This window comes from Campylobacter concisus (assembly GCF_003049065.1).
In the GTDB taxonomy this organism is placed as follows: Bacteria; Campylobacterota; Campylobacteria; order Campylobacterales; family Campylobacteraceae; genus Campylobacter_A; species Campylobacter_A concisus_BE.
Genome location: NZ_PISC01000007.1, coordinates 57039 through 112579, shown reverse-complemented (window position 1 = coordinate 112579; position 55541 = coordinate 57039). Strand labels below are relative to the sequence as shown.

The following is a 55541-nucleotide window of genomic DNA, read 5'->3' as shown; positions in this document are numbered from 1 at the left end:
TAAGACAGCTGATCATGTAGAAATAAAAGTACCAGTAACTGATGGTCAAACATCAAGCGTAACAGCTAAGATCGTTGATCAAGCTGGTAATGTAGGCAAGGAAGCAAAAGAAAGTTTAGATGTAGATACAAAAGCTCCAAGTGTTGAAAATGTTAAAGTAACTCCAGTTGATACAAACAACCCAGCAGATGGCAACCCAGAAAAAGGAATTGTAAAAGGTCATTCAGATGAGCCAAATGCTCCAGTAGTTGTTAAAGATAAGGACGGCAAAATAATTGGTACAGGTACAACTGATGATAAAGGAAACTTTGAAATCACTACTGATCCAATCAAACCAGGTGATAAAGTAAATGTTGAAGTAACTGATAAAGCAGGCAACAAAGGTAACGGCGAAGGAACAGCTGGCAATATAGAACATCCAAACGATCATACAGCTCCATCAGAGCCAACTATTACATTTGTTGAAGATACTAATCCAAAAGATGGCAAACTAAATAAAGATGAGAATAGTAAAGATGGTGATAACGCTAACACAAAAGCTCAAATTTCTATCCCAACAGATGCAGTAGCAGGTGATGTTATCAAATACACTGTAAATGGTGGCGCAGAAGAGTCTCATACTATAACAAATGCTGATAAGACAGCTGGTCATGTAGAGATCAAAGTACCAGTAACTGATGGTCAAACTTCAAGCGTAACAGCTAAGATCGTTGATCAAGCTGGTAATGCTAGCAAAGAAGTATCTGGTAGCATAGATGTTGATCTAACTATCGGCAATCCAAAAGTTAGATTTTTAGAAGATACAGATAATAACGGCGTTCTAAGCGTTGCTGAAGTGGCTGCTATAAAAGACGGCAAAGCTCACTGGGTAATAGATATCCCAACAGACGGTAGCATAAAAGCTGGTGATGTGATCCAGTCAATCGACAGCAAAGGCAATTGGGTTAAATTTGTTACTATCACTGATGAGATGATCAAAGATGGTAGATTTGAAGCTACATTTAACGTCGATATAGAAAAACTAAGAAATGGTAAATATGAGACTCCAGAGTATAGATTTGCTGATGAAGCTGGCAATGTTAGTGAGTCGTCAAAAGCTAGCCTTACACTTGACAGCGAATTTAGCCGCCAACCAAGCAACCCATCTATCACATTCCCAGAAGATAATGATCCAAAAGATGGCAAAATCTCTGATAAAGAAAACAAAGCTGGTGACAATGACGCTGGTAAAACAACAGCTGAAATTTCTATTCCAAAAGATGGCAGCGTAAAACCAGGCGATAAGCTTATCGTTAAAGACAACAGCGACAAGCCAAAAGAGCACGTGATCACAGAAAAAGATATTGAAAATGGTAAGGTTGAAGTTACAGTTGATATTAAAACAGGAGATAAGACAACTATAACAGCCGAGATCGTTAATCCAAACAATCCAAGCAAGCCAAGCGAAGAAATTTCAAAAGATATCACTGAGGCTTCTTCTACTGTTCAAGTAACAATCGACGAAATTTATGATGACGTAGATGGTGGTGTAGTAAATGGTGATGTTAAAAATGGTCTAACAAACGATAACCTACCAACATTCAAAGGTAGTGCAGCTCCTGGTGCAACAGTAGAAATTTATGAGAGCTTCTTAACAACTACAGAAAAAACTCTAGTTGGTAAAGTAACAGCTGACGCTAATGGCAAATGGAGCTTTACTCCAACTGAAGCTATGGGTGATGGCCTACACTACTTCGAAGCACATGCTACTGATAGCGCAGGTAATAAATCAATCACGCCTAAGGTTGAGCTAGATGTAGATGCAACAGCTCCAAGTGTTGAAAACCTAAAAGTAAGCCCACTAGATATTAGCAACCCAGCTGACAATACTCCAGAAAAAGGTAGAGTAGAGGGTAGCTCTGATACACAAGATGCTAAGATCGTTGTTAAAGATGAAGCTGGTAATGTAATTGGCGAAGGTAAAGTAGGTGGAGATGGCAAATTTGTTATAGATACTACTAAAGCACTAAACCCAGGCGATAAAGTAAAAGTAGAGATCACTGATGAAGCTGGCAACACTGGTAAAGGTAGTGCAGTAACAGGTAGTGATATCATCCATACTCATGCTACAACTCAAGTAACAATCGACGAAATTTATGATGACGTAACTGGTGGCGTAGTAAATGGTGATGTCAAAAATGGTCTAACAAACGATAACCTACCAACATTCAAAGGTAGTGCAGCACCAGGTGCAACAGTAGAAATTTACGAGAGCTTCTACACAACTACAGAAAAAACTCTAGTTGGCAAAACAGTAGCTGACGCTAATGGCAAATGGAGCTTTACTCCAACTGAAGCTATGAGTGATGGAGAGCACTACTTTGAAGCAGTTGCCACAGATAAAGTAGGCAATAAATCAACATCTGATAGAGTTTCACTTGATGTTGATACATTTGCAGATGCTCCTGTAATAGACGCTGTAAATGACAATGTAGATAGCCAAACTGGCAACGTTTTAGACGCTAAAACAAAAGTTGCTCTAACAAATGACAGCACACCAACTCTTGAAGGATATGCTGAGCCTGATTCAGTTATCACTATCTATGAGATTAGTGAGCTAAATGGCGAGAAAACAGCTATAGGAACAGTCACAGCTGATAATCATGGTGGTTGGAAATTTGAACTACCTGAACTAGGAGATGGTGAGTATAAATATACTACAAGAGCACAAGATAAAGCAGGAAATATCTCAGACTTCTCAGAGGTTGTAGTAGTTAATGCTGATCTAATAGCTCCATCAGAACCAACAATCACATTTGTTGAAGATGTAAATCCAAAAGATGGCAAGCTAAATAAAGCTGAAAATGGCAAAGATGGCGATAGCACTAGCACAAAAGCTCAAATTTCTGTCCCAGGTGATGCTGAAGAAAATGATGTGATCCACTACACTGTAAATGGTGAGGAAAAAACACATACTATTACTTACAATGACAGAGTAACTGGATATGTAGAGATCAAAGTACCAGTTGTTGATGGTAAAGCTTCAAGCGTAACAGCTAAGATCGTTGATCAAGCTGGTAATGCAAGTAAAGAAGTATCTAGCAGCATAGACTCAGACTTTACAGCTCCAAATGTCAAGATCACAGGTATCATTGATAACGTAGAGGGTGGTGTATATAAAGGCAATGTTGCAGGCACTAACACAAACGACAACAAGCCAACCATAAAAGGTACAGCTGATGCAAATCAAGAAGTAGTTCTTTATGATAATAATAAAGAGTTTGGTAGAGCTACAGCTGACAAAGATGGCAACTGGGAATTTAAACCAAGCGACTATAAAGAGCCACTAGCAGATCTTGTTGGTCGTGTTCACGTTATAAAAGCAGTAGTGACAGATGCAGCTGGCAACACTAGCGAAGCAACTTCTGCACTAGAAGTTGATACAACTATCGGTGCTCCAAAAGTATCTATAAAAGAAGATGCAGATAACAATGGAGTTCTAAGCGTAGATGAAGCTAAGAATTTAAAAGATAGTAAGATCCACTGGGAAGTAGAGATACCAAAAGATGGCACTGTAAGTGCGGGTGATGTTCTTCAAGTACTTGGAAAAGATGGTAAATGGAAGATCGAAAAAGTATTATCAAATGACGATCTAGGCAAAAGCTTTGAATACGAAGCAACTTTATCTGGAAAACACTTTGAAAGCCCAAGCTATAGAATAGTCGATCTAGTTGGTAACCAAAGCACAGCTATACATGCTAACGTACAACTTGACAGCGAATTTAGCAGAAAACCAAGCAACCCAGAAATTAAATTCCCAGAAGATACAAACAAAGATGGCAAAATTTCTGATGATGAAAACAAAGCTGGTGACAATGATGCTGGTAAAACAACAGTAGAAGTTACTATACCAAAAGATGGTTCAGTAAAACCAGGTGATAAAGTAGTAGTTACTGATGACAATGGTAAAAAGACTGAAAAACCAATCAACCAAGATGATATCGATAAAGGTAAGATTGATATCCCAGTTGATCTAAACCCAGGTAAAGATAACAATGTAACAGCAGAGATCATCAATCCAAATAACCCTAACAACCCAGGCAAGGATAGCAAGGTTATAGGTGAAGATAGTGAGAATACTAAAGCTCCAGAAGCTCCAGTAATCACAGAAGTAATTGATGATCAAAGGGGCGGTAAATTTAACGAAGATGTTAAAGGTGGCTTAACAAATGATAGCACGCCTACATTTAAAGGCACAGCAAAACCAGGTACGACTATCACTCTTAAAAATGGTAACGATGTTATCGCTGATAATATCCCTGTAAAAACTGATGGTAGCTGGGAATTTACTATAAAAACTCCACTTGCTCAGGGTGATTACAGTATAACAGCAACTGCAACAAATGCAGCTGGTAAAGTAAGCGCTCCTTCAGATGCTGCAACTATCAAGATCGATCTTCACTCTGATGAACCAGTCATCACTAAGATCATTGATAATGTAGCTGGTGGCGTAGAAAATGGTGATGTTAAGGGTGGCTTAACTAACGACAACACTCCAACTCTAAAAGGCACAGCTGAGCCATTTGCGACTGTTGAGATCAAGATCGATGGTAGAGGTAGTTATAGATTTGAGAATGGCGAAGTTATCAGCAACTGGACTGCAGTAGCTGATAAAGATGGTAACTGGGAATTTGCAACACCTAAGCTAAGTGATGGACACCATAACTTCGAAGCTCAAGCGACTGACGTAGCTGGTAACAACAGCCAACCTTCTGCTCTAGTAAGCATAGATGTTGATACTCATATCGATGCTCCAGTCATAACTGCAGTAACAGATAACTGGTGGGGCGGTGTTGAAAATGGCGGAAATATACTTGGTGTAAATGACGGCTTTACAAATGACACTACACCGACATTTAAAGGTACAGCTGAGGCTGGCTCAACTATCGTTCTTAAAAATGGCAATGACATTATTAACAAAGACATCATTGTAAAAGCTGATGCAAATGGTAACTGGGAATTTACTCCAAAATCTCCACTTGCTGAGGGTGAGTATAATGTAGTAGCTATCGCAACTGATAAAGCTGGTAATGTTAGTAATCCATCAAATGTTGCAACTGTAAATGTTGATACAAGCACTACACAGCCAGTTATAACTGAGATCATCGATGATGTTGCTGGTGGTGTTGTAGGTAATGTTAAAAATGCTCTAACAAATGACAACTTGCCAACTCTAAAAGGTACAGCTGAGGCATTCTCAACTGTTAAGATAATGGTAGATGATAAACTAGTATTTAAAGATGGCAAAGAAGTAACAGTTACAGCTGATAAAGACGGCAACTGGGAATATACATTTGAGGCAAATTTGAACTGGGGTGGTGAAGTACATGCTGCACTAGAAGATGGAGTACATACTCTTAAAGTTCAAACAACCGATAGAGCAGGCAATAGAAGTGCTGTATCAGAGTGGTCAAGTGTAGATGTTGATACAACTATTGGCGCTCCAACAGTTAAGATAACAACTGATATAAATAGCGACAAGAAGATAGACATAGCTGATGCTTCAGCTCTAAAAGATGGCAAGCTTAAATGGGTTATCGACATCCCAGAAAATACTGTAAAAGCAGGCGATAGGGTTCAAATTCTTGGAAACGACGCTAAAACTTGGACAGATATCTTTAAAGTAACTGCGCAAGATATAGCTAAAGGCTTTATAGAAAGAGATGAATTTAGCATCGATATGCCAAAATCAAGAGGCTTCCAAACTCCATCTTATAGACTAGTCGATGATGCAGGTAATGTAAGTGAAGGCAATATGGATGCAGTAAAAATAGTAGGTTTTGCTCCAAAAGCTCCAACTATCATAGCAGTTTTAGATAATGAGTATGGCATAGATCCAAAGAACCCAACCGACATAAACGCTGGAGATACAACTGGCAATGTCTTGGAGGGTGCTATAGCTATAACAAATGACAAAACCCCTACGTTGATAGGTAAAGCTGAGGCTGGTACAACCATCACTCTTAAAAATGGCGATACAGTAATCGCTGAAAAAATCCCAGTGGATGCTAATGGTAATTGGCACTACGAACCAGAGGAGAATTCTCCATGGGCTGATGGCGACTATAAGATCACAGCAATTGCTAAAAATGTATTTGGCAAAGAGAGTGAGTCTTCAAGTCCAATCACTGTAACAGTTGATACTACAGGACCTGAGGTAACTTTGACAAGTATCGAAGATAGTGTAAAAACCAATGATGTTGTTGATTTTACAGGAAATGTTAAAGGCAAGGTTACAAATGACAATACTCCACTTCTAAAAGGTACAGCAGAGGCTGGATCTGTAATCATCATAAAATATGGTGAACATCATGAGAATGTGGTTACCACTAAAGCTGATAAAAATGGTCATTGGGACTACAAGATCACTAATCCTCTTAGCGATGGTGAGCATATAATCTCATACCAAGCAGTAGATAAAGCTGGTAACACTAGCCTTGAATATGTAGCTAATGTAACAGTTGATACTAAGATAGCAGATGCGAAAGTTGAGTTTATTGAAGATACAAACAATGACGGTAAATTTAGCTGGAAAGAAAATATAGAAAATCCTAATATCGGACGTATGGCTTGGAAAGCTCTTATACCAGATGATGGAAGCATAAAAGCTGGTGATACATTCAACTATAGATGGGGCGCAAGCGATAGTTGGCACAATCGTACTATAACTCAAGCAGATATCGATAGAGGCTATATCGGAGAGAAAGTACAAAATCAATACGAGCAAGGCCAACCAAATGCAGGCAAACCTTTAGCGTTTGGCGCAAATGCTAATGGACGTGTATATGAAGCTGAAGCATACTTTAGCGATGCAGCTGGCAATAAAGGTGCAAAGGGTAGCGATAAAGTAGTATTTGACTTTAGCGATTCAGAAAGCGGTGCTAAAACTGTTAATGTTAAGATTACTTCAATAGATGACAATGTGTCTGGTTGGAATGGTAAAACTGGAAATATTATCACAAATGAAGCTGCGCATATTGCAGGCTTGACAAATGATAACACTCCAACCATAAGTGGAACAACAGAGGCTGGTGCTATTGTAAAAGTGTCTATAGTTAATAGTAAAACACATAAAGTTTGGGAGAGCGATGTTAAAGCTAATGAAAACGGCGAGTGGAGCATTACAACTGGAAATATCACAGATGGTAAGTACTCTGTTGTAGCAGTGGCTACTGATAAGTCAGGTGTTGCATCAAGCCCATATACTGTTTCAGGTCTTGAGATAGATACAACAGTAGCAAAACCAAATATTTGGGTGGCTGAAGATAGAAATCATGACGGATTTTACGATAATGCTGAATATTATAATCCTGCAAATGGAAAAGGTGATATAACATTTGTTGTTGAAGTTCCAAAAGATGGTTCTGTAAAAGTTGGTGATACATTCCATTATACGCTCAATACCGACTATAAAGGATGGAGTAGTATAAATGGGCATGGAGAAAATATAACAATAAGTCAAGCCGATATAGACAACGGAAGCTTTAGTCGTGTAGTCACTCTTTGCAAGGATAATCAACACTTTGATTTGCGTCATGATGGAGCTACTGTATCAATGAAAGGTCAGTTCAAAGATCTAGCTGGTAATGCACTTGCTGATGAAACATCAGTAAAATTTGACTTAACTAAAGTCCACAGCGGTAAAGTAAGAAGCACTAGAAGCTTGCCAGATGATATCTTAGACAATGATAGTGTTGATCTAAGCAATGCTGCTCGTATAAATGAGCCAAAAGCTGAGCTAAATGTTCTAAATAACAATAAAATAGGCGTTAGCGCAAATGATCTTTTAGAAACACCAAAAGATCATATCATGAATGAAGGTAAGTCAGAGACTAAACCTTCTTATGCTACTGCAAGCTCACATGCTGGCGAAGAAAATATAGCTACAACTCATCCTATCCAAATCGAAGAGAAAGTAGAAAGCCACTTCTAATTTCTTATAAGCAGGGCGGACAAAGTCTGCCTTGCTTTGAATTTGTTTGCGGTGAAGGGAGTTTGTATGCAAAGCGAGAAGACAAAAAATTTACTCGATGAAGTAAATGAAACAATAGATTTTATATTTAGAACCTGTAACAGAAATGGCGGCACGAAGAAGGCTTTAGAAGATAAAAAGCTAAGTAGAGAAATTTTAAAAGATAAATTTAAATCGATCTTTTTAAAATTTGGCCAGATAGATGAGGCTAGTTTTAAGAGTGCGATCCTCGCAAATGAGGAAGCAAAAGAGTTAAACGAGATAGCGATGGCTCTTGAGATAGACAAAGATGTAAGCTTGCTAGAGCTAGAGCGAGCGATAAATTTTGACCTAACTAGCGTCAAAGAAGAAATTTATAAATTTCAACATAATAACTAATACACTCGGTGTGAGAGGGGGTCTCACACCAAAATTTAATAACTAAACACTTCTGGATCGATAACCATTGCTCTATAAGCGACATCATCTCTTGAAGCAGAATCCACATCCATTTCAAATTTTATATCATTTGTCTTTGGATCGATCTCGACTAAGACCATTTTGATAGTCTTGTCAGGGCGGAGTAAATTTACATTTGAGCTTGAGATAAAGTAGGTGCTTTTATCCTTTTGCCACTCGACGTTGCTAGTGACTGCGCTATAAAAGTCAAATCCACGCTCCTTGCCAAACTGCCAAGTCTGCTCAACCGTGCCCTTTTTCTCATCTATCTTGTATTCAACCGCACGGGAGTATTTGTCCTCTTTAAAGGCTGGCTGCTCCATGCCTCTAGCATCGCCATTATCAAAGACGCTTATATGCTTTATGTCGCCCTTGTTTTCGTATCTTGGCGTTAGCCATGCGGTGTGCTGAGTCCATGACCAGTCAAATTCGCCCTCGCATTTTGAGTTTTCACATTTTATCTTGTTGCCCTTGCTATCGACTGGAGTTAGCACTTTTGCTTTAAAGTCCTCGCTCCAGCCTTCAGGCGAGGCTAATATCCATTTTACTTTCTTGTCGCGTCCTATCTTTACGATGCCTTGGTGACGAAGCGAAAGGATGATGCTATCATCGCTCTCATCGTATGAGATCGAATTTACATGCGCCCAGTTTCTGCCTGTGCCAGTGGAGGTGACATCGCCAAATGGCTGATCGTCGCTTATCTTGATCTCTTTTGCGTCCATGTCGATGTTTAGGCAAACAGCCCTAGCATCAAGCGCTTTTATGAGGTTGCTGCGATAAACGTTGTTGCCAAAAATTTCATTTAGATCCCACTCTTCGACCACTTTGCCGGTGTTATCGACCTCGATGATGTGGTCTCTTATGGTGTGAGAAATTTTGCCGTTTTTGTGGTGGTAGTTGTATTTTGCTACTCTAAGAAGTGCGTGATCATCTTTTAATGGCATCACCTCGTGGCTTAGATCGATGTAGCCTCTAGGTAGTGGGCGGTTGTAAATTTCTTTTCCCATGAGGTCATATCTAAGATATCTTTGAGCCATGCCAAAGCTGATATCGCCGTTTTTTAGCTGATGAAAGCCCATCATCATGCCCCCATCCATCACTCTTCTCTCGCTGCGGTCGTAAAATTTCTGATAGTCAAGATACCATCTGACCTCGCCTTTGGTATCTACGATGTAGTTTTCGGTAAAGTCGTTCCAGCTAGCAGCTCCGCCATTTTTCCAATCAAGCGGTTTATAGACGCTTGTTATTGTGTTGTTTATGAGATAGAGCCTGTTTTTAAAGGCAGGATCTACCTTTTTGACGTGAGTTTTTTGCATGTGTGAGAACCTAAAATCACGGCTATATGTGACGATAGGCTGGGCGTAAATTTTATATGTCTCAACCTTTTTAGCTCCGTTAAATGTGTAGCTTACGACTACTTCGTTTAGATAGTCAGGGTAAAGTCCCCAAATAGGCACGCCATCATGCGTGAGCAAGGCATGCTCTGAGACGTTGTAGTCGATATCTATGCCGCCATCTGGCTTGCCCTTTACTTTGACGTGGATATCTTTGATGTCCTTGCCAGCTCTATCGATGATAGCAGTTAGCGGCGATACATCGTAGGGGTTTATAAAGACTGAGCCAAGCTCTCCTTGAACCTTTACTTGATGAGCCAAGACTCCAGCGTTTAGTGGAGCACTAAAGCCAAAACCACTCACCAAAACAGCCGCAAGGGCAACTGAACCTAAGAAATTCTTGCTCATTTTCGCTCCTTTAATAAAATTTAATGATATCTTACTACCCAAATTTCACGCAAAACTAACGCTTATATAAAAAGATGCTTAAGTAAATTTATAAGAAAGTCGTTTTAAGAGGTAAAAATAAAAGAAGAATTTAGGAGCAAATGCCCCTAAATTTTAGTTATTTGCGTCAAATTTCTTGAGAGAAAAGAGAACAAATTTGTAGCTAATAAATAGTGTTACTGGCCAAAGTATCAAAAAAATTCCTGCTTCTAACATCTTTTATCCTTAGTATGCGTGATGATCGTTTTTGATCTCATCTTGCGTGATCTTCTTGCTATCTATCGCTCTCCAGACGATGAATATATAGGCAAGTACTACTGGCACTAGTAAGCTAACATAAGCCATAACGCCAAGTGTGTAGTGGCTAGAGCTTGCATTTTTGATAGTTAGCGAGCTAGAAAGGTCGCTAAATGACGGATAAAATGCAGTGCCATTTAGTCCTGTTATCAAAAATAGCGCGGTTACAGCAAGAGTTACGCCAACGCCGTAAGCAAAAATTCCACGGATGCTTTTTGTAAATGCTCCTTGGAAAATTCCAACAAGTACCAAAAGCACGCCAACAAGTAGTAGCACGCCAGCGACAGGCATCTCGATCAAATTTATAGCGTATTTGTAAGCAACAAGGCTAACTACGCCATTTGCGTCGTATGCAAAGCCATCTTTTGTAAGTATCCAAGCAAGAAATCCTAAGAAAAATGGCAAGAATAGCACGGTGTTGATAATTAGCTGTTTTCTAGCGTTTTGTATAAATTCGCCATCAGCGATGTTGTTTATAAGATATAAGCAGCCACCTACGCGAGATAAGAAAAACATCGCTATGCCAAGCAAGTACAAGTAAGGATTTGCCAAAGCTTCAAGACCGCGAAATGGAGTTTTCCACTCGACAAAGTTGTGTTCATTTAACACAAAGTCGCTACCACTAAAAAATGTACTAACCGCCATGCCAATAAGGATAACGCCAAGTGAGCCATTTATGAAAAGGAAAATTTCATAAGTTCTAGCTCCTAAGAAGTTATCAGGCTTTTTGCGGTACTCGTAGCTTACAGCTTGGATGATAAAGCAAAATAAAATAGCCAGCCAAACCCAGTAAGCGCCACCAAAACTAGTAGCGTAAAATAGCGGGAACGCCGCAAAGCACGCGCCACCAAACATAACAAGCGTCGTAAATGTAAGCTCCCATTTTCTACCGATAGAATTTATGAGCATATCTCTTTTAAGCTCGTCCTTGCCAAGGCTAAAGATGAGCGACTGGCCGCCTTGAACAAACATCATAAATACCAAAAGTCCGCCAAGAAGGCTAACTATAAACCACCAATAAATTTGTAAATTTTCTAAGCTTAAACTATGCATGATCGTTAAATCCTATCTTTATTTGCTTAAGCATGATCTTGATCTCAGCTATCAGTAAGACCGTAAATAAAACAGCAAATAATATAAATGAAATTTTGACATTTGAGTCAGATAAATTTGTAGCTCCGACGCCAACGGTCATGAGATCTTGTATCGCCCATGGCTGACGACCGACCTCTGCTACTATCCAGCCAGCCTCAGCTGCGATGTAGCCAAGTGGTATGGTAAAGAGGCAGACCCACAAAAATACTCTTATGTTTTCAAATTTATATTTTCTTGAGAGATTTAGATAAAGAGTGATAGCAAAAAGAGCTATGAAATATGTGCCAAGTGCGACCATGATGTGGAAGCTATAAAATGTAAGTGCAACTGGTGGCACAGCATCTTTTGCGTCCTTAAGATAGCCATATCCTAAGAAATTTAGGTTGCTCTCTAAATTTGAAAGCGAGCTCTTCATCAAGCTCTCGTCGTTTGCTTTTTTAGCCTCTTTGTAGTTTTTAAGAGCTTCGATAGCTACTTTGCCCTTTGCCATCTTCTCTTCTACGCTTATTAGATTGTGCTCGCTGTTGCCGTAAAGTAGGTCGTTTATACCCGGTGTAAATGAGTCAAGCTCCCTGTTTGCCATGATGCCAAGTGCGTAAGGTACCTTTATCTCAAGCAAAAAGGCATCGCTCTCATCGCCAAGCTTTTTAGCTGGGTTTAAAATACCAGCTGCAACTAGGCCAGCGTTTTTCTCGCCCTTGTAAAGTCCCTCCATGGCTGCTAGCTTCATAGGCTGCTTTTGAGCCGCAAGATATGCGCTCTCATCGCCACTAAGTAGCAAAAATGCCGAAGTGATAAGACCAAATGCGCTAGCAACGACGATGCTTTTTTTAGCAAGCAAGATGTGGCGTTTTTGGATCAAAAACCAAGCTGAAATTCCTATCACAAAAAGAGCTGAGATAGTGTAGCCACTAGTTACTGTGTGTAAAAATTTAGTGATACCAAGTGGATTTAGCGCGACTTCGAAGAAATTTTGCATCTCCATTCTAGCGGTATCTGGGTTAAATTTCATGCCTATTGGATACTGCATCCAGCCATTTGCGATCAAGATCCAAAGTGCGCTTAAATTTGAACCGATCGCAACAAGCCAAGTTGAAAGCAGGTGAAATTTCTTACTAACCTTCTCCCAGCCAAAAAACATAATGGCAAAAAATGTACTCTCCATGAAAAATGCTAGCAAGCCTTCAATCGCAAGTGGAGCGCCAAATATATCGCCGACAAACCAGCTATAGTTTGCCCAGTTTGTACCAAACTCAAACTCCATGATGATGCCAGTTGCCACACCGATAGCGAAATTTATACCAAAGAGCTTTAGCCAAAATTTCGTTATCTCAAGCCAGGCCTTATCGCCAGTTTTGACATATATCGTCTCCATAATGGCGATGATAAAACTTAGCCCCAACGTAAGCGGGACAAACAAAAAGTGGTAAATGGCAGTCAGCGCAAACTGAGCCCTAGACCAATCAACAAAATCCATCTCAGACATTTTATTCCTTTATTAAATTACGAATTACAAATTCGCTTTTTTCTTCGTCGGTTTGAAATTTGGTATTAAGAGTTTCATCAAAGATGAAGACCTTTAATATCCCAAACATAATGATAAGCTTTATTGCTATGAGAAGCCATAGTTTCTTGCCTATTTTCATATTTTTAAAGCCGTCTATATATAAAGAGGCGATGTTTTTTAAGCAGTTTTTAATCATGATTTCGAAGTCTATAACAAAAAAACTTAAAGAATAATTTTTAAAAATTGCAAGATTAATGCCTTACTAAATATTTAAGGGGTATAATCGGCAGATTAAAAAATAACTAAAGTTAAGGAAATTTTGATGGCAAAAGAGACGAAGTATATTTTTATCACAGGTGGCGTTTTAAGCTCACTTGGAAAAGGCATCGCAGCTGCGTCTATCGCGACATTACTTAAAAATTCTGGCTTAAAGGTGAGCGTTTTAAAAGCTGACCCATATATCAACGTAGATCCAGGCACGATGAGCCCACTAGAGCACGGCGAAGTCTTCGTCACAGACGATGGCGCTGAAACAGACCTAGATCTTGGTCACTACGAGAGATTTTTAGATGAGAGCCTAAGTCAGGACAATAACTTTACAACGGGCAGAGTTTATAGCTCAGTTATCGAAAAAGAGCGACGTGGCGACTACCTTGGAAAGACTATACAAGTGATCCCTCATATCGTTGGCGAGATCGTTGATCGTATCAAAAAAGCAGGCGAGGGCAAAGATGTACTCATCGTTGAGATCGGCGGAACCGTTGGCGATATCGAGGGCTTGCCATTTTTAGAGGCGATAAGGGCGCTAAGAGTAGAAGTTGGCAAAAAAAGAGCGCTAAATATCCACCTAACACTCGTGCCATTTATCAAAGTAGCTGGCGAGCTAAAAACAAAGCCAACCCAGCACAGCGTAGGCGAGCTAAGACGCATCGGCATAACCCCAGATATCATCATCTGCAGATCTGAAATGCCACTAAACCGCGAGCTAAAAGATAAGATCGCAGCAAGCTGTGGTGTAGAGAAAAACTGCGTCATAGAGAGCTTAGATAGCGCAAGTATCTATCAAATTCCACTTTCATTTTTAAAGCAAGATATATTAACTCCGATCGCTGAAAATTTAGGCTTTGGTGAGCTAAAACCAGACATGGCAAACTGGGATAGCCTAGTAAAAAGGATCATCGCTCCAACAAACGAAACAACAATCGCCTTTGTAGGCAAATATATAGATCTAAAAGAGAGTTACAAGAGCCTAACTGAGGGCATCATTCATGCTGGAGCAAATTTGGACGCTAGGGTAATTTTACGCTGGATAGATAGCGAAAAGATAGAAGAGAGTAATGTAAATGAGCTTTTAAAGGACGTGGATGGCATATTAGTAGCTGGCGGCTTTGGAGAAAGAGGCGTTTTAGGCAAGATGCAGGCCATAAAATTTGCTCGTGAAAATAAGATCCCATATCTTGGAATTTGCCTTGGTATGCAGCTAGCGATGATCGAGTTTGCAAGGGATGTTTTGGGCTTAGAAGATGCAAATTCTATGGAATTTAACAAAGAGTGCAAAAATCCTATCATCTATCTAATAGATAGCTTCATCGATGCTCACGGCAAAAAGCAGATAAGAACGCACACAAGCCCACTTGGCGGCACTATGAGGCTAGGTGCTTACAACTGCGACATCAAGCCAAAGACGCTTTTGGCTGAAATTTATGGCAACGCAAAGAGCGTAAAAGAGCGTCACCGCCACCGCTATGAGGCAAATCCAAAATATAAAGAGGCCTTTGAAAAGGCTGGTCTAATAGTAAGTGGCGAAAGCGACGGACTAGTAGAGGCGATCGAGCTAAAAGGCCATCCGTGGTTTGTAGGCGTGCAGTGTCACCCTGAATTTACTAGCCGCTTAACTAGACCAAACCCTGTGATACTAGGCTTTATAAAAGCAAGCTTGGCTAATCACGTAAAATGATAAATTTGGCAAGCTTTCTTGCCAAATTTTTACTTAAAATTTCTCTCATTTTTTACTTCAAATTTACAATGGCTAATTTATAAAGAGTATCAATTTAACAAAAGTTTTTTGCCCTAAAAATCTTACTTTCATTGAAAATTATAAGAAATTAAATTTCAAAAAGATATAATCAAAGCATTCAAAATAAAGACGAAAGATTACGATGAAAAAAAAGCATTTTTGTTGCCAAATTTTTGGCAGTTTGGGTGTAAATTTAAGTGAGCAAATAGCATTAGTAAAAGTTGGCAGGGCGTCAAAAAGTCCTTGCCAAAGCTATGTTAACTAAAGAGGATATTAGGAATTTACTAGCACGTAGATTTTGTAACGACATACACAAAAAACTTAGTGAAATTCCAACGCCAAGCGCTCTAAAGGATATCTACAAAGGCGCTAATCGCATCAAAGAAGCGATCGAGAGAAACGAACATATTGCTATTGTTGGCGATTATGACGTTGATGGCGTGGTTTCAAGTGTGATTTTAGCCGAGTTTTTTGATGATCTTGGCGTAAAAAACTACCTAGTAAAGATCCCAAACCGCTTTAAGGACGGATACGGCTTAAATCCTGAGATCATCGACGAGCTTGCAAGCGATGTGAGTCTAATAATCACCGTCGATAACGGCATCTCAGCTAATGAGGCAGCTAGCATCTGCAAAGAAAAAGGCATCGATCTCATCATCACAGATCACCACATGCCACCAGCCGTTTTACCAGAAGCCTACGCCATCATCAATCCAAAACAAGAGGACTGCAACTTTCCAAATATCGAAATTTGCGGTGCTGAAGTGGCTTGGTATTTGGTTGGAGCGCTAAAGGATGTTTGCAAGCTAAACTACGATATGAGCAAGTTTTTAGAGCTTTTAGCCATCGCGATAATCGCTGATATGATGGAGCTAAGAGATATGAACAGGATGCTTGTTCGCATGGGTATTTGCAAGCTAAATGCCTCGAAGCGCTCGGCATTTTGCGTCATAAAAGAGTTTTACGGCAAGGATAAATTTGAGTGCGATGATATCAGCTTTCTTATAGCGCCTCTTATAAATTCAGCCGGACGCATGGATGATGCGATGAATTCATTTAACTTCTTGCGTGCAAAGAGCATTGAAGAGGCTTACAACTATCTTGATACGATTATCGAGTTTAACAACTCAAGAAAAGAGGAGGAGCGCCAACTCTTTGAATGCTCGCTAAAGGACGTAAAAGAGGACGATGAGGTCATCATCACTTGGGGGGAGCAGTGGCATGAGGGCGTGATAGGCATCGTAGCTAGCCGCCTTGCGAAGCACTTTGCAAAGCCGGCTATCGTCTTTAGCATCGATAAAGGCCGCGCAAAAGGTAGCGCTAGAAGCGTTGGCAAGCTTGATATCTTATCACTCATCGCAAGCCACGAAGATCTGCTAACAAGCTACGGCGGTCACAAAGGTGCAGCAGGGCTAACCCTTGCACCTGAAAATTTGGAAAAATTTAAAGAGGCGATAAATAAAAGCTGCTCATGCCTAAATATGCAAGAGTGTAAAAGCTCAGATGAGCTACTTGGCGACATAATGCCAAGCGAGATAGACTTTGAGCTACTTGAAATTTTGGAATTTTATGAGCCGTATGGACAGAAAAATCCACGCCCAGTCTTTAAGATAGAAAACGCTGTCGTGAAAAACGAGAGGCTCATAGGTAGGGATCAAAACCACTTAAAACTTATCTTGCAAAAAGACAACAAAACGCTTGAGGCACTGTTTTTTAACTTCACAAGGCACGTTAGAGTAGGTGAAATGATAGATATCATCTTTTGCGTATCTAAAAATTCGTTCCGCGGGCTTGTTACGCCGCAGCTTCTCATAAGAGAAATTTTGTAAATTTGATATGAAAATGGCTTTAAATTTTGCTCTTTTATTAAAGTAAAAAGATGGACAAACTAAGAAGAAAAAGAACAAGTAAAGTTAAAAATAAAAAAGAGGCAGATCCTTCTAATGCCAATAATGCCAAACTAAGCACTACTCATAAATTTATAATATCGATTGCGCTTGGCATCTTCTTGGCCCTTTGCGAGGTAGCTTATAAAGAGGCTAAAAAACATGAATGCGAGGATCGCTGGGATAGATCATTAGGACCAGAAGCGCTTGGCGGCGGCGGTATAGTGCGTGGCCTTTTAAAGGCTGGCTGTGGTGCTGAAAATAGCTACGAGCATCACTATATACATCATAGAAGAGGATGGTAAATTTAATACTTCGACTAGCTCTTTGTCCTCTTACATTACACTTGCAAATGCTTCTTAGGATGCCAAATTTTTAGATATTTTTTGAAAGTTATAAATTTTATCTATTAAATTTAATGGGTTATTTGATAAAAATACAGAAAAGCTAGAAATTTAAGCTTTTTTAGAAATAGTTTATCTCCAAAAATCATTTAGCTGACCTCTTATATCGCAGCTTCTCATAAGAGAAATTTTATAGCATTTTGCCTAGTTGTTTGAAATTTAACGACTAGGTGTTACTTTTTAATAATTCAAAATTTCATAAATTTATTTTTATAAATCCCTAAAATACGAAGTTTATAAACAAAGTAAATTTATCAATGCTTATTTAATATTATAAATTAATAATATTTTAAATAAAAATCCGTAAAATTACATTTACATTATATTTTTAAAGGATTGAAAATGAAAAGTTCATTTTTTAAAGCTAGCATTATTGCATGTGCGGTTTGCTCATTTGCTATGGCAGAGGGAGCATTTATTGGTTACGAGGGCGGATACTCTTTTGCGTCAAATGTAAAGTTATCTGAGGCTAACGATGGAGCAAGACTTAGGAAAGGTCAATTTAACAGTGGCATAAAAGCTGGTTATGATTTTGACAACTTCAGAGCTTATGGTGCTTATTTTTATAATTTTCAGACTAAAAAAGAGTTAGAAGATGATGGTGAAAAATATACAATTAAGTGGAATAAACACAGCTTTCTAACAGGTGCCGACTATACTCCAAGCATTACCAGCGATGTTAAGCTTGTAGCAGGTGCTTATACTGGCGTTTCAAGAATAAAATTTAAGGTAGATAATTCAGATAGTGCACAACACTCAACTGGTTTTGTGTTGGGCACAAAATTCGGTGCTGAGTACTTACTTGATCAAAACAATATTTTAGAGGCTGGCGTTAAGGCTGACTATACTTTTTATAGAAAAATTGAAGAAGTTAAAGTTAGAGAGAGCAACATCGGTCTTTATGTAGGCTACACTTATAAATTTTAATTTTAAACATTCCCTCCTTAAGAAATTTGCGTCCTAGTTTGGGCGCAAATTTATCTCTAGTATTTTTACCATTAAATTTAATATACTTTGCAAAAAGGCTACAAAATGAAGAAAATAATATTGTCTCTATTTATACTCTTAACTGCTACGTTTGCGGTTGATTGTGATAATGCATTTATTAAAGCTGTTGTAAGCATGATCGATGAGCCAGCTCCCACAAGAGTCGATGAAAATAGCGTAATAACAGGTGCTACATGTGAAAATGAGACCCTAAAAACCACGTTTGTTATAAATGATAGCGAGGATATTAAATTTAGTAAATTTAATAAAGAGCAGATAGATGAGTTTAAAAAGTTGCAGACTGAAATGTTAAAAGAGGACTTTTGTAGTAGTAAAAACCCTCTTATCGACAAAGCCTCGTGGATATATAACTACGAGAACGGCAAAAATTTTGCTGTGATAAATTTGACAAAAGAGGATTGCAAGTAAGATTTTCTGGGGTCTCCCCCAGAGATTTAAGCTTTTTTGTCTTCAAGCTCTTTTAGGTGTGCTTTTACAAACTCACCAAATTCGTCTTGAGTTAGCACTCTTTTAGCAAGTTTTTCCTTGCATTTTTTGCCAAGCTCGCCTAGTGTTGCTCTATTTTTTTGGCTTTGTGATTTGCCAAATTTTGAAAGGATCGTATTTAGCTCATGCTCTTCACCGAAATTTACTAGCTCTTTATCTAGTGCCATTTTCTCTCCTTTGATGAAAATTTTTTCTAATTTTAAAATTTAATAGTAAATATAAATAAATTTAAATTTTAAAGGCTAAAAATAGCGAAAAATAGGGCTTTGTTAAATTTAAATTTCATATAGATTAAACGCGTAATAGTAAAATCACGAAAATTTTTAAAGGAGAAGTATGAAAAATTTACTTGTAAAATCAAGCTTGGTTTTAGCTTTAGTTAGTTCAGCTGCACTTGCGCAAGGTGCATTTGTCGGTGGCGAGGGTGATTATTCGTTCAACTCAAAGATCAAAACTAAAAATATCGCAAAAAGCGAAAAAAATAACTTCAATAAAGGTCACTACGGACTTGGCTTTTATGGCGGTTATGATTTTGACAGCTATAGAGCGTATGGTGGCTACTACTACGACTTTAAAGCTAGAAAAAATGCTGGCGAAGCAGACGCAAAATGGAGCAAACATAAGCTTATAGCAGGCGCTGACTACACTCCAAACATCACTGAAAACTTTAAAGCCGTACTTGGCGGTTATGCTGGTCTTGGTTATCTAAGTGTTAGACAAAGCTTTGAAAACGAAACTAGCAAGAAAAATTTCAAAGGTTTGTTAGTTGGTGCAAAAGCTGGCGGTCAGTACTCATTTGACGCTCACAACGCGCTTGAGTTTGGTCTAAAAGCTGATAAGACATTTTATAAGAAAAATAGTGGCGCTCAGCTAAGAGATACAAGTGTGGGAATTTACACAGGCTACACTTATAAATTCTAATAAATTCTAATTCAAGGCAAGGCTTAGGCTTTGCCTCTCCTAAAAACTCACATTTATTCTTTAAATTTATAACTCAAGCAACTTTTAAGTGGCACAAGATAGAATGGCTCTTATCTAAAAAGGAGAAAAATGAAAACAAAATCGCTTCTTGCCATTGTGCTCTGTGCCGTTTTTGGTAGCCTTGCCTTTTGCGATCCAAAAAGCGAGCCAATGCTAACAAAAAGTAGAAATTTAGTTGGTCAGACGGTACCAGGCGCTATTTTGGGCATTAAGGTGCCAAAGGAGTATCAAGCCAAATTTGATAGCGCAAAGCCTAGGATGCAGGAATTTTTAGCAAATATGGCATGCTATAAGGCTAATAAAAATGATAAATTTATGGAAGGTGGCACAAGGGCACCTGCGCTACGAAGAGATGATAGCCATTTAAAAAGGGCTAGTGGCACTTGTAGCGATAACGTCGATATCTTGAGCATAGAAAATGTGAAATTTATCGCCAAAAACGCATTTAGTTTTAGCGTTACATTTATCACAGCAGATGGCGAAGAAACTACAAAATTTGATGATCTTATATTTACGCAGCACCCTAACGGTGAGTGGCTAGTTAGGTGGTAGTTGTAGAGGTAAAAGCCTCTACTCTCTGCCTTCAAGAAGTGGCACAAAAAGGCACTCGTCTAAAAACTCTTTTTCTAAATTTCCACTCTCGTCTTTTCTAAATTTAGCGATAAACTGCTTGCCATCTTTTTTCATTGGAGCGACCAAGATGCCGCCATTTTTTAGTTGAGCGAATAAATTTGGCGAGATCTCATCAGCAGCAGCCGAGAGTAAAATCCTATCAAACGGCGCGTAGCTTCGCCAGCCGTTGTTGCCATCATCATATCTTACGTGCACGTTTTTGATCTTTAGCGTCTCGAAGCGTTTTTTTGCCTCCATGGCTAGCTTTTCTATGCGTTCGACGCTAAAAATTCTATGTGCGAGCTTGCTTAGTATCGCTGCTTGATAGCCGCTGCCACAGCCTATTTCTAGGATGTTATCCACGTTTTCGCACTCTAGCGCCATCGTCATCTTTGCCACCGTTAGTGGCGAGCTGATCCACTGATTACCCAGTATCGGCTGCGCGTCAAGCTTGTAAGCATGTGCAGGGATAGGCACGAAAATTTCACGCTCGGTTGTTGATATCGCGTCAAACAAAAGCGGACTTAGCGTGATCTCATCGGCTATGTCGCTAGCTAAATTTTGGCATTTTATCGCTTCTAATTGGGTCAAAATTTCTATCCTAAACAAATTTTAAATCGTTATTATACGATTTAAAGCTTATCTTAAAATTTATAAAAGCCCTAAATTTTTCTTTATCTGCGCTATCAAATTTGCGTCAAAAACTGCGCTTTTCTCCAGCGTGCCATCTGGCAAAAAGACCCCAGCGAGCTCAAGATCAAGCGAGCTTGATATCATGACGTAGCAGTTATTTGCGATCGCAAGCGCCTTGCAAAGGCTAAGGTAGGCGTCCTCTCTGGCCTTGCCCCACATGGCTGGCACCATAATGATGTCACATCCTCTTAGCTTTGCCCAAAGCCTGCTATCACGCAGCTCAAAGCATATCAGCACGCCAAGCTTTAGCCCTTTAAATGTAAATGCATTTATATCGCTCACTTCGCCGGCGGCAAAGATCTCGTGCTCTAAATTTGGCCTAAAAAGCTCAGCCTTAAACTGCGAATGAAAGACATTGTTTGAGTTAAGAAGTAAAAATTCGTTATAAATTTTTGGTTGGTGCGGATTTAGATTTGAAATTTGAGCGAGCCCTGCGCTTTTGTTTAGACTGCTAAGGTGTGTAAAACCAAGAAATTTATCTGGGCTAAGTGCCTCTTGCAAGCGCTCAAGCAGCATCGCATCAAAGCTGCCTATCATGCCACCAAGCATCGCTTTGTTCGCCCCAGCAAAAAAGCCGTCAAAATCATAGCCGCTTATGCAAAGCTCGCTTGCAAGGAGGAGAGAGTTTTCAGGCGCAGTCTCAACTAAATTTGCAAGCTCTTCTAGCCGATCTGTTGCATTTTTTGCCTTTAAAGTTAGACTTATTAGGTTTAAATTTTCGCTCATTTATTTTCCAAATACAAATGTAGTTTGCTTTGGCGCATGGCAATCTGCTGGTATCCTAAAATCCATATCCGTTCCACCGATATCAGGCATTGGCTTTAGCAAAACAGTTATAGCTGTGATCTTATCATCGCGCCCTGAGAGCGGGTCGTTAAAGACCCAAACTTCATAAGAAAACGAGGTTTTATCGTCAAAATATACCATCCTAGTCTCTTTTAGATCGCTATATTTGAAGTTGCATGTTTTGTTTATCTCTTTAAACACATCAACAACAAGTGCAGAGCCAATAGGCGCTAGACTTGGCCAAACATCGCCAGCTGGCATGCTTTGGTAGGTGACGGCATCTTTGGTTTCATTTGTTTTTGCAAGTATGTAAGGGTTAAAACTATTTAATAGATCCTTATTTGCTATGTCGATCGCCCTCTGGCTGCCACTGCTCGCACACCCCACAAAAAGCACGCAGAAAAGGGCTAAGATGCCATTTTTAAAAGTCATCAAAGCTGATACTTCCCTTGCTGTAGTTTGTCACCTTTGCTTCAAAGAAATTTGACTTTTGGTCGTTAAATTTAGCAAAGTCATCGACCCATTTGATCGGGTGAGCGACGTTGTATTTGCGTTTTAGACCGATCGCAACTAGGCGCTGGTCGATGAGATAGTGGATGTACTGCTCGATGATATCGTCGGTAAAGCCCATTATTTGGTTTTGAGTGATGTATTTGCCCCATTTGATCTCTAAATTTCCAGCTTTTTCAAACATATCATAAATTTTTGCCTCAGTCTCGGGAGTGAAAAGGTCAGGTCTTTCTTTGCGAACTGAATTTATCATGTTTTGAAACAAAAGTAGGTGTGTGATCTCGTCGCGTTGGATGAAGCGTATCATCTGCGCTGAGCCTAGCATCTTGCCAGCGCGAGCTAGAGCGTAGATCGCTGTAAAGCCGCTGTAAAAGTAGATGCCCTCTAAAATTTGGTTGGCAACCATCGCAAGAAGCAGCTTCTCATCAGTCACTTCGCCTGCAAGCTCCTCATAGACACTTGAGATATAGTCGTTTTTCTCGCGTAAGACGTCGTCGTGCTTCTCCATCTCGTAGATGAGGTCGGTGTTGTCGCAGATCGCCTCGACCATGACAGCGTAAGACTTGCTGTGGTTTGCCTCCTCGTAGGCTTGGCGGCTTAGCACGGCGTTGATCTCTGGTGCGGTGATGTAAGGGTTAATGTTGTCAGCTAGGTTGTTTGTCTGGAAGCTATCCATCGAGATGAGCTGGCTCCAAACTAGGTCGTACATGCGTTTTTCAGCCTCTGTGAGGTTGTAGGCGTAGTCGCGCACGTCGTCGGTAGTATCGACCTCTTTTGGAAACCAGGTGTTTGCCTCCATGAGGTCCCAAAGCTTTAACGCCCACTCGTATTTTGCCTTGGTGAAATTTAAAATACCGTGTGGGTTGCCGTTAAAGACTCTTCTGTCGGTCAAATTTTCATTTGAACTTGGGTTGTAGATGCGTTTTCTGTTCATAAATTTCTCTCTTGTTTGTGGTAAACATTTCTTAAAATCTTACCCAAAGCAAGGTAAAAATTTACTTTTATTTAGAGTGCCTTAGTCCTTTTTATGGTCATCAAAAAGCCAGTTATTATTAGTAAAACCGCGATCACGCAAGAGGTGGCAAAGATGATCTGACCGACCTCGCCAAACATCTCTCCAGTGTGCAGGCTAAGCACCTTGCGGCCAGCCTTTTTTGCCTCTGGGATACTTTCAGCCTTGCTAACAAGCTTATTTTCTTTGATCTTACCAGCGCTAGCGTCAAGCTTTAGTTTGCCCACTTGGCTCTCGCTAGTTTCGTAGTTTATGGTGTAGGTGCTTTGGTTGTTTTCAGGCACGTTTATAGTGAGTGATTTTAGCTCTAGCGTGACATTGTCTTTAAAAATTTGCTCCGCAGTCTCGATCTCTTTAAATTTCTCGTCGCTTATTGGGATTAAATTTCTTTGAAGCATTGCCCTTTGCGCCTGGCTTGGTTTTAGCTCGAAAAATACGCTATTTACGCTATTTCTGACCCAGCCATAAGACCAGTAAAGGCCAGTTAGCGACATCACGACAAGCAGGATCGCCACGTAGGTGCCAAGGCTAGTGTGGAGGTTGTAAAAGCAGGCGTAGCCCTTTGCGTTTGTTTTGATTTTGAGCGAATTTAGTAAATTTCGCTTGATCGCTGGTGCGTAGAGGATGAGGCCGCTGATGGCAAGAAGCGCCATGATGATGGAGCTAATGGCGACTATTTGCTTGCCGATGTTGGCTGGGACTTTGCTATCAAGCAGGGCAAGGCCTAAATTTCTATGTAGGCTTAGTATTATCATGCGAGTTTTCTCGCCCAAGTCTTCGCTGATCACCTCGCCGGTGCGTGGGTCGATGAAGAAATTTAAGAGCTTTTTATCTTTAGTGACGCTGATGCTATAAGCTTTGTTTTCGCCGCCGATTTGCACGTTTTCAAGAGTGTCAAATTTGATCTCACTTTTTGCTTTGGCGAGGATCTCGCTTAAGCTTAAATTTGGCTTTTCACTAGATGCTAAATTTATATATTTTTCATTTATCGCGGACTTGATCTCCTCTCTATAAGAGGCAAATGGCGCTGCAAGTGTCATGATAAGTAGCGGTATAGTCGCGATCAGACCGATTATTAGGTGGATGTTGAAAATGATTTTGTTACGCTTGAAAAGCATATATCTCCTTTTAATTTTAATAACGAATATTAATTTATTTTTTGTTAAGCAGAGATAAAATTTAGAAGATTATTTTTTAGTTATCTTGATGTGATTTTAGATTTTGCGGCTGGCAAAAGTAGCTCAAATGTTGAAATAGCCGCATTTAGATCTTTCTTGTCTAAAAATTTAAACGGCTTTAGCAGGTAGTAAAGTGGCTTAAACTTCACTATTAATCGCAAAGAGTGCTCGTAAATTTCGCTGCCATTAGCCTTAACATACTCATCAATCGCCTCTTTTACAAGCCCGTTTGAAATTTTTTGTCGGTAGAGCTCGTGGATGAAAACTAGCAGATCACGGCACTTTCTAAGCTCTAGATCATCGCTAAAAAATTTTGACTCAAAATCAATAAAATTTATCTCGTCATTTTTTATGGCGATATCCCTAAGTGCTGGGCGTCCGTGCGCGAAATTTAGAGTGTGAAGTCCAGCTAATGCACGGGCTACTTTTAGTAAAATTTTATGCTTAAATTTTTCATCGGTGCTATATTTAAATAGCCTAGCAACTGGCTCTCCAACATCTTCTATAACGAAAAATTCATCACTTTTTAGCACGAGTTTTGGAGCAGGGGCATTTGCCTCGTTTAAAATTTCAAGCTTTTTTATCTCAGCAGCAAATGACCTATAAGGGTTTGGTTTAAAAATTTTAGTTAAAAAGCTGCCTTCAATGCTCTTTTCAATGCGTTTTAACCAAAATTTTTGCCCATCAAATTCAAAGCTAAAAACACGCTCGTCGTTATGATCTTTTAAAATTTTATTTACATATTGTTTTAAATTTTGCATTTTGTTAATGTAGCGAAAGAATTCTAAATTTTTACATATATTTGACATAAAATTTCATGAAAAACGTAAAAATATTTGTAAGTAAAAAAGAAAGTAAAACCATGGTGGAGTTAAGCGGGATCGAACCGCCGACCTCTTGAATGCCATTCAAGCGCTCTCCCAGCTGAGCTATAACCCCAAAAGATTTGGTATTTTATCTTTTTATGGCTTACATTTTTTTGAAAGTCGTTTTTATAAAATAAATTTTTAAGCAACTTTTGGGTAACATTGCAACCTTTAGTGCGGGAATAGCTCAGGGGTAGAGCACAACCTTGCCAAGGTTGGGGTCGCGAGTTCGAATCTCGTTTCCCGCTCCATTAAATTTTGCCCGAGTGGCGGAATGGTAGACGCAAGGGACTTAAAATCCCTCGGTAGTTTTTACCGTACCGGTTCAAGTCCGGTCTCGGGCACCACCAAAACGGCGACATGGCCAAGTGGTAAGGCATGAGCCTGCAAAGCTTTGATCCCCGGTTCGAATCCGGGTGTCGCCTCCAGACTTCAAAAAACCAAATTAAAGGATTAACAATGAAAAAGTTGCTTTTAATAGTTTGCATGGCATTTTTTGCAGTAGGTTGTTCAAACACTTGGCACGGCGTAAAAGAAGATAGCCACAACGCCAAAGAATGGACTAAAGAAAAGATCAATGACGGCGCTAGCTACGTCAAAGAAAAAACAGAATAATTCTTAGTGGTTATAGCAAATTTTAAGCAAAGTTGGCTATAATCACAAATCTTTAATCGGGAGATGGCTGAGCGGTCGAAAGCGGCGGTCTTGAAAACCGTTGAGGTGTGAAAGTCTCCTGGGGTTCGAATCCCTATCTCCCGGCCACTTCAAATTTCAAATCACTTTTTAATTTTTCAGTCATTTCTATTTTCAATTTTTTAGAACTTAATATAAACATGACCCGTGTTAAATTGTGGAAAAAACTGTGTTTTTGTCAAGGCTAAAAATAGCAGAATTTTAATCTCAAAAAAGTGTGAGAACAAAGTAAATTTAACGCTTAGATGAAAATATACAAAAGTTACCTTGATACTAAAGAGCAAGAGGCAATAAATGTGCCTTACCAGATGGCGAAACAAGTGTTATTTTAAGTAATAGCAAGGTTGCTGTAAATGCCATAAAAGAGAGCGTCTTGCCAGAAGGCAAAAACGTAGAGGTTTTGACGATACAGTCTATTAAAGGCCTTGAAGCGCAAAATGTCATCATCCACAACTTTTTGCCGTTTTTGCAAACCATATATAAAAATGAAAGGGCGCTTTTTTATAGAAAAATTTACGTTTTACTAACTAGAAGCCGTGAAAATTTGTATATCTCACTGCCTAAAAATTTGGATGAAAATTTGCCAGATGAGATAAAACAGGTGGTAGAGATCATCAAAAAATACGCCACTATCACACAAGACCTGCCTCCGAAAAACGAACAAATAAAAGAAAAATCAAGCCTAAAACTAGCCTCGATAAAGCCAGTGTTAAGGGACGTAAAAGATGGCGCCGAGCTAGTGGTGGCAGGCAGTCAGCTCTTTGCCATCATAGCTGGGCTCTTTGCATAGTAAATTTTAATGGCAGCCGCAGCCACAACCACATCCGCCGCTTTGTTTTATCGCGTCAAAAACTGCGTCGTAGTTTGGCTCCTGGGTCACTTCAGGGACGATTTGCTTGTGGATGATGACACCATCTTTGATGACAAAGACCGCTCTTGCAAGCAAGCCTTTTAGCGCCCCGTCGCTCATCAGCATGCCGTATTTTTGGGCAAATTCTCCGTATCTAAAGTCGCTTCCCACGCGCAGGTTTGCTATGCCCTCAGTCGTGCAAAATCTCCCCATCGCAAATGGCAGGTCGTTTGAGATGATGCTAAGTTTTACGCCGTGTTTGCCGGCTACTTTTTCGTTAAATTTACGTGCTTCTGCCGCGCAAACGCCAGTATCAAGTGAAGGCAAGCAGACAAGCACCTCTATGCCATTATTTCCGCCCACGCTAAATTCGCTAAGATCTTGTGCTACGACTCTGGCTTCAGGCGCATAAGAGCCGACAAATAGCTCGTTCCCGCTTAAATTTACCTCACTGCCTTTAAATTTTGTAGTTGCCATGATTTCTCCTTATCTTTTAGCTTTTTTAAATGCTTGATCAAGGTCGGCTATTAGATCATCGACGTTTTCGATGCCGATGGCTAGGCGAAGCAAATTTTGCTTTATGCCGATCTTGTCTAGCAACTCTTTTGGATATGCCTCGTGCGTCATCGTAGCAGGCCTGCAGATAAGGCTCTCTACGCCACCAAGGCTCACTGCTAGATCAAAAATTTCTAGCGCTTTTACAAATTTATTTACATCATATTTTTCATCAAGCTCAAATGAGATAAGAGCGCCGATGTCGCTTGCTTGAGCCGCTTGCATCTTTGCCTCTTGCTCGCTGTATGAGCCAGGGAAATGCACCACGCTAACGGCGTCATTATTCTCTAAAAATTTGATGATTTTATGGGTATTTTGCGTTTGCCTGTCAAACCTAACACTAAGCGTTTTAAGCCCACGTATGAGGTAGTATGCATCCATTGGGCTGATGATGCCACCAAGCGTGTTTTTGGCAAATTTGATCTTTTCAGCCAAAGCATCATCGTTTAGCGTGACGATACCAGCGATCACGTCAGCGTGTCCGCCGATATACTTTGTAGCGCTATATACCACGATGTCAGCTCCGTGCTCAAGCACTTTTTGATAATAAGGCGTCAAAAATGTATTATCCACGATGACTAGAGCGCCCTTTTTGTGAGCGATCTTTGAAATTCTAGCGATATCAGTCACTCTTAAGAGAGGGTTTGAGGGAGTTTCAATGAAGATAGCTGCCACATCGTCGCTTATGTCATCTTCGCTTAAAAAATTTAGATCATCTATAAATTCGCTCTTTATGCCGTGACTTTCAAAAACTGTAGTGACATATCTATATGTGCCGCCATAGACATTGCTATTTAGCAGGACTTTTTGCCCTGTTTTTATAAGGCTAAGTGCGGCTGCTGTTGCTGCCATGCCTGAGCCAAAGCTAAATGCGTATTTACTACCTTCAACTTTAGCAAAGATATCATCAAATGCCTTTTTTGTAGGGTTGTTGCCGCGTGAGTAGGCAAATTCTTGAAAATTTTCAAGGTCATCTTGCACGAAGGTGCTAGCTAAAAATACAGGCGGAACGACCGCTTTGTTTGGGTTGTTTTTAGCTTCGATGCCTTTTACGATTAGAGTGTCTAGTTTCATAAATTTCCTTTTTAAAAATTTACGAAATTTTACATGATAAAGATTAATTTTCCCCAAACCCACCCAAAATATAGCCAAACCAGTAAGTGGTAGTAAAAGTGCTTTTTAAATTTGCATTTGTAAGATTGCTAAGACTAAATTTAAGCTTTTGCCTGGTCTTCGCAAGCTGCCAATGTATGGTTTTTACTCGCTTTTGGCTAAATTTTTACCATAAATTTTACTCTACTAGATCAACCGTCCAGTTTGCCTCCTGAAGCTTCATCTCAAGCTCTCTGATCTCTTTTGAAAGCGCATCTACTTGCTTTTGAAGTGCGGCCACATCGACTGTGCTTAAAATTTTGATCTCGCTGTTTGAGTAAAGATCGACCTTTTGACTAGCACTTGTGGCAAACTCCCTAAGCACGTTTGCTTTTAGCGTCAAAGTGTCCTTTTTAGCGATCATCTCAGTGAGGCTCATACCATCAAATTTAGCGCTCGAGTTTGTTAAATTTATAGAGCAAATGAGCCTAAAAAGCTCACTTGTTAGCTTGTCAAGCTCTTCTAAAAGCAGCTTTGGATCCTCGCTTGGACTTTCATTCTCCTGCGTTTTTGCGTTGCTAAGTAGCCTAACTTTTAGCTGTTCGATGCGCTTTTGCGTGTCAGATCTTAGGATGAGAGCCTGAGCTAGTTTCATCATTTTTCCTTTTTTGGTATTAAATTTTTAAATCATCTTAGTATCTTTTGGGTTATAATTGATTTAAAATTTTATTTAAGGAAAAGCTATGAAGTACGATTTTGACACATTAGTAAGCAGAGAAGGCACAAACTCATCAAAATGGCGTATGAAGAGCGATGTTTTGCCGATGTGGGTTGCAGATATGGACTTTAAGGCCGCACCTGAGATCTTAAGCGTCTTGCAAAAGCGCCTTGATAACGGCGTCTTTGGCTACTCTTTCATCCCAAAAGAGTGGAACGAAGCGATAAAGAGCTGGTGGCAAAGACGTCACAATGTGAGCTTAGAGAACGAGTGGATGTGCTTTTGCACTGGCGTCATACCAGCTATCTCGACTGCTATTAGGAGATTTAGCAGCCCAGGAGATCAAATTTTAGTGCAAGCGCCCGTCTATCACGTCTTTTTTAACTGCATCAAAAACAACGGACGTGAAATTTTATCAAACGACCTCGTCTATAAAAATGGCTCTTACGAGATCGACTTTGAGGACCTTGAAGCAAAGCTGGCTCAGCCGCTAACTACTATGATGCTTCTGTGTAATCCTCACAATCCAATAGGCAAAATTTGGGACAAAGAGACGCTAAAAAAGATAGGCGAGCTTTGCTATAAGCACGATGTTTTGGTTATCAGCGATGAAATTCACTGCGACATAACTGATCCTGGGCTAAACTACGTGCCATTTATCAGCGTTAGCGAGGATTGCAAAAACAACTCCATCACGTGCATCTCGCCTACAAAGGCCTTTAATATAGCTGGCCTTCAAAGCTCAGCCGTCGTTACGCCAAATGAAAAGATCAGAGCAAGGCTAAATGCCGCTATCAACTACGATGAGGTCGGCGAGGCAAATGCCTTTGCGATCATCGCCGCAATCGCTGCGTTTAACGAGGGCGAGGCGTGGCTTGATGAGCTTAGAGAGTATCTTTTTGAAAACAAAAAGTTCGTTGCAAACTTTATAAAAGAGCAAGGCTTGCCAGTGAAGCTCCTGCCATCGAGTGCGACCTATCTTTTGTGGCTTGACTGTAGTGCGTTTTGTGAGGATTCGAGTGAGTTTATGAATTTCTTGCGCGACAGGGCAGGGCTGTGGCTAAATGACGGTAATGCTTACAGAGGAGATAGATTTTTCCTTCGTATGAATATCGCAACGCAACGCGAAAGGGTGCTTGAAGGGCTAAAACGCTTGCAAAATGGGATAAATTTATACACTTCAAAAAGATAAATTTTGGCTGGGTGGCTTTGAAATTTAAGCCGCCTTTGCTTGATACAAAGTAGCTACCAGGGGCATTTTGAAGTAACAAATACTGCCCCCATTTCTTAAATATCAAAGTAAGTTTTCTGATAAATTTAAAGTCTAGCGAGCTTATACTATTTTTTGGTTGCTTTAAATTTAAGCAGGGGGGGCTTAGTCACATAAGCCAGTTTTTGCCATTTTGCTACTTCGCTAGCGTGTATTAGTCAAAAATAGTGTCGTGGTCGCGCTTGGGAGTTGTTTTGAGGCAATAAAATAGCGCTTATTTTGAGCATTAATGTGGCTTTCGCTCATAAATTTAGAAGTTTAAATTTGAAAAAGAGAAATTTAAGGTGAGATAACACTCGCGCTGATCTTGATTTGCGTTAAATTTAAAGCAAAAAGCCTTTGAACGCGAATGCTTAGAGGCATTTTCAAAGCAGTAAAGACCGCGATCATTTTGAGAGTATCAGGGTGTTTTTAAATTTAAAGGCGTGAAGTTGTTTTATAGCACTAAATTTAAAGTGAAAGCCACCGCATCAAAATAGATTAGACCACTAAAGCAAGCGTTTTATGCCATTTCAAAGTTATAACCATTGTGCCTATTGCTTACTAAATTTAGCAACTCAAATTTGAAAAATAGAAATTTGAAAGTGAGATATCTTGCGCCAGCTTTAAATTTAAGAAAACTCACTTGGTAAAACGAGATTTTAAGCCGTTCGCATTATCTTTCAAAAAGTGATTTTGCTTAGAAATTTGATGATTTTAAAGTTTATATAAAAGCAGAAATTTAAAGATGAGTTAGCTCATTCTGGCTTTAAATTTCTAAAAAGATCACTTGCTAAAACGAGAATTTTCACTCTCTTAAAATGATAAATTTGATAGTTAAATTTGAGTAAAAAGCAGAAATTTAAAGGCGGGGAGCTCCCGCCATATATTATTTATGTAGTTCTTTTGTGTAAAATTCAACTGAGCCAAGACCCTCTTTTAGCGCCCACTCGTAAGCTTGGCTTACAAATTCCCAGTTTATGTTCTCATAAAATGTCTCTAGGTATTTTGGACGAGCGTTGAAGTTGTCGATGTAGTAAGCGTGCTCCCAAACATCAACGACTAGAAGTGGCACTTTGCCATCGCTCACTGGAGTTTTTGCGTTGCTAGTTTGCACGATCTCTAGCTTTTTGCTGCTTGGGTCAAATACAAGCCACGCCCAGCCTGAGCCAAAAAGCGTTGTAGCTGCTTTTAAAAATTCCTCTTTAAAATTTGCGAAATTTGCTTCAATCGCAGCTTTTAGCTCGCTTGATATCTCGCTTTTTTTAGCGATGCAGTCCCAGTAAAAGTCGTGGTTATAGACTTGAGCGACGTTGTTGTAAAGGCCACCTTCACTATTTCTTAGGATCTCGTAAAATGATGCGTTAGCAAATTTTGTATCTTTTATGAGATTGTTTAGATTTGCAACATAGGTTGCGTGGTGCTTGCCGTAGTGGTATTCACAGGTTTTAGCACTTACTACTGCGTTGTGGTTTGCGTCAAACGGAAGTTTTCTTAATTCAAACATAATAATTCCTTAATAATAAAATTTGTTATTTCGCATTATAGCCACAAAAGATTAACAAACAAAATCTTTTAAATTTTAAGCCAAAAATAGGGCGTTTTTATAAAAGCTAAATTTTACATTTATAAAAGATAGGAGAATTTGCTTTACAAATTTGTGGTTAAAAGAGTGAAAATTTATATCCTAAAAGAGCAAATTTAGCTTTGCAAAAGCAAGAAAAGTAAATTTAAATTTCTCTAAATGTAAAAAATAATATAAAAATATGTGTAGAAAAGTAACAAAAATAGACTATAAAAATGATAAATAAATTTTTACGTTAAATTTACAAAGTAAAAACTATCCATTTTAGATCAAAAATGTTACAAAAATACACATATAAAAATAAAGATATGTGAATTTATGAAACAAAATTTCTAAATTTTTATTTTTGAAATTTATAATGCACCTATCAAAACTATTACAAAGGATGAAAGATGAAATTCTTACAAGCTTTACTTTTTACATGTGCCATCAGTGGCTTAGCATTTGGTGCGGATAAGGTCTATACGATCAAATTTGCTCACGTTGTCGCAGCTTCTACGCCAAAGGGCAAGGCAGCTGACTTTTTTGCTAAGCGTGCTGAGGAGCTAAGTGGCGGCAAGATAAAAGTTCAAGTCTTCCCATCAGCACAGCTACTTGATGATGACAGAGTTTTTGGTGCGCTAAAGCTTGGTAACGTTCAAATGGCAGCTCCAAGTTTTTCTAAATTTACACCTATCGTGCCGCAGTTTCAGCTATTTGACCTGCCTTTCATCTTTAAAGATGCAGACCACCTTCATAAGGTTCAAGATGGCGCAGTTGGCGAGGAGCTAAAAGGCCTTGTGACTAAGAAGGGCTTTGTGGCGCTTGATTACTGGGATGCTGGATTTAAGCACTTTAGCTCAAGTAAAAAACCGATCCTTGTGCCAGAAGATGCAAAAGGACAAAAATTTAGAATCCAAAGCTCAAAAGTGCTTGAAGAGCAGATCAAAGCGATCGGTGGCAACCCACAAGTTCTGCCATTTTCAGAGGTTTATTCTGCGCTTCAACAAGGCGTAGTTGATGCGACCGAAAACCCACTATCAAATTTCTATAACTCTAAATTTCACGAGGTTCAAAGCTCTCTTACGCTTTCACACCACGGATATCTAGGCTATCTAGTCGTCATGAGTGATAAATTTTGGAACAAACTACCAGATGATCTAAAAGCAAATGTAAAACAGGCTCTAAGCGAGGCTACAGCTTACGAGAGAGAAGAGACAGCTAAAGAGGACGCTCACGTTATAGCCGAGCTTGAAAAATATATAGCAGATACCAAAAAGCTAGAAATTTTCAAGATAGACGACGCACAAAAAGCTGAGTGGGAGAAGACTATGCAGGCTATCTATCCTAAATTTTACGATGTCATCGGCAAAGAGCTTATAGAAAAAACAATCGAGACAAAATAATGAAAAATTTCATTAACGCTCTTGATATATTGATAGTCTCGCTCAATAAGACTATCTCCGTTTTAGGGCTAGCTAGTGGAACGCTACTAGCCTTTGCCAACGTCGTGGCTAGATACTTTTTTGACAAAAGCTGGTCGTGGGCGAGCGAGCTATCAAACTACTTATTTATTTGGTCGGCATTTTTTGCCGCAGCGTATGGCTTTAACAAGGGCATTCATGTGAGCGTAACTATCTTGGTGGAGAAATTTCCACCAGCGCTTGCGAAAGCATGCCTGCTCTTTTCGCACATCTTAACGACTGTATTTTTGATATTTATCGCGGTTTATTCGATTGATTATCTTAAAATTTTGCACGAGATCGAGCAGATGATCATTGACCTTGGCATACCTCAATGGGTCCCTATGCTAGTGCTTCCAATAGCCTTCGTCACAGCTAGCTACCGCTCAGCTGAAAAGGCAATCAAAGTAGCTCTAACTCCAGCAGCAAAGGTCGTAAGCAACGAAGCGCACGAGCTAGCTCATGGTAGCGTAGTCAAAGACTAAGGAGAAAGAAGATGACAATAGCATTTTTATTTATCCTGCTTTTTGCGCTGATGCTAATAGGCGTGCCAGTAGCGGTTTCGCTAGGCACAAGTACCGTTTTAACTATGATATTTTTTACAGATATCGACATCGCTACGATCCCGCAGCTAATTTTTGATGGTATCAATAAATTTTCGCTAATGGCGATACCGATGTTTATCTTGGCTGGAAATTTACTAAGTAAAGGTGGCTCAGCAAGACGTATCATCGACTTTGCAAAGTCTATGGTCGGACACTTGCCAGGTGGCTTGCCTATGAGTGCGATATTTGCCTGCATCATCTTTGCAGCCGTCTCTGGAAGCTCGCCTGCGACGGTTGTGGCCATTGGTTCAATTATGTTTGCAGCTATAAAAGAGGCTGGCTATCCAAAAGAGTACGCAGTGGGCGGCATAACTACGGCTGGCTCGCTTGGAATTTTGATCCCACCTTCAGTTGTTATGATAGTTTATGGTGTAACTGCTGAGGTTAGTATCGGCAAGCTCTTTATGGCTGGCGTCGTACCTGGTCTTATGCTTGGTGGCATGATGCTTGCGCAAACCTACGTTGGAGCAAAAAAGCTTGGATTTAAAGCGACTAAGGCTGAGCCATTTAAAGTAAGAGTGCAGAAATTTGCAAAAGCATTTTGGGCGCTACTTATCGTCGTTGTGGTTATTGGCGGAATTTATGGAGGCATATTCACTCCGACTGAAGCTGCTGCGGCAAGTGCTGTTTATGCGCTATTTATCTCACTTTTTATCTATAGAGATATAAAGATAAAAGATCTTTGGGACATCTGCCTAGACTCAGCCCTTACAACAGCTATGATATTTTTCATCATCGCAAATGCCGTTGTTTTTGCATATTTGCTAACTAGCGAGCAGATCCCACAAGCGATCGCTTCGATGATACTTGACGCAAATATCGGCATGATAGGATTTTTAATATTTGTAAATATCTTGCTCTTTATCATGGGTCAGTTTATGGAGCCTTCAAGCGTTATCATGATCATGGTGCCACTCTTGCTTCCGATAGCTACGCAACTTGGCGTTGATCCTATACACTTTGGTATCATCTTGGTTGTAAATATGGAGATAGGTATGGTGACCCCGCCTGTTGGACTAAATTTATTTGTCGCAAGCGGTCTTACAAATATGAACTTAAAAGAGGTCATCGTGGCGTGCTTGCCATGGACGCTAACCTTGTTCTTTGGCCTTATCTTGGTTACTTATATACCGCAAATTTCACTTTGGCTACCAAACATAATGTATGGACATTAAAATTTAGAGGCTCTTGCCTCTAAATTTATCCTTTTGGATCGTAATCCGCACTCATAACGATATTTTTACCATTTCTCTTACCGACATAGAGTAGCTCGTCAGCTTGCTTGATCATACGCTCGATATTTACCTCGGTGTTACCACTATGTGCCACGACACCAAAGGTCATCGTTGCTATGATCCTATGGTTTTCAAATTCAACGACATTTTGATTAAGCGTCTCTCTGATACGCTCTAAGATGCTAACTGCTTTTGCTTTTTTAACGTCAAAGATAACAGCCAAAAACTCCTCGCCGCCAAATCTTGCAACCCTGTCTTCATTTCTAAAAGCGTTTTTGAAAATTTTAGAAAGGCTCTTTAGCACTTCATCGCCTGCGCCGTGTCCGTAGGTGTCGTTTATCTTTTTAAAGTTGTCGATGTCGCACATCACGATAGCAAAGTCATTGCCGTCAAATAAATTCTTTTGTCTAAAAATTTGTTGCATCGAGGCGCGGTTTAAAAGGCCGGTTAGTGGGTCGTGGTTAAAGACAGCTTTGGCTGATTCTTTCTCTTCTAAGATGCCTAAGAATATAAATAAATTTGAGCTCTCTAGCAAAAATGAGGTTAAGACAGCAAATACGCAAGATGCAGTTAGGTTAAATACAAAAAATATCTCTTTATATAAGGTATCATCTTTTACTGGTATATCTATCACTAGATAAAAAAGTAAAAATGCCGCAATATCTAGCAAAGAGATAATTCTGCTTAACATTTTAAAGCTAACTGATAAGAAAAAGAGGCTAATTGTCGATGTTAAAAATAAAATTTCAAAGCCCCAGCCTAGACCAAGGATAAAGACGCAAAGTGAGGCGTGGAGTAAAATTTCTACTTGCAAGATGAGCATCACGATCTTGTTGTTCTCTTCGCTATCAAAGAGTATCTTTAGTGCAAAAAGATATATGCTAACAGAAAGGATATTTGCCACAGCCAAAATTTCTTCGCCCATGAGGCAGAACATAACTAGGTAAAAAGTATGTACAGCTAGAAGTGAAAAGACGATGATCTTTTGTGAGATATAAAGTGAAATTTTAGGCATTGTCTTTGTCCTTATTTGCCTTCATGATCTCATACTCGATGCGGTCTTTGCCATTTTTCTTACCCTCATATAGCTTTTTGTCGGCTTTGTTTATGACTGTGTCGATATCAGTTATAACGCCATTTGCGCAAAGGACTAGACCAAAGGTCATGGTTACTGAGCTCTTATCAGGCAGTTTTACCTGCGCTATCCTTGTGCCAAGTCTGGTTTCTACCTTTTTTACGTCTTCAGTTTTAACTTCAGGCAAGATAACTAGAAATTCCTCTCCACCCCACCTACAAATGTGGTCATTTTCTCTAAAAGTATCTTGCAAGGCCCTTGCGATCTCTTTTAAGACTTTATCGCCCCAGTCGTGTCCGTAGGTGTCATTTATCTTTTTGAAGTTATCTATATCTCCTAGCATAACGACTAAATTTGCATCACTGCTTTTTTCCCTAAGCTCTTTTAGCTCATATCTAAGTGTTCTCTCTATCGAGCGTCTATTTAAAAGACCTGTTAAAAAGTCATACTTAGAAATTCTCTCTATCTCCTCTTTCTCTTCGCTGATCTGTTTGTAGCCACTAGATGTGATCGCATCAGAGAAAAAAGAAAGTCTAAAGACCAAGTAAAAAGTAAAGAAAACGCTTATACAGGTTGAGCCTATTTGTACCATGATGTTTATCTCAACTACTTTATCTTTATATGTAAGATATAGCCACAAAAGGACAAATAGCTCAAGAAGGCAGACAGAGTATGTAAGAAGCCTTTGGTTAAAAGCCAAAAAGTAGTTTATAAAGATAACGCCAAGGAGTGTTATCCATATATTAGAGCTCCAGCCCATGCCAACAACGCCAGCGATAACTGCGGTGATGACATTTAGTTGAAAGATGGCAGAGATTAAAAATCTGTATTTGATATTAAATCTAATCCTTAAAGCAGTGCTAATAGAAAGAAATAAAAAACAGATAAAAATGATCGTTAAGTCAAAGTAAAAACTGCAAAGCGCGATCAAGACAAAGGCGTTACTTGCTATCGCTACGTTTAATATCGTTTTGTAAATGTCATCGATAGCCTTATAGCTATCTTGCTCTATAAATTCCTGTACCAAGCATTCTCTCCGTTAATTTCATCCATTAAATTTAATTTAGATCATTTTAATACGAGTCGTAACTATCCTCATCCTCATCGCTATCTTCATAGTTGTAGTCATTTTCGTCGTAGTTATAGTCATAGCTATCGCTACTGTCCTCGTCCTCGTCGTTAAATTCAGAGTAGTCTTCTTCTACCTCTTCGTAGTCAAAATCATCACTCATTTTTCTCTCCTTAAATTTTATCTTTGATATTTTCGATATACAAGCTTTGGCTTGGGAATGCAAAATTTAGACCATTTTGCTTTAAAATATCCATAATTTTTAGCATTACATCTTGTTTTACGTCTAAAAAATCGCCCCAAACGATAGTTTTTGCAAAGCAATAAACTAGGATATTTATCGAGCTATCAGCAAAGTCATCAACCACGACAAATAAATTTGACTTATATCCAGCGTAGTCATCAACTGAGACTATGTTTTGTCTATATTTTAGGCCTCTTTTATTAGCTGCGATATCTTCACTTTTAGCGATATCTGGGTGATTTATTAGCATATTTTTGATGTCATTTACACATTTTTTGATCTCTTCTGTAGTTGGTCCATACTCGATGCCAATAACCATTCTTATGCGTCTGCCGACCTTTCTTCTGCTCCAGTTTCTAACAGGATCGCTCGCTAGCTTTGAGTTTGGCACGAAGATAAGGGCGTTATCAAAGCTTCTAACAGTTGTTTTTCTAAATCCTATCTCAACGACCGTGCCCTCGATGTCGCCACAAACTATCCAGTCACCTTGTGAAAACGAGTTGTCAAAGAGCATCATAACAGAGGCAAAGAAGTTTGCGATGATGTCTTTAGCAGCGAAGGCAACAGCAAGACCACCTATACCAAGTGAGGCGATGAGCGCTGAGATATCAAAGCCAAGTTTTTGAAGGATCAGTAAAAGTGTGATGATTAGCACGATCACGTAGATCACTTTCAGTGCTAGGTTTATCACCTCTTTACGCTTGCTTTTTTGCGCGATCTTATCGATTATAGCGATGCCATAGCCATTTAGTATGGTGAGGACAAGCCATGAAAATGCGACTATATATATGATAGAAAAGATATTTGCTACCGTTAGAGGCACTGGCACTGGGTAAAATCCAACGCCGATACAGATATTTAGCGCATAGATGATAAGAAGTGCTGAGATCGGCTTTTTCACGATATCAACGATTTGATTTTTAGCCTCTTTGACACCTTCTCCTGAAGCGACGAGTGACATTAGCCAGTAGGTTAGTTTGGCTAGAATTCTAGTTAGCGAGACGAAAAATAAAAATATCGCAACGATAACAACGATCTTGCCAATGTTAAATTTGTTTGAATTTATGTCAGTTGCTTTGTTTATGTATTCGACTGCATCGACTAAATTTAGCTCAGACAAGAGCATGCTTGAGCTTAGAAGATCGGCATTATTTTTGAGATAGGTTAAAATTTCTTCTTCGCTCTCTTTTTTTAGCTCAAGGTCAAAAAACGCGCTGTCATAAGAGCCTGAAGTGTCGTTTAGTGAGTCTTTTAGATCTTTTATGCTTACATAAGAATTTGTCTGTAAATTTAAAAGTCCATTATCTATCACATCTCTTATAGAATTTGCCTTAGCGCCCTTTTTAAAGACCTCTTCTAGGCTAATGAGCGCTGAGTAGTAAGCGTAATCAACCTTCATCTTCTCAAGCTCGATAGCACTTTGAATGTAGGCATCCTTGTTTGACTGCTTCTCAAGTCTTGCGACCTTTTTCTCTAGCGCCTCTTTTTGCAGATTAAATTTATTTATATCGCTTTGTGTTACCTCGATCTGCATGACGTAGTTTGGTATCTTTTCTAAAAGATCGCTCTTTTTCTTTTGAAGAGTGATCAAATTCGAGTTATCAACCTTTGAAGTGTTTAGGTCTTTTTGTTGAGATTTTATGATGTTTATCTGGCTATTTATGGTTTGAATTTGATTTGTTATGCTGATGATATCGTCTTCTTGCGTTACGTTGTTATCAGCGCCAAAAAGAGTTATAAAAGAGAGCAGGATAATTGCTAGAAATTTACGCATTTTCACCTCTTTTGTCAGCTAGAAGCTTAAATGTGCCCTCTTTTAAATCGTAGCTAAAAATTTCGCCAGTTTCTATGATGTAGTGCCAGCCATAAATTTGAAGCTTGCCACTTTCATACTCCTCTTTTACATTTGGATAGGTCATTATGTTGTCGATCGAGTTTATAACGTTTAGCCTCTCGGTTAGCCATGCCATTTTGGCTGGATCGTCACTTGTAAATTTAAGCACTTCTCGCTTGATCGGCTCTATTAGCCTGATCCAGTTTCTAACGTTTGGAGTGTTTTTAAGCTTCTTTTCATCCACATAAAGTGCCGCGCATCCGCCACAGTCAGAGTGTCCGCAGATGATGATGTTTTTTATGTTTAAAACTTCAAGCGCATATTCTATCGCCGAAGTGGTCGCCAAAAACTCTTCGCTCACTCTATATGGCGGCACGATGTTTGCGATATTACGCACCATGAAAAGCTCGCCCGGTAGGCAGTTTGTTATCAAATTTGGCACGACCCTTGAATCCACGCATGATATGAAAAGCGTGTGTGGATCTTGCTTGTGTTGCAGACTTTTAAAGAGCTCTTCGTGCTCTAAAAAGCCATCTTCCATAAATTTTACTGCACCTTCAAGTATTGAATCATCCATAAAATTTATCTCCATTTTTTATATTTTTATCGCGATTATAGCAACTTTTATTTAATCAAAAAAATGTCCTCTAAAACGGACTTTAAACTAATATTTTTTATTAAACTTCTTTTTATATATTGTTTAATTATTTTAGGCTAAACTCACCACAAAAATTCATAAGGAGAAAAAATGAGTTTGTATGATAGAAACTACGCTAAGCAAAATCAAGAAGAGCTTGCGTATTCTCAAAGCTCACTAAGCACTTTTATAAAACAAACTTATCAACTTTTTGCAGCATCACTACTTTCAGCTACTGCTGGCGCTTATGTAGGCATTAGCATCGCTGGCGTCTTTGCGGCAAATAGATTTTTGTTTTGGGGACTTGTGATACTTGATTTTGTTCTACTTTTTGGACTAATGGCAGCTAAACGCAAAGAGGGATTAAATTTAATACTTCTTTTTGCATTTACATTTGTAAGTGGTCTTACGCTAACTCCGCTACTTTCAGCGATCCTTGCTATGCCAAGTGGTGCTAGTATCGTAGCTCAAGCATTTGGCTTGACGACAGTTGCATTTGGTGCATTAAGCGTCTTTGCGATGAATACAAAACGCGACTTCACAACAATGGGCAAGATGCTGTTTATAACTTTGATAGTTATCGTTGTAGCAGCGATCATCAACATTTTCGTTAAAAGCACGATGTTTCAACTTGTAATCGCAAGTATTTCATCGATCTTATTTAGCGCTTACATACTTTTTGATACACAAAATATCATCCGTGGCAACTACGAGACACCAGTTGAAGGTGCAGTTGCTTTGTATCTTGATTTTGTAAATTTATTTACATCATTACTACAAATTTTAGGCATTTTTAATAGAAATGACTAATGATGAGCGCATCTACCGAGTGATAGATGCGAATCTAAATAGGCTAAAAGAAGGGCTTCGCGTCGTTGAAGATATAAAAAGATATGTCTTTGATGACGCTAAGCTCGCCTATAAGATAAAGTCCCTCCGCCACAAGGCAAAGATCCCACAAAAAGAATTTTTAAAATTTAGAAATTCACAAACTGACGTTTTAAAAACCAGTACAAAAAGCGAGCAGACAAGGTCAAATTTAGATGAGATAATCACTGCAAATTTCAAGCGTGCCCAGGAGAGCGCCCGCGTGCTTGAAGAGTGCTTTAAGCTTATAAATTTAGATCAAGCTGAGCTTTTTAAAAGCATAAGATACGAGCTTTATGAGCTTGAAAAAGAACTTTAACTAAAAATTTAAATCTTTTCTTGTATAATCGCAAACCATTTAAAAAATTTAAAGGAAATTTCGTGAGTTTAATATTTTTAATCTTGCAATTTGTTCTAGCTGTCGTTATCACGATCGCAGTTTTACTCCAAAAGAGCTCATCTATCGGTCTTGGAGCATACAGTGGAAGCAACGAGAGCCTTTTTGGAGCAAAAGGACCAGCTGGATTTTTGGCTAAATTTACCTTTGTGGTAGGCGTTTTGTTTATCCTAAACACACTTGCACTTGGATATTTTTACAACAAAGATCTAAAACGCTCTATCGTTGATAGCGTCGATAGCAAATCTCTAGTCATACCAAAATCAAACGACGTGCCAGCAGCTCCTAGCGCACCACAAAATCCAGCAAAATAACAATGATAAAAACGTTTTTAGCGTCACTTTTGACGCTAACGTTTGCTTTGGCAGACGCTCACATTCTAGTTTATCACCGCTTTGACGAGCCAAGGCACGCTAGCACGGATATTTCTATTCAAAATTTAAGAGCTCAGTTTGAATACTTCAAAAATAATGGCTATGAAGTTGTCAAGCTATCAAGACTTGTCGATGCTGTAAATGCTGGTGAGCCGATCCCTGATAACTGGATCGTTATAACGATCGATGATGGCTATAAGAGCTTTTATAACAAGGCGCTTGAAGTTTTTAAAGAGTATAACTACCCATTTGCGATGATGATATACGTCGAAGCAGTCGCTGGCAAATATGGCGACTATCTCACATTTGATCAGCTAAAAGAGCTAGAGGCATACGGCGAGATCGGCTACCACTCATACGCACATCCAAGGATGACTAGACTTAGCGATGAGGCCTTAAGAGAGGACTTTCAAAAGGGCGTTGAGACCTTTGAAAAGCATATGGGTTATAAGCCAAAATACTTTGCAGTCCCTTACGGTGAGATCGATAGTAGGGTTGTCTCTTTGGCAAAAGAATTTGGCTTTTTAGCACTTTTAAATCAAAACTCAGGCGCAGTTTCAGATAAAAGCGATGTTTATGATCTTTACAGAACGCCAGTGATGAATGGCACAAAGATAGCGCTAACTTTTAATAGCAAATTTTTAAATGCCCAGTGGATATTCCCAGAGGGCTATCCACAAAACAATGCGATCGACAAGCTTATCATCAAGACCGACACAAACGCAAGTGAGGGCAGTTTTTTCATGACTGGCTTTGACGGCTTTATAAAAGTACCTATGACAAATGGCGTTTTTGAGTGTAAATTTAACCCACCACTTGATAAACGCAAAGTGTTAATGTCGCTAAAAGTAGATCATCACAGAAGCACAAAACTTCTAATAAAGGACACCAATGCTAAATAAAATTTACGATACCCAAAAAGAGGGTTGCGAAAAGGCGATCGCTTCTTTAAAACGCGATTTTACAACGCTAAGAACTGGCAAAGTAAATATCAACATCCTAGATAACGTTATGGTTGATTACTATGGCTCGCCAACCCCGCTTAATCAAGTAGCCACCGTGCTTACAAGCGACGCTTCAACTATCGCTATCACACCTTGGGAAAAGAGTATGATAAAAGCGATCTCATCAGCCATCCAAGCTGCAAATATCGGCGTCAATCCAAACAGCGACGGCGAGAGCGTTAAGCTATTTTTCCCACCGATGACCGTCGAGCAACGCCAAGAAAATGCAAAACACGCAAAAGCTATGGGCGAAAAGGCAAAAGTTAGCATCAGAAACGTAAGAAAAGACGCAAACGACGAGGTCAAAAAGCTTGAAAAAGACAAAGCTATAACTGAAGACGAGAGCAAAAAGGGTCAAGATGAGGTTCAAAAGATAACTGACACCTACACCGCAAAGATCGACTCTCTCGTAAAAGAGAAAGAAGCCGAGCTTTTAAAAATCTAAATTTACTTAGAAATTTGCACCCCTTGCAAATTTCTAAACCCTCACTTTTTAGCCACGTAGTGTGGCTAAATTTCATCCTTTAAAGGACGACATTGCAGATCGCTACTGAGCTAAAAACCGCATTTGCTGATAAAAAAATTTTGCTTCTTACCATTTTGGCTTTTTCACTAGCTACCATTTTTCTTAGCCCCAGCCAGATAGTAGATGAGTATAGAGTTTTTTGGCTGCTTGAGCCGCTACTTTTGGTAGCTATCTACCTAAATAAAAGGCAAATTTTACTCCCTTTATACTTTTTGATATTTGGAGCTAGTCTTTACTTTTTTGGCCTTAAGCTAAGCGGTCACGCTAGCGATCTTGTGGCACTTTATCTCATGGCTTTTGTGCTTTTATTCTCTTTAAATTTCGCCAATGATAATGAGAAATTTATAAGAGGGAGCCTAGCAAGACTTTTAAATTTACTCATCTCATTTGCCATTTTTCACCTATTTTTTCTTGGCATTTTGGCTGTTTTCGCAGGACTTAACTACCTCTTTGATTTAGAGCTCTTAACCAGCCACAGGACGCAAAGGCTCTATCTGACACTAGCTTCTTTTGGTCTGCCTTGTCTATTTGTCTTTTTTGAGAGCAAATTTAGCGAGTATAGGCTCTTAAATTTCATCAAGATCGTCATAAATTTCATCCTAAATCCCGTGCTCATCGTCTATGTGGCGCTTTTAAATTTATACTGCATTTATAGGCTTGTTTTGCTTGAGTTGCCACGAGGCGGAGTGGCTTATATCGTGCTTGCTTGCTTGATCGCTGGCTTTGTTTTAAGAGGGCTAAATTTACTTATCAAAAGTCAAATTTATGATCAAATTTTTAAGCTCTTGCCACTTTTTATCATCTTGCCTAGCATAATGCTTTGGTGGGGCGTTTTGCATAGGGTCGGCGAGTACGGCCTAAGCGAGCCTAGGATATATCTCATCGCCTGCGTGATATTTGCAAATTTGAGCTATTTTGTGATGATATTTCTTAGAAATTTCCCTTACAAATTTCTAGCATTTTTTATGATATTTGGCATATTTTTCACCCATTTTGTCCTTGATACGAAGCTGCTTGTGCTAAATTCTCAAAAAGAGCTTTTGCTAAGAGAGCTAAGGGCGCTAAATTTACTTGATGGTAGCGGCTTAGTAAGTGGCGACGTGAGTAAGATAGGCGAAGAGAAGCTCTACTTTTTGCAAGATAAATTTGACTATCTCGTAAGAAACGGCGATAAATTTGCACTAGAAAATAAAAAATTTATAGCAGGTCTTGAGGTGGCTGAGCAGAAAAGTTGGCAGATATTTAGCATTAACTCAGGCAATATCGGCATAAACGTCAAAGAGGCGACCATAAAAAGCGTAGTTACAAGCAGCACAAATGGCGATGAGCTCGTCATACAGCTAGATCATGAAAGCGTTAGCATAAATATGCAAAAGCACTTAGAAAAGGCACTCGCAAGTCTAAATTTAAAGCCAGATGGCGACTTTGGCGCTGAGGTATTTGAGCAGCTAAAAGAGCAGCTTTTGCTCTTTGAAGTTGGCAAGCGCGCCTTTGTTTTGCGCTCTATGGAAATCGTGCAAGAAAATGGAGTTTATAAATTTTACGACGCAAGCGTGCTTTTTTATATGGAGGATGCGCAGCTAAAATAGCGAGCCCTGCGTGAGTTTTGGCTTTATGACAAAGCTTTTTCTATGAAAGTCCGAGTAGCCAAATTTAGCTATGGCATCTAGGTGTGACTTTGTGCCATATCCCTTGTGCCCTGCAAAGCCGTAAGCTGGGTAAAATTTATCCCAGCCACTCATCAAGCGGTCACGGCTTACTTTTGCTAGGATGCTGGCTGCACTTACGCTAGCGACCTTGCTGTCAGCCTTTATCATCGTCGTGATGCCAACGCCGTAGTCTAAATTTCCATCATAAATGATCTCAAAGCCCTCAAAATGCGCCTTAAAAAGTTTGAGCGCGCGCCTTAGGCACTCACTTAGCCCAAGCTCGTCTATCTGGGCGTTTGAGAAGTAAGCAATGAGAAAATTTGAGCTTTTTGTGATCTCTTTAAAGAGCTCTTCGCGCCTTTTTGCGGTTAGTTTTTTGGAGTCGTTTAGACCAGAAATTTCGCTATTTAGCACGCAAGCAGCCACGCTTAATGGCCCAGCCAGCGCCCCACGTCCAGCCTCGTCGATACCGCAAATTTTAGCCATTACAGCCCGACTTCATCGCTAAAGTAAGGTCTTAGCTCCTCAAGTGGCACGCTGATCTGCTCTTCGTTTAAAAATGTAAGCCCAAGTGGCGAAAGTACGAAGTTATCGCTCACGCCAGCGGTCGTAAGGACTGCTTTTAGATGTTCGTTATTCATATCTTTAAAAATTTGCTTTAGTTTTAGCTTTTTATTTGTCGCAAGCGAGATCACCTCGCAGTTTGTTTTTTCATTTTTATAGGTGCAAACGCTCTTGATCTTGTCGTTGATGTAGTAGATGCTTTTTATGCTCTCATACTGGCTATTTGGCCATTTTTTGCGCTCGCTTTTTAGGTCGTAAAACTCTGCAAGAAGCTTGTTTTTATACTTTTTAGCTGAGTCTTTAGCGAAGATGTCGTTAGTGATCGCTTCATATCTCGTACCGTTTGCCTCGGTCATTTGGATGCCGATATTTAGGATCTCATACTCTTTTTCTTCTTTTACGGTGGCGTTGTAGGCTTTATTTTTGACGATTATCTTGCCTTTTAGCTCGCCGTTTTCGTTTTTAACGTCTAAATTTATCTTGTCTGAGACTGCATTTAGCCATGAAATTTCACTGCCATTTTGCTCAAAAGAGCCCTTTTCATAGTCGTATTTTGCGCCGTCAAAAAAGATGTGGCCGCTTATCTTAGGCGGGACCTTAAAGCTCTTGGTTTGTTTGAAATTTTCAAATTCATCTTTAAAATAGTTCATATAAACTTCAAATTTCACACCATTTGCATCGCCACTAAATTTATAAAATTTAGCCCAGTTTTCGTGGTTTATCTCATAGCCAAAAAGGCTTACAGCGATGAATAAGATCCCAAAAAATGCTCTCATGTCTGTCCTTTATAGTTTTTTTGATTATAACTATTTTATCCCTAGACTTTTAAAATGATAATCAAACAAAGAGTTTAAATTTATAAACCCAAGCTCCACCTAGAAAATGGCAAGATCTCGCACTTTATCCCCTCGATGCTTTGCTCGGCTTGGTTTGCGACGCTGATGATTTGAAGTTTGCTAACGCCCAGCTCTTTTAGGCTCGCGTGGAGTTTTTTAAATTTCAAAAAGACGATCTCAGGTGCAGAAAATGGCACGCAAATGATCGCAAGCTTCTTTTTGGCAAGGAAAAAATCGATCTCTTTTGTGTAGTAAATTTCATCTTTAAATTTAAGCAGTTCGCAAAAAACGACATTTGCAAAGACAGCTAAAAAGTCCTTTTTTAGGCACAAGGCATTACGAAGGGCGAAATTTGTAAAGTAAATTTTCTTACTCGTGCTACTCTCATCTAAATTTGGCACAAACTCCACGTATCCGCTCTCATTTAGCAAATTTATCGCGCTATAAACGCTATCTTTTGAAATTTTCATCTGCTCTTTTAGGTTTTTATAAATCCAAAAGGCGCTTATGGTGTCGTGGCACTTTGTCGCGCACTCTTTTAAGATAGCGATGCTTTGCTCGTTTAAATTTGCTCTTAAGAGCTGCTGCAAGTGGGCTGTGACCTCGCTGGAGTCCAAAAATGCGCTTGCTATCTCGTTGCCATGGGCCAAAAAGTAGCTAAAAAGCAGGTCTTGGTCTAAATTTTTCTTAAAAAATAGTATAAATTCCTCGTAGTCAAGATAGTTTAAATTTATGCGCACAAAGCCCTCAAGCGAGAGTGAAAATTCCTTGCTTGTAAGGATGATATTTTCAAGTGCAGCGCCCTTTAGAAAGTCTAAATTTACAAGATCAGCGCCTTGCAAATTTTCAACTGCGAGCACCTTTATCTGGGTGTTTTTTTCTAAAAACTCTTTTAAATTTGCTAAAAGCGAGGCTCTATCTATCCTTATATCGTCTAAATTTATATAAAGCCTCTCCTCGCTCTTGTAATGGCTCAAAAACTCATAAACAAGGGCTGTTTTGCCACTTGATATAGCGCCAATGATAAGCGTCTTTGGCGAGATGATCTCATATTTTCTGGGGATAAATTTAGCATTTTTAATGGGTGCTTGATAGAGTGTTTCTAAACTTTTCAAATTTGACCTTTTTGGCTTTTTGAAATTATAGCCACTTCCTTTTAAAAAGGAAAATATTGTGTTAAATTTTAAAAAATAAACAAAATTTAGAAATAAAAAATAAAAATTTAGACTAGAAATTTATAAAATTTTTGAAAAATAAATTCTCCATTTGCAATATACTTTCCTTATCAAAAGGAAATAATTACTCAAAATTCAACAAAAAATAGCGTTTTTCTTGACAACTATAATAGCTTTTTTGTAAAATCCCTATCTCTTTACGAAAGACCTATGTCTTGCTCGTACGATCGCTTGATCCTATGCGAGTTATTTTGATGTAAAGAGGTCGCGAGTTTGCGACAAGTTCTTTTTAAAGGAAAACACATGGAAAGAATCAGGTTAAAGCTAAAAGCTTACGACCATAGAGTTCTAGACCGCACTGTTGCAGCAATCGTAGAAGCTGTCAAACGAACAGGTGCCGACGTTCGTGGCCCGGTACCAATGCCTACAAAGATCAAACGCTATACAGTCTTAAAATCTCCACACATCAACAAAGACTCACGTGAGCAGTTTGAGATGAGAATACACGCTCGTATGCTTGACATCGTAGCTGCTACTCCAGAAACTGTAGATAGCCTAACAAAACTCGACCTAGCTCCAGAAGTTAATGTCGAAGTTCGTGCGATGAAATAAGCGGACAAAAGGATAAGAGTATGGAATATATTGTAGAAAAAATAGGCATGAGTAGAACGATTGCCACGAAGAGTACGCCAGTTACACTACTTAAGCTAGTTGAGGCTAAAGTATGTGAGATCGACGAAAACAAACGTGCTATCGTAGCGTATGCCCACACTAAAGCAAACAACAAAGCTATCGCTGGTCAGCAAAAGAAATACAATCTGACAGCAGAATTTAACAAATTTGCTACGCTTGAAGTAGCTAATAGCGAAGTTGGAAACCTAGACTTTACACCATTAAATGAGGCTAAAATTTTAAAAGTTAGCTTTAACTCAAAAGGTAGAGGCTACCAAGGTGTGGTAAAAAGACATGGTTTCGGTGGTGGTCCAAAAAGCCACGGCTCACGTTTCCACAGACGCCACGGTTCAATTGGTAACTGCGAATGGCCAGGTCGTGTTCAACCAGGTATGAAAATGGCAGGACACATGGGTAATGAGAAAGTTACTGTTAAAAACGAGCTAATAAGCTTTGACGCTCAAAATGGCATCGTAGTTGTAAAAGGTTGCGTTCCTGGTCACAATGGTGCAATGGGTAAAATAAGGATTGTAAAATGAGTAAAATTCACGTATTAAACGATAAATTTGAAAATTCAGGCGAGTTAGAGCTTCCTGCAAGCTACGCTGAAGTAAATCCGCACAACCTATATCTTTATGTAAAATCTTACCTTGCTGGTATAAGAGCAAATTCGGCTCATACTAAAAGCCGTGCTTTTGTAAGCGGTGGTGGTAAAAAACCATGGAGACAAAAAGGACGTGGTGGTGCAAGAGCAGGTTCAACTAGAACTAACGTTTGGGTAGGCGGTGCAGTTGCATTTGGTCCAACAAACGAGAAAAACTATTTTCAAAAAGTCAATAAAAAACAAAAAAGACTAGCTCTTGAGTACGCTTTGGCAGTAAAAGCACAAGATGGTAAAATTTTCGCAGTAGATAGCATCTCAATCGAGTCTGGAAAGACAAAAGATGCAGCTAATATCATCAAAAATTTAAAAGTAAAAGACGCGCTTATCGTTAAAGATTTACTAGACGATAAAACACTACTTGCTTTTAGAAATTTAGCAAACTGCTATGTAGTAGATGCAAATGAGGTAAATGCTTATCTTGTCTCTACATTTAGTTCGGTTATCATTGAAAAAGCTGCACTAAAAACTATAACAAAAGAGGGCTAAAATGGCGGATATAACTGATATCAAAACAATTATTTATACAGAGAAAACTCTAGGCCTTCAAGAACAAGGCGTTGTTGTTATCCAAACTTCACCAAGAGTTACAAAAAACAGCTTAAAAGCGGTTTTACAAGAGTATTTTGGAGTAACGCCTGTTCGCGTAAATTCACTTAGAATAAGCGGCAAGGTTAAGCGTTTTAGAGGAAGAGCAGGCCAACGTGACGAGATAAAGAAATTCTACGTTAAGTTACCTGAAGGCGTAAGCCTAGAAAATACGGAGGCGTAAGATGGCTATAAAATCATATAAACCATATACACCTAGTCGTAGATATATGACTGGACTAAGCTCTGAAGATATAACAGCTAAACCAAGCGTTAGAAGCTTGCTTGTTAAACTACCTGCAACTGGCGGTAGAAACAACAATGGTCGTATAACTTCGAGACATAAAGAAGCAGGTGCAAAAAAACTTTATCGTATCATCGACTTCAAACGTCGCAAATTTGGTATAGAAGGTAAAGTTGAAGCGATCGAGTACGATCCAAACAGAAACTGCCGTATCGCTCTTATAGCTTACAAAGATGGTGAAAAACGCTATATCATTAGACCAAACGGCCTAAATGTTGGCGACGTTATCGCATCTATCGATGAGGGCTCACTAGATATTAAACCAGGCAACGCTATGAAATTAAGATTTATCCCAGTTGGTACTATCGTTCATAACGTAGAGCTAAAACCTGGTAAAGGAGCTCAGATAGCTCGTTCAGCTGGTGGTTATGCTCAGCTAATGGGTAAAGAAGAGAAGTATGTTATCTTAAGAATGCCAAGTGGCGAGATGAGACAAGTACTAGCTGAGTGCATGGCAAGTATCGGTGTAGTTGGTAACGAAGACTGGGCTAATATCACTATAGGTAAAGCCGGACGTAATCGCTACCGCGGTATCCGCCCACAAACACGTGGTTCTGCTATGAACCCAGTTGATCACCCACACGGCGGTGGTGAAGGTAAGAAAAATTCAGGCCGTCACCCAGTTACTCCATGGGGTAAACCAACTAAAGGTGCTAAGACTCGCCGTAAAAAAGCTAGCGATAAGCTTATAATTTCAAGAAGGAAAGGAAAATAGAGATGGCAAGATCACTCAAAAAAGGTCCTTTCGTAGATGATCATGTAATGAAAAAAGTTATTGCCGCAAAAAATGCAAACGATAACAAACCAATCAAGACTTGGTCAAGACGTAGCACGATTGTACCTGAAATGATTGGACTAACATTTAACGTTCATAATGGCAAGAGCTTTATTCCTGTATATGTTACAGAAAATCATATAGGCTATAAACTTGGCGAATTTGCTCCAACACGCACATTTAAGGGTCACAAAGGCTCAGTGCAAAAGAAAATCGGCAAGTAAGGGGAGATAATATGAGTAAAGCAATTATAAAATTCGTAAGACTTTCTCCTACAAAAGCAAGACTTATAGCAAGAGAAGTTCAAGGTATGAATGCCGAGCTAGCACTTGCAAGCTTGCAATTTATGCCAAATCGTGGTGCTAAATTTATAGCAAACGCTATTAGCTCAGCAGTAGCAAATGGCGGATTTGAGCCAGAAGAGGTTGTAGTAACTAGTTGCCGCGTTGATGCTGGTCCTGTATTAAAGAGATTTAGACCAAGAGCAAGAGGAACAGCGAGCAAAATTCGCAAACCTACTTCTCATGTAATGGTAGAAGTATCTAAACCTGAAAAGAAGGAAGCATAATATGGGACAAAAAGTAAATCCAATAGGTCTTAGACTAGGAATTAACCGCAACTGGGAATCTAGATGGTTTCCAACCAAACAAAGTCTTCCTGAAAATATCGGTGAAGATTACAAAATTCGTGCATTTTTAAAGAAAAAACTTTACTATGCAGGAATTAGCCAAATTCTAATCGAAAGAACGGCTAAAAAACTTCGTGTAACCGTAGTTGCAGCTCGTCCTGGTATCATCATCGGCAAAAAAGGCCAAGATGTTGAAAACCTAAAGAACGAAGTTAGCAAACTTATCGGCAAAGAAGTAAATGTAAATATCAAAGAAGAAAGAAAAGCTCAAGCTTCAGCTCAACTTGCTGCTGAAAACGTAGCTATGCAACTTGAAAAGCGTGTCGCATTTAGACGTGCTATGAAAAAAGTTATCCAAGGCGCTCAAAAATCAGGCGCTAAAGGTATCAAAATTTCAGTTGCTGGTCGTTTAGGTGGCGCTGAGATGGCAAGAACCGAGTGGTATCTAGAAGGTCGCGTTCCGCTTCATACTCTTAGAGCAAAGATAGATTACGGTGTAGCTGAGGCTCATACAACTTATGGAAACATAGGTATTAAAGTATGGATTTTTAAAGGTGAGGTTCTTCAAAAAGGTGTTCAACCTGAGAAAACTGAAGAAGAGGCACCTAAGAAAACACGTAGAGCAAGAAGAGGTAAATAATTATGTTGATGCCTAAAAGAACGAAATTTCGTAAGCAAATGAAAGGTCGCAACCGTGGTTATGCGACTCGCGGAGCATCTTTAGCAACTGGCGAATTTGCACTTAAAGCTGTTGAGGCTGGTAGAGTAAATTCACGCCAAATAGAAGCTGCTCGTCAAGCTCTAACTCGTCACGTAAAGAGACAGGCTAAAATTTGGATTAGGGTTTTCCCTGACAAGCCACTTACTAAAAAACCTCTACAAACTCGTATGGGTAAAGGTAAGGCAGGAGTTGAAGAGTGGGTTATGAACATCAAACCTGGTCGTATAATATTTGAAATGGCTGGTGTTGACGAAGAGTTGGCGCGTGAAGCTTTAACTTTGGCTCTACACAAACTTCCTTTCAAATCAAAATTTGTAACGCGAGAGAGTGAAAATGAAATATACTGAGTTAAAAGATAAGAGCGTTGCAGAATTAAACGCGTTGCTAAAAGAGAAAAAGGTGCTTTTATTTACATTGAGACAAAAGCTAAAAACTATGCAGTTAAGCAACCCTAATGAGATTAGTGCTGTTCGCAAAGAGATAGCTCAGATCAACACTGCAATTAGTGCAACAAGACAAGGGGCGTAAAATGGCATTAAAAAGAGAAATTCAAGGTGTTGTTTTACAAAAAGCTGGAGATAAAACAGCTACTATTTTGGTAGAAAGACGCGTTATGCACCCAAGATACCATAAATTTGTAAAACGCTTTAAAAAGTATTTAGTTCATGATGAGAAAAATGAGACAAGAGCAGGCGATACAGTTGTTGCAGTTGAGTGCAGACCACTTTCAGCTCGCAAGAATTTTCGCTTAAAAGCTGTATTGGCAAAGGGAGTTGAGTAATGATTCAAAGTTTTACAAGACTTGCAGTTGCTGATAACAGCGGCGCAAAAGAGTTAATGTGTATAAAAGTTCTTGGCGGCAGCAAAAGAAGATACGCTACACTTGGCGATATTATAGTTTGCTCTGTTAAAAAAGCTCTTCCAAATGGTAAGATCAAAAAAGGACAGGTTGTAAAAGCTGTTGTTGTAAGAACTAAAAGAGAGGTTCAAAGAGATAATGGTTCGCTAATCCGCTTTGATGAGAACGCAGCTGTTATACTTGATAGCAAAAAAGAGCCAGTCGGCACTCGTATTTTTGGACCAGTTGGACGTGAAGTTAGATATGCTAACTTTATGAAGATTGTTTCGCTAGCTCCGGAGGTTTTATAATGGCTAATGTAAAATTTAAAGTCAAAAAAGGCGATACTGTAAAGATCATCGCTGGTGACGATAAAGGCAAAACTGGTAAAATTTTAGCAGTTCTTGCAAAAAAAGGTCAGGTTATAGTTGAGGGATGCAAAATAGCTAAAAAAGCTATCAAACCAAGCGAAAAAACTCCAAATGGTGGTCACGTAAATAAAGAGATGCCAATTGACATATCAAACGTTGCGAAAGTTGAAGGATAAGAGATATGAGTAGATTAAAAGATAAATTTAACGAAACTATCAAGCCAGCTCTCGTAAAAGAATTTGACATCAAAAATCCAATGCTTATCCCTGCGCTCGAGAAGATCGTGATCAGTGTAGGTGCTGGAGACTCTGCGAAAGATCAAAAAGTGCTTCAAAATATGGCTGATACCATTTCACTTATCGCTGGACAAAAAGCAGTTATCACTGATGCTAAAAAATCAGTTGCTGGCTTTAAAGTTCGCGAAGGTTTCCCTGTTGGTATCAAAGTAACTTTGAGAAAAGAGCAAATGTATGCTTTCTTAGATAAGCTAATTAGCGTTGCTCTTCCAAGAGTTAAAGACTTCCGTGGTCTTCCAAAAAATGGCTTTGATGGACGTGGAAACTATAACTTCGGTCTTAGCGAGCAGCTAATGTTTCCAGAGGTTGAGTACGATAAAATTTTACGAACTCATGGTATGAATATTACGATTGCTACTACGGCTAAAAACGATAAAGAGGCATTCAAATTGCTAGAGCTATTTGGTGTGCCGTTTGCAAAAGGAAAGTAAAATGGCAAAGAAATCAATGATAGCAAAAGCTGCACGCAAGCCAAAATTTGCGGTTCGCGGCTATACTAGATGCCAAATTTGCGGTCGTCCGCACTCTGTTTATAAAGATTTTGGAATTTGCCGTGTTTGCCTAAGAAAAATGGCTAACGAAGGCCTAATACCTGGTCTTAAAAAAGCAAGTTGGTAAGGAAGAGAAATGTTGAACGATTTAATATCAGATGGATTAACACGCATTAGAAATGCAAGTATGAGAAGACTTGAGACTGCGAAATTGCTTCATTCTAAGGTTGTTGAGGCTACTCTTTCTATCCTTGCAGCAAAAGGCTATGTAGAGAGCTACAACGTTATCGAAGAAGGTAACAAGAAATTTATAAATGTAGTTTTAAAGTATGATGAGTACGGCAGAAGCGTTATAAACGAGCTTAAAAGGGTTTCAAAACCTGGTCGCCGTGTTTATCAAGGTAAAGACGACATTAAGCGTTTTAAAAATGGTTACGGAACAGTTATCGTTAGCACAAGCAAAGGCGTTATGAGCGGTATTGAAGCAAGTAAAGCTGGCGTTGGCGGCGAGGTTCTTTGCACCGTTTGGTAATAAACTGCGTTAAAAGCGCTATTTTGACCTTATAACTTAAGGTTAAAATTTATTTTTAGCTAGGTGAAATTTTATATTTCGCCAAAGCTAAATCTAGAAATTCAAATGAAGGTTTCGTCAAATTTGACGATCAAATTTACGGCATTGTGGTGTTTATTCGTAAATGTAGGAACACCCTAGACAAGTAAAGGAAAAAAATGTCACGTATTGGAAAACAGCCTATCGCTATCCCAAGTGGTGTAGACGTTAGCGTTGAAAATAATGTCCTAAAATTTAAAAAGGGCAATCACTTAAAAGAGCTTGACACAAAAGGTCACGTTGATGTCAAGATAGAAAATGGTCATATAGTTTTTGCTCCAAAGGGCGAAGATCGCCAAAGCAGAGCTTACTGGGGAACATATAGAGCACTTGCTAACAACATCGTAACTGGTATCACTCATGGCTTTACTCGCCAGCTTGAGATCAACGGTGTTGGTTACAAAGCAGCTGCAAAAGGTAAAATTTTAGAGCTTTCTCTTGGTTTTTCACACCTTATCAACTATGAGCTACCAGCAGGCGTTGAAGCTAGCGTTGATAAAAACGTTATTACTATCAAAGGTGACGACAAACAAGTAGTAGGTCAAGTGGCTGCTCAAGTTAGAGGATTTAGACCACCTGAGCCATATAAAGGCAAAGGCGTTAAATATCTAGAAGAACGTATCATCCGCAAAGCGGGCAAGACATCTAAGAAGTAAGGAGCGGTAAATGACAACAAAAGTACTAAAAAGAAAAATCGCTCTTAGAATTAAGAGAAAAAGAAGAATCAGAGGTAAAATTTCTGG

General features: G+C 39.3%; 62 protein-coding genes and 5 tRNA genes (1 of these 67 only partly in view). 43 read left to right on the top strand and 24 right to left on the bottom strand.

The window, feature by feature from the left end; translation table 11 throughout:
• Both CVS81_RS07365 and CVS81_RS07360 read left to right on the top strand, forming a co-directional pair.
• On the top strand, positions 1-7972 hold a 7972-nt coding region (locus tag CVS81_RS07365), incomplete at its 5' end, for an Ig-like domain-containing protein (protein ID WP_159070974.1).
• Between the two features lie 66 nt (positions 7973-8038).
• Complete coding sequence (locus CVS81_RS07360) at positions 8039-8389, top strand: hypothetical protein (RefSeq protein ID WP_103613093.1); 351 nt, start codon at positions 8039-8041, stop codon at positions 8387-8389.
• Between the two features lie 35 nt (positions 8390-8424).
• On the opposite strand, the gene CVS81_RS07355 is transcribed toward CVS81_RS07360, so the two are convergent.
• The 4 genes from CVS81_RS07355 to CVS81_RS07340 form a co-directional block, all read right to left on the bottom strand.
• A complete protein-coding gene (locus CVS81_RS07355; RefSeq protein ID WP_107965552.1) occupies positions 8425-10191 on the bottom strand; it encodes an aryl-sulfate sulfotransferase in 1767 nt (588 codons plus the stop codon).
• 264 nt (positions 10192-10455) lie between these two features.
• Complete coding sequence (locus tag CVS81_RS07350) at positions 10456-11583, bottom strand: cytochrome d ubiquinol oxidase subunit II (protein WP_234399539.1); 1128 nt, start codon at positions 11581-11583, stop codon at positions 10456-10458.
• The gene (locus CVS81_RS07345; protein WP_107965550.1) at positions 11573-13108 is read right to left on the bottom strand and encodes a cytochrome ubiquinol oxidase subunit I; all 1536 of its coding nucleotides are present in this window, start codon (positions 13106-13108) and stop codon (positions 11573-11575) included. Before CVS81_RS07345 ends, CVS81_RS07350 begins: the two co-directional genes overlap by 11 nt.
• A 1-nt stretch (position 13109) precedes the next feature.
• The gene (locus tag CVS81_RS07340; RefSeq protein WP_009295224.1) at positions 13110-13325 is read right to left on the bottom strand and encodes a DUF4492 domain-containing protein; all 216 of its coding nucleotides are present in this window, start codon (positions 13323-13325) and stop codon (positions 13110-13112) included.
• Positions 13326-13451: 126 nt separating this feature from the next.
• Between CVS81_RS07340 and CVS81_RS07335 the strand changes: the two genes are divergently transcribed.
• From CVS81_RS07335 to CVS81_RS07315, 5 genes are all read left to right on the top strand, one after another.
• A complete protein-coding gene (locus tag CVS81_RS07335) occupies positions 13452-15086 on the top strand; it encodes a CTP synthase (RefSeq protein ID WP_107965549.1) in 1635 nt (544 codons plus the stop codon).
• Positions 15087-15400: 314 nt separating this feature from the next.
• Entirely contained in the window at positions 15401-16975 is a 1575-nt protein-coding gene (gene recJ / locus CVS81_RS07330) for a single-stranded-DNA-specific exonuclease RecJ (RefSeq protein ID WP_021083763.1), read from the top strand.
• A gap of 50 nt (positions 16976-17025) precedes the next feature.
• Positions 17026-17337, top strand: a complete 312-nt coding sequence (locus tag CVS81_RS07325) for a hypothetical protein (RefSeq protein WP_107965548.1) — start codon at positions 17026-17028, stop codon at positions 17335-17337.
• A gap of 441 nt (positions 17338-17778) precedes the next feature.
• Positions 17779-18363 carry an outer membrane beta-barrel protein gene (locus CVS81_RS07320; protein ID WP_159070973.1) on the top strand — a complete coding sequence of 195 codons (585 nt, stop codon included), beginning with the start codon at positions 17779-17781 and terminating at the stop codon, positions 18361-18363.
• Between the two features lie 105 nt (positions 18364-18468).
• Complete coding sequence (locus CVS81_RS07315) at positions 18469-18852, top strand: hypothetical protein (protein ID WP_107965547.1); 384 nt, start codon at positions 18469-18471, stop codon at positions 18850-18852.
• 26 nt (positions 18853-18878) lie between these two features.
• Here CVS81_RS07315 and CVS81_RS07310 read toward each other — a convergent pair whose 3' ends face one another.
• Complete coding sequence (locus CVS81_RS07310) at positions 18879-19097, bottom strand: hypothetical protein (protein WP_021089255.1); 219 nt, start codon at positions 19095-19097, stop codon at positions 18879-18881.
• A 169-nt stretch (positions 19098-19266) separates the two neighbouring features.
• Between CVS81_RS07310 and CVS81_RS07305 the strand changes: the two genes are divergently transcribed.
• Positions 19267-19851 carry a hypothetical protein gene (locus CVS81_RS07305; protein ID WP_012140604.1) on the top strand — a complete coding sequence of 195 codons (585 nt, stop codon included), beginning with the start codon at positions 19267-19269 and terminating at the stop codon, positions 19849-19851.
• Between the two features lie 129 nt (positions 19852-19980).
• Positions 19981-20463 carry a hypothetical protein gene (locus CVS81_RS07300; protein ID WP_107965546.1) on the top strand — a complete coding sequence of 161 codons (483 nt, stop codon included), beginning with the start codon at positions 19981-19983 and terminating at the stop codon, positions 20461-20463.
• A gap of 18 nt (positions 20464-20481) precedes the next feature.
• Here CVS81_RS07300 and CVS81_RS07295 read toward each other — a convergent pair whose 3' ends face one another.
• The 7 genes from CVS81_RS07295 to CVS81_RS07265 form a co-directional block, all read right to left on the bottom strand.
• Positions 20482-21114, bottom strand: a complete 633-nt coding sequence (locus CVS81_RS07295) for a protein-L-isoaspartate(D-aspartate) O-methyltransferase (RefSeq protein ID WP_103571494.1) — start codon at positions 21112-21114, stop codon at positions 20482-20484.
• 60 nt (positions 21115-21174) lie between these two features.
• Positions 21175-21942, bottom strand: coding sequence for a carbon-nitrogen hydrolase family protein (locus CVS81_RS07290; RefSeq protein WP_107965545.1), 768 nt, complete (start codon positions 21940-21942; stop codon positions 21175-21177).
• On the bottom strand, positions 21943-22434 hold the full coding sequence (locus CVS81_RS07285; protein ID WP_107965544.1) for a hypothetical protein: 492 nt from the start codon (positions 22432-22434) through the stop codon (positions 21943-21945).
• A complete protein-coding gene (locus CVS81_RS07280; protein WP_009494790.1) occupies positions 22424-23446 on the bottom strand; it encodes a ribonucleotide-diphosphate reductase subunit beta in 1023 nt (340 codons plus the stop codon). The genes CVS81_RS07285 and CVS81_RS07280 overlap by 11 nt, the downstream gene beginning before the upstream one ends.
• A 71-nt stretch (positions 23447-23517) precedes the next feature.
• Positions 23518-24642 carry a PepSY-associated TM helix domain-containing protein gene (locus CVS81_RS07275; RefSeq protein WP_107965543.1) on the bottom strand — a complete coding sequence of 375 codons (1125 nt, stop codon included), beginning with the start codon at positions 24640-24642 and terminating at the stop codon, positions 23518-23520.
• An 80-nt stretch (positions 24643-24722) separates the two neighbouring features.
• Positions 24723-25463, bottom strand: coding sequence for a spore coat protein (locus CVS81_RS07270; protein WP_107965553.1), 741 nt, complete (start codon positions 25461-25463; stop codon positions 24723-24725).
• A 102-nt stretch (positions 25464-25565) separates the two neighbouring features.
• Positions 25566-25641: transfer RNA gene (locus CVS81_RS07265), tRNA-Ala, on the bottom strand.
• A gap of 103 nt (positions 25642-25744) precedes the next feature.
• On the opposite strand from CVS81_RS07265, the gene CVS81_RS07260 reads away from it, so the two are divergent.
• From CVS81_RS07260 to CVS81_RS07240, 6 genes are all read left to right on the top strand, one after another.
• A tRNA-Gly gene (locus CVS81_RS07260) sits at positions 25745-25819 on the top strand.
• 9 nt (positions 25820-25828) lie between these two features.
• Positions 25829-25915: transfer RNA gene (locus CVS81_RS07255), tRNA-Leu, on the top strand.
• A gap of 7 nt (positions 25916-25922) precedes the next feature.
• Positions 25923-25996 (top strand) — tRNA-Cys (locus CVS81_RS07250).
• A gap of 31 nt (positions 25997-26027) precedes the next feature.
• Positions 26028-26183 (top strand): hypothetical protein, encoded by a 156-nt coding sequence (locus tag CVS81_RS09890; RefSeq protein WP_021086361.1) that lies wholly within the window; start codon positions 26028-26030, stop codon positions 26181-26183.
• A gap of 57 nt (positions 26184-26240) precedes the next feature.
• Positions 26241-26330: transfer RNA gene (locus CVS81_RS07245), tRNA-Ser, on the top strand.
• Between the two features lie 304 nt (positions 26331-26634).
• Positions 26635-27051 (top strand): ATP-binding domain-containing protein, encoded by a 417-nt coding sequence (locus tag CVS81_RS07240; RefSeq protein ID WP_107965542.1) that lies wholly within the window; start codon positions 26635-26637, stop codon positions 27049-27051.
• A gap of 6 nt (positions 27052-27057) precedes the next feature.
• Here CVS81_RS07240 and tpx read toward each other — a convergent pair whose 3' ends face one another.
• The 3 genes from tpx to CVS81_RS07225 all read right to left on the bottom strand — a co-directional run bounded on the left by tpx (position 27058) and on the right by CVS81_RS07225 (position 29413).
• Positions 27058-27588 carry a thiol peroxidase gene (tpx, locus tag CVS81_RS07235; RefSeq protein ID WP_107965541.1) on the bottom strand — a complete coding sequence of 177 codons (531 nt, stop codon included), beginning with the start codon at positions 27586-27588 and terminating at the stop codon, positions 27058-27060.
• 9 nt (positions 27589-27597) lie between these two features.
• A complete protein-coding gene (locus tag CVS81_RS07230; RefSeq protein ID WP_103568879.1) occupies positions 27598-28740 on the bottom strand; it encodes a trans-sulfuration enzyme family protein in 1143 nt (380 codons plus the stop codon).
• Positions 28741-28957: 217 nt separating this feature from the next.
• Complete coding sequence (locus CVS81_RS07225; RefSeq protein ID WP_107965540.1) at positions 28958-29413, bottom strand: DIP1984 family protein; 456 nt, start codon at positions 29411-29413, stop codon at positions 28958-28960.
• Between the two features lie 88 nt (positions 29414-29501).
• Here CVS81_RS07225 and CVS81_RS07220 point away from each other — a divergent pair, with 88 nt between their 5' ends.
• Positions 29502-30668: a MalY/PatB family protein gene (locus CVS81_RS07220; protein ID WP_107965539.1), complete on the top strand. Its 1167-nt coding sequence runs from the start codon at positions 29502-29504 to the stop codon at positions 30666-30668.
• Between the two features lie 946 nt (positions 30669-31614).
• Here the strand turns inward: CVS81_RS07220 and sodB are convergent.
• Entirely contained in the window at positions 31615-32232 is a 618-nt protein-coding gene (gene sodB, locus CVS81_RS07215) for a superoxide dismutase [Fe] (RefSeq protein ID WP_107965538.1), read from the bottom strand.
• A gap of 470 nt (positions 32233-32702) precedes the next feature.
• Here sodB and CVS81_RS07210 point away from each other — a divergent pair, with 470 nt between their 5' ends.
• The 3 genes from CVS81_RS07210 to CVS81_RS07200 are packed head-to-tail and all read left to right on the top strand — an operon-like array spanning position 32703 to position 35532.
• On the top strand, positions 32703-33695 hold the full coding sequence (locus CVS81_RS07210) for a DctP family TRAP transporter solute-binding subunit (protein ID WP_103571353.1): 993 nt from the start codon (positions 32703-32705) through the stop codon (positions 33693-33695).
• The gene (locus CVS81_RS07205; RefSeq protein ID WP_107965537.1) at positions 33695-34237 is read left to right on the top strand and encodes a TRAP transporter small permease; all 543 of its coding nucleotides are present in this window, start codon (positions 33695-33697) and stop codon (positions 34235-34237) included. The genes CVS81_RS07210 and CVS81_RS07205 overlap by 1 nt, the downstream gene beginning before the upstream one ends.
• Before the next feature lie 11 nt (positions 34238-34248).
• On the top strand, positions 34249-35532 hold the full coding sequence (locus CVS81_RS07200) for a TRAP transporter large permease (RefSeq protein WP_107965536.1): 1284 nt from the start codon (positions 34249-34251) through the stop codon (positions 35530-35532).
• Positions 35533-35557: 25 nt separating this feature from the next.
• Here CVS81_RS07200 and CVS81_RS07195 read toward each other — a convergent pair whose 3' ends face one another.
• The 5 genes from CVS81_RS07195 to CVS81_RS07180 are packed head-to-tail and all read right to left on the bottom strand — an operon-like array spanning position 35558 to position 40391.
• A complete protein-coding gene (locus CVS81_RS07195; RefSeq protein ID WP_107965535.1) occupies positions 35558-36607 on the bottom strand; it encodes a GGDEF domain-containing protein in 1050 nt (349 codons plus the stop codon).
• On the bottom strand, positions 36600-37694 hold the full coding sequence (locus tag CVS81_RS07190; RefSeq protein WP_107965534.1) for a GGDEF domain-containing protein: 1095 nt from the start codon (positions 37692-37694) through the stop codon (positions 36600-36602). Before CVS81_RS07190 ends, CVS81_RS07195 begins: the two co-directional genes overlap by 8 nt.
• Before the next feature lie 46 nt (positions 37695-37740).
• Positions 37741-37899 (bottom strand): hypothetical protein, encoded by a 159-nt coding sequence (locus CVS81_RS09885; protein WP_002941615.1) that lies wholly within the window; start codon positions 37897-37899, stop codon positions 37741-37743.
• A 10-nt stretch (positions 37900-37909) separates the two neighbouring features.
• Entirely contained in the window at positions 37910-39754 is a 1845-nt protein-coding gene (locus CVS81_RS07185; RefSeq protein ID WP_107965533.1) for a mechanosensitive ion channel domain-containing protein, read from the bottom strand.
• Entirely contained in the window at positions 39747-40391 is a 645-nt protein-coding gene (locus tag CVS81_RS07180; protein ID WP_107965532.1) for a carbonic anhydrase, read from the bottom strand. The genes CVS81_RS07185 and CVS81_RS07180 overlap by 8 nt, the downstream gene beginning before the upstream one ends.
• A 171-nt stretch (positions 40392-40562) precedes the next feature.
• Between CVS81_RS07180 and CVS81_RS07175 the strand changes: the two genes are divergently transcribed.
• From CVS81_RS07175 to CVS81_RS07150, 6 genes are all read left to right on the top strand, one after another.
• Positions 40563-41261: a Bax inhibitor-1/YccA family protein gene (locus tag CVS81_RS07175; protein WP_107714831.1), complete on the top strand. Its 699-nt coding sequence runs from the start codon at positions 40563-40565 to the stop codon at positions 41259-41261.
• Positions 41254-41637, top strand: coding sequence for a thiamine-phosphate pyrophosphorylase (locus CVS81_RS07170; RefSeq protein WP_107965531.1), 384 nt, complete (start codon positions 41254-41256; stop codon positions 41635-41637). Before CVS81_RS07175 ends, CVS81_RS07170 begins: the two co-directional genes overlap by 8 nt.
• Positions 41638-41699: 62 nt before the next feature.
• Positions 41700-42029, top strand: a complete 330-nt coding sequence (secG, locus tag CVS81_RS07165; protein WP_002941549.1) for a preprotein translocase subunit SecG — start codon at positions 41700-41702, stop codon at positions 42027-42029.
• A 2-nt stretch (positions 42030-42031) separates the two neighbouring features.
• Positions 42032-42991, top strand: a complete 960-nt coding sequence (locus CVS81_RS07160; protein ID WP_107965530.1) for a polysaccharide deacetylase family protein — start codon at positions 42032-42034, stop codon at positions 42989-42991.
• Positions 42981-43538 (top strand): ribosome recycling factor, encoded by a 558-nt coding sequence (gene frr, locus CVS81_RS07155; protein WP_107831651.1) that lies wholly within the window; start codon positions 42981-42983, stop codon positions 43536-43538. Before CVS81_RS07160 ends, frr begins: the two co-directional genes overlap by 11 nt.
• A 92-nt stretch (positions 43539-43630) precedes the next feature.
• Complete coding sequence (locus CVS81_RS07150; protein WP_107965529.1) at positions 43631-45208, top strand: DUF4153 domain-containing protein; 1578 nt, start codon at positions 43631-43633, stop codon at positions 45206-45208.
• Here the strand turns inward: CVS81_RS07150 and CVS81_RS07145 are convergent.
• The 3 genes from CVS81_RS07145 to CVS81_RS07135 form a co-directional block, all read right to left on the bottom strand.
• On the bottom strand, positions 45200-45754 hold the full coding sequence (locus tag CVS81_RS07145; protein ID WP_107965528.1) for a ribonuclease HII: 555 nt from the start codon (positions 45752-45754) through the stop codon (positions 45200-45202). The genes CVS81_RS07150 and CVS81_RS07145 overlap by 9 nt on opposite strands.
• On the bottom strand, positions 45754-46608 hold the full coding sequence (locus CVS81_RS07140) for an S-adenosylmethionine tRNA ribosyltransferase (RefSeq protein ID WP_107965527.1): 855 nt from the start codon (positions 46606-46608) through the stop codon (positions 45754-45756). Before CVS81_RS07140 ends, CVS81_RS07145 begins: the two co-directional genes overlap by 1 nt.
• Positions 46609-46688: 80 nt before the next feature.
• The gene (locus CVS81_RS07135) at positions 46689-47783 is read right to left on the bottom strand and encodes an ATP-binding protein (RefSeq protein ID WP_107892062.1); all 1095 of its coding nucleotides are present in this window, start codon (positions 47781-47783) and stop codon (positions 46689-46691) included.
• 363 nt (positions 47784-48146) lie between these two features.
• Between CVS81_RS07135 and rpsJ the strand changes: the two genes are divergently transcribed.
• The 18 genes from rpsJ to rplR all read left to right on the top strand — a co-directional run.
• Positions 48147-48455, top strand: a complete 309-nt coding sequence (gene rpsJ / locus CVS81_RS07130; RefSeq protein ID WP_009295257.1) for a 30S ribosomal protein S10 — start codon at positions 48147-48149, stop codon at positions 48453-48455.
• Between the two features lie 20 nt (positions 48456-48475).
• Complete coding sequence (gene rplC, locus CVS81_RS07125; protein ID WP_002941563.1) at positions 48476-49054, top strand: 50S ribosomal protein L3; 579 nt, start codon at positions 48476-48478, stop codon at positions 49052-49054.
• Positions 49051-49665 carry a 50S ribosomal protein L4 gene (rplD, locus tag CVS81_RS07120; RefSeq protein ID WP_012140561.1) on the top strand — a complete coding sequence of 205 codons (615 nt, stop codon included), beginning with the start codon at positions 49051-49053 and terminating at the stop codon, positions 49663-49665. The genes rplC and rplD overlap by 4 nt, the downstream gene beginning before the upstream one ends.
• A gap of 1 nt (position 49666) precedes the next feature.
• Positions 49667-49948, top strand: coding sequence for a 50S ribosomal protein L23 (locus CVS81_RS07115; RefSeq protein ID WP_002941535.1), 282 nt, complete (start codon positions 49667-49669; stop codon positions 49946-49948).
• 1 nt (position 49949) lies between these two features.
• Positions 49950-50783: a 50S ribosomal protein L2 gene (gene rplB, locus CVS81_RS07110; RefSeq protein ID WP_002941522.1), complete on the top strand. Its 834-nt coding sequence runs from the start codon at positions 49950-49952 to the stop codon at positions 50781-50783.
• A 2-nt stretch (positions 50784-50785) separates the two neighbouring features.
• The gene (gene rpsS, locus CVS81_RS07105) at positions 50786-51067 is read left to right on the top strand and encodes a 30S ribosomal protein S19 (RefSeq protein ID WP_002941639.1); all 282 of its coding nucleotides are present in this window, start codon (positions 50786-50788) and stop codon (positions 51065-51067) included.
• Between the two features lie 11 nt (positions 51068-51078).
• On the top strand, positions 51079-51411 hold the full coding sequence (rplV, locus tag CVS81_RS07100; protein ID WP_009295259.1) for a 50S ribosomal protein L22: 333 nt from the start codon (positions 51079-51081) through the stop codon (positions 51409-51411).
• A 1-nt stretch (position 51412) separates the two neighbouring features.
• Positions 51413-52111, top strand: coding sequence for a 30S ribosomal protein S3 (gene rpsC, locus CVS81_RS07095; RefSeq protein WP_002941650.1), 699 nt, complete (start codon positions 51413-51415; stop codon positions 52109-52111).
• Between the two features lie 2 nt (positions 52112-52113).
• On the top strand, positions 52114-52539 hold the full coding sequence (gene rplP, locus CVS81_RS07090; protein ID WP_002941572.1) for a 50S ribosomal protein L16: 426 nt from the start codon (positions 52114-52116) through the stop codon (positions 52537-52539).
• The gene (gene rpmC, locus CVS81_RS07085; protein WP_002941625.1) at positions 52526-52720 is read left to right on the top strand and encodes a 50S ribosomal protein L29; all 195 of its coding nucleotides are present in this window, start codon (positions 52526-52528) and stop codon (positions 52718-52720) included. The genes rplP and rpmC overlap by 14 nt, the downstream gene beginning before the upstream one ends.
• 1 nt (position 52721) lies before the next feature.
• On the top strand, positions 52722-52973 hold the full coding sequence (gene rpsQ, locus CVS81_RS07080) for a 30S ribosomal protein S17 (RefSeq protein WP_002941511.1): 252 nt from the start codon (positions 52722-52724) through the stop codon (positions 52971-52973).
• On the top strand, positions 52973-53341 hold the full coding sequence (gene rplN / locus CVS81_RS07075; RefSeq protein ID WP_002941516.1) for a 50S ribosomal protein L14: 369 nt from the start codon (positions 52973-52975) through the stop codon (positions 53339-53341). The genes rpsQ and rplN overlap by 1 nt, the downstream gene beginning before the upstream one ends.
• Positions 53341-53577: a 50S ribosomal protein L24 gene (gene rplX, locus CVS81_RS07070; RefSeq protein ID WP_002941666.1), complete on the top strand. Its 237-nt coding sequence runs from the start codon at positions 53341-53343 to the stop codon at positions 53575-53577. Before rplN ends, rplX begins: the two co-directional genes overlap by 1 nt.
• 5 nt (positions 53578-53582) lie before the next feature.
• Complete coding sequence (gene rplE / locus CVS81_RS07065; protein WP_002941643.1) at positions 53583-54128, top strand: 50S ribosomal protein L5; 546 nt, start codon at positions 53583-53585, stop codon at positions 54126-54128.
• Position 54129: 1 nt separating this feature from the next.
• The gene (locus CVS81_RS07060) at positions 54130-54315 is read left to right on the top strand and encodes a type Z 30S ribosomal protein S14 (protein ID WP_002941532.1); all 186 of its coding nucleotides are present in this window, start codon (positions 54130-54132) and stop codon (positions 54313-54315) included.
• Positions 54316-54324: 9 nt separating this feature from the next.
• Positions 54325-54720, top strand: coding sequence for a 30S ribosomal protein S8 (rpsH, locus tag CVS81_RS07055; protein WP_009295261.1), 396 nt, complete (start codon positions 54325-54327; stop codon positions 54718-54720).
• A 197-nt stretch (positions 54721-54917) separates the two neighbouring features.
• Positions 54918-55454, top strand: coding sequence for a 50S ribosomal protein L6 (gene rplF, locus CVS81_RS07050; RefSeq protein WP_002941606.1), 537 nt, complete (start codon positions 54918-54920; stop codon positions 55452-55454).
• A gap of 10 nt (positions 55455-55464) precedes the next feature.
• Positions 55465-55541, top strand: partial view of a 50S ribosomal protein L18 gene (rplR, locus tag CVS81_RS07045; protein ID WP_087583626.1) — the beginning only. 280 nt of this gene lie beyond the right edge of the window; the window shows 77 of its 357 coding nt (coding positions 1-77); the start codon lies at positions 55465-55467; its stop codon lies beyond the right edge, outside the window.

Excerpts from the sequence above, each read along its gene's own strand:
- CVS81_RS07060 (WP_002941532.1), top strand. The coding sequence starts at position 54,130 with ATGGCAAAGAAATCAATGATAGCAAAAGCTGCACGCAAGCCAAAATTT.
- CVS81_RS07220 (WP_107965539.1), top strand. The coding sequence starts at position 29,502 with ATGAAGTACGATTTTGACACATTAGTAAGCAGAGAAGGCACAAACTCA.
- CVS81_RS07340 (WP_009295224.1), bottom strand. The coding sequence starts at position 13,325 with ATGATTAAAAACTGCTTAAAAAACATCGCCTCTTTATATATAGACGGC.
- rplX (WP_002941666.1), top strand. The coding sequence starts at position 53,341 with ATGGCTAATGTAAAATTTAAAGTCAAAAAAGGCGATACTGTAAAGATC.
- CVS81_RS07315 (WP_107965547.1), top strand. The coding sequence starts at position 18,469 with ATGAAGAAAATAATATTGTCTCTATTTATACTCTTAACTGCTACGTTT.
- CVS81_RS07360 (WP_103613093.1), top strand. The coding sequence starts at position 8,039 with ATGCAAAGCGAGAAGACAAAAAATTTACTCGATGAAGTAAATGAAACA.
- rplC (WP_002941563.1), top strand. The coding sequence starts at position 48,476 with ATGGAATATATTGTAGAAAAAATAGGCATGAGTAGAACGATTGCCACG.
- CVS81_RS07175 (WP_107714831.1), top strand. The coding sequence starts at position 40,563 with ATGAGTTTGTATGATAGAAACTACGCTAAGCAAAATCAAGAAGAGCTT.
- tpx (WP_107965541.1), bottom strand. The coding sequence starts at position 27,588 with ATGGCAACTACAAAATTTAAAGGCAGTGAGGTAAATTTAAGCGGGAAC.
- rplV (WP_009295259.1), top strand. The coding sequence starts at position 51,079 with ATGAGTAAAGCAATTATAAAATTCGTAAGACTTTCTCCTACAAAAGCA.
- CVS81_RS09885 (WP_002941615.1), bottom strand. The coding sequence starts at position 37,899 with ATGAGTGATGATTTTGACTACGAAGAGGTAGAAGAAGACTACTCTGAA.
- CVS81_RS07290 (WP_107965545.1), bottom strand. The coding sequence starts at position 21,942 with ATGAGCGAAAATTTAAACCTAATAAGTCTAACTTTAAAGGCAAAAAAT.
- rpmC (WP_002941625.1), top strand. The coding sequence starts at position 52,526 with ATGAAATATACTGAGTTAAAAGATAAGAGCGTTGCAGAATTAAACGCG.
- CVS81_RS07285 (WP_107965544.1), bottom strand. The coding sequence starts at position 22,434 with ATGACTTTTAAAAATGGCATCTTAGCCCTTTTCTGCGTGCTTTTTGTG.
- CVS81_RS07280 (WP_009494790.1), bottom strand. The coding sequence starts at position 23,446 with ATGAACAGAAAACGCATCTACAACCCAAGTTCAAATGAAAATTTGACC.
- frr (WP_107831651.1), top strand. The coding sequence starts at position 42,981 with ATGCTAAATAAAATTTACGATACCCAAAAAGAGGGTTGCGAAAAGGCG.
- rpsC (WP_002941650.1), top strand. The coding sequence starts at position 51,413 with ATGGGACAAAAAGTAAATCCAATAGGTCTTAGACTAGGAATTAACCGC.
- CVS81_RS07275 (WP_107965543.1), bottom strand. The coding sequence starts at position 24,642 with ATGCTTTTCAAGCGTAACAAAATCATTTTCAACATCCACCTAATAATC.
- sodB (WP_107965538.1), bottom strand. The coding sequence starts at position 32,232 with ATGTTTGAATTAAGAAAACTTCCGTTTGACGCAAACCACAACGCAGTA.
- CVS81_RS07200 (WP_107965536.1), top strand. The coding sequence starts at position 34,249 with ATGACAATAGCATTTTTATTTATCCTGCTTTTTGCGCTGATGCTAATA.
- CVS81_RS07140 (WP_107965527.1), bottom strand. The coding sequence starts at position 46,608 with ATGAGAGCATTTTTTGGGATCTTATTCATCGCTGTAAGCCTTTTTGGC.
- CVS81_RS07230 (WP_103568879.1), bottom strand. The coding sequence starts at position 28,740 with ATGAAACTAGACACTCTAATCGTAAAAGGCATCGAAGCTAAAAACAAC.
- CVS81_RS07335 (WP_107965549.1), top strand. The coding sequence starts at position 13,452 with ATGGCAAAAGAGACGAAGTATATTTTTATCACAGGTGGCGTTTTAAGC.
- rplF (WP_002941606.1), top strand. The coding sequence starts at position 54,918 with ATGTCACGTATTGGAAAACAGCCTATCGCTATCCCAAGTGGTGTAGAC.
- CVS81_RS07170 (WP_107965531.1), top strand. The coding sequence starts at position 41,254 with ATGACTAATGATGAGCGCATCTACCGAGTGATAGATGCGAATCTAAAT.
- CVS81_RS07345 (WP_107965550.1), bottom strand. The coding sequence starts at position 13,108 with ATGTCTGAGATGGATTTTGTTGATTGGTCTAGGGCTCAGTTTGCGCTG.
- CVS81_RS07185 (WP_107965533.1), bottom strand. The coding sequence starts at position 39,754 with ATGCGTAAATTTCTAGCAATTATCCTGCTCTCTTTTATAACTCTTTTT.
- CVS81_RS07310 (WP_021089255.1), bottom strand. The coding sequence starts at position 19,097 with ATGGCACTAGATAAAGAGCTAGTAAATTTCGGTGAAGAGCATGAGCTA.
- rpsJ (WP_009295257.1), top strand. The coding sequence starts at position 48,147 with ATGGAAAGAATCAGGTTAAAGCTAAAAGCTTACGACCATAGAGTTCTA.
- CVS81_RS07180 (WP_107965532.1), bottom strand. The coding sequence starts at position 40,391 with ATGGATGATTCAATACTTGAAGGTGCAGTAAAATTTATGGAAGATGGC.
- rpsQ (WP_002941511.1), top strand. The coding sequence starts at position 52,722 with ATGGCATTAAAAAGAGAAATTCAAGGTGTTGTTTTACAAAAAGCTGGA.
- CVS81_RS07355 (WP_107965552.1), bottom strand. The coding sequence starts at position 10,191 with ATGAGCAAGAATTTCTTAGGTTCAGTTGCCCTTGCGGCTGTTTTGGTG.
- CVS81_RS07145 (WP_107965528.1), bottom strand. The coding sequence starts at position 45,754 with ATGGCTAAAATTTGCGGTATCGACGAGGCTGGACGTGGGGCGCTGGCT.
- recJ (WP_021083763.1), top strand. The coding sequence starts at position 15,401 with ATGTTAACTAAAGAGGATATTAGGAATTTACTAGCACGTAGATTTTGT.
- CVS81_RS07325 (WP_107965548.1), top strand. The coding sequence starts at position 17,026 with ATGGACAAACTAAGAAGAAAAAGAACAAGTAAAGTTAAAAATAAAAAA.
- rplE (WP_002941643.1), top strand. The coding sequence starts at position 53,583 with ATGAGTAGATTAAAAGATAAATTTAACGAAACTATCAAGCCAGCTCTC.
- rplP (WP_002941572.1), top strand. The coding sequence starts at position 52,114 with ATGTTGATGCCTAAAAGAACGAAATTTCGTAAGCAAATGAAAGGTCGC.
- CVS81_RS07195 (WP_107965535.1), bottom strand. The coding sequence starts at position 36,607 with ATGCCTAAAATTTCACTTTATATCTCACAAAAGATCATCGTCTTTTCA.
- CVS81_RS07270 (WP_107965553.1), bottom strand. The coding sequence starts at position 25,463 with ATGCAAAATTTAAAACAATATGTAAATAAAATTTTAAAAGATCATAAC.
- rplB (WP_002941522.1), top strand. The coding sequence starts at position 49,950 with ATGGCTATAAAATCATATAAACCATATACACCTAGTCGTAGATATATG.
- rplD (WP_012140561.1), top strand. The coding sequence starts at position 49,051 with ATGAGTAAAATTCACGTATTAAACGATAAATTTGAAAATTCAGGCGAG.
- CVS81_RS07210 (WP_103571353.1), top strand. The coding sequence starts at position 32,703 with ATGAAATTCTTACAAGCTTTACTTTTTACATGTGCCATCAGTGGCTTA.
- CVS81_RS07305 (WP_012140604.1), top strand. The coding sequence starts at position 19,267 with ATGAAAAATTTACTTGTAAAATCAAGCTTGGTTTTAGCTTTAGTTAGT.
- rpsH (WP_009295261.1), top strand. The coding sequence starts at position 54,325 with ATGTTGAACGATTTAATATCAGATGGATTAACACGCATTAGAAATGCA.
- CVS81_RS07205 (WP_107965537.1), top strand. The coding sequence starts at position 33,695 with ATGAAAAATTTCATTAACGCTCTTGATATATTGATAGTCTCGCTCAAT.
- CVS81_RS07115 (WP_002941535.1), top strand. The coding sequence starts at position 49,667 with ATGGCGGATATAACTGATATCAAAACAATTATTTATACAGAGAAAACT.
- rplN (WP_002941516.1), top strand. The coding sequence starts at position 52,973 with ATGATTCAAAGTTTTACAAGACTTGCAGTTGCTGATAACAGCGGCGCA.
- CVS81_RS07160 (WP_107965530.1), top strand. The coding sequence starts at position 42,032 with ATGATAAAAACGTTTTTAGCGTCACTTTTGACGCTAACGTTTGCTTTG.
- rpsS (WP_002941639.1), top strand. The coding sequence starts at position 50,786 with ATGGCAAGATCACTCAAAAAAGGTCCTTTCGTAGATGATCATGTAATG.
- CVS81_RS07300 (WP_107965546.1), top strand. The coding sequence starts at position 19,981 with ATGAAAACAAAATCGCTTCTTGCCATTGTGCTCTGTGCCGTTTTTGGT.
- CVS81_RS07320 (WP_159070973.1), top strand. The coding sequence starts at position 17,779 with ATGAAAAGTTCATTTTTTAAAGCTAGCATTATTGCATGTGCGGTTTGC.
- CVS81_RS07225 (WP_107965540.1), bottom strand. The coding sequence starts at position 29,413 with ATGAAACTAGCTCAGGCTCTCATCCTAAGATCTGACACGCAAAAGCGC.
- CVS81_RS09890 (WP_021086361.1), top strand. The coding sequence starts at position 26,028 with ATGAAAAAGTTGCTTTTAATAGTTTGCATGGCATTTTTTGCAGTAGGT.